Origin of the sequence: Novosphingobium sp. (assembly GCF_965229225.1) — a bacterium.
Classification (GTDB): Bacteria; Pseudomonadota; Alphaproteobacteria; order Sphingomonadales; family Sphingomonadaceae; genus Novosphingobium.
Genome location: NZ_OZ245867.1, coordinates 3045228 through 3101562 on the forward strand (window position 1 = coordinate 3045228; position 56335 = coordinate 3101562).

Sequence of the window (56335 nt, forward strand, 5' to 3'; positions counted from 1 at the left end):
GTCCCGCTGCACACCTGCTTGTAGGTGGGGTTCGCGCCCGTCCCGCCGATATAGCCGCTCTCTACCTCGATCACGCCTACGACGTCGCGGAACACCGCTTCGGTGCACCAGAAGCACCCGCCCGCCATGATTGCCTGCGCCATTCACTTGTTCCTTGCTTCCGGGGGAAATGCCCCCGATGTCATGCCCAGTCAGCTATGAGCGCCAGATAGGAACGAATGACCCGGTTGTCATCGCCTCCTGCCCGCTTAGGCTATCCTTCGCTCGAATCGCCCCCGGAGTTACTTCATGCGCAAAGCTGCCCTTTTTTCCACCCTCCTGCTCGCTGCCGCTGCGTCCGTTCCCGCAGTGCTCCATGCCGCGCCAGAGGGCCCGGCCGCCACCGCCGCCGATCCCGCCATGGCCACGGCCCTCGCCGATCCCCGGCGCGACAAGGACCGCGTCCGCGATGCCTTCCGCCACCCGGCGGAAACCTTGGCGTTCTTCCGTATCAAGCCGGGCATGACCGTGGCTGACTACATGCCCTCCAGCGGCTGGTACACGCGCATCCTCGTCCCCTATCTGGGCGAAAAGGGCCAGTACATCGGCATCACCGCCGGGCTCGCCGCTGCCTCGGGCGATACCAGGACCCGCCTCGCTGCCTTCCCTGCCCAGTTCCCGCCGAAGGCCGCCAGCTGGACCGGCGTTCCCGAAGCGCGCATCCCCGCCTACACGCTCGATGCCGTCCCGCCCGAGCGCAAGGGCACGGTCGACCGCGTGATGATCATGCGCGAAGTTCACAACATGTGGCCCGATGGCTACCTCTTCAACGATCTCGCCGCGATCCGTGCGCTGCTCAAGGATGATGGCCTCCTCGGCATCGAGGAGCACCGCGCCAAGGCCGATGCCCCCGCGTCCTACACTCAGGGCACCATGGGCTACATGCGCGAGGCCGATGTCATCGCGCTCATCGAAGCCCACGGTTTCCGCCTTGTCGGCAAGAGCGAAGTCAACGCCAACCCGAAGGACACCGCCAACTGGCCCGACGGCGTCTGGACGCTGCCCCCCGTTCTCTCCCTCAAGGACAAGGACCGCGCGAAGTACGAAGCCATCGGCGAAAGCGACCGCATGACGCTGCTCTTCGCAAAGCGGCCCTGAACCGGCCGGCCTTCCTGACCCTAGGTGGGGGGCATCCTCCCACCCTCGTCATTCCCGCGAAGGCGGGAAACCAGAGCGGCTGACGCAGCGTTCGCCCTTCTGGATTCCCGCCTTCGCGGGAATGACGAGGGTTAGGTACAGCACGTCCGTCCGGTCTCCCTTTGACAATCCCCGCTGAAACCACCACTTCCCGCCCATGACCCAGCTCACCGTCGCCGCCCTCCAGCTCGCGCTTGGCGCACCCGATGCGCAGACCAACATCGCCGCTGTCAGCGCGCTGGTCGAACAGGCCGCGCAGCAGGGCGCGCAAGTCGTCCTCCCGCCCGAACTCTTCGCCGGCCCCTATTTCTGCACGGTGGAGGACGAAGCCCTCTTCGCTCTCGCGCATCCCTTGGCCGAGGACCCCTCCGTCAAGGCCATGCAGACGCTCGCGCGCAGCCTGAAGATCGCCATCCCGACCAGCTTTTTCGAGCGCGAGGGCCATCACTACTACAACACCCTCGCGATGATCGGCCCCGATGGCGAGATCATGGGCACCTACCGCAAGAGCCACATTCCGGATGGCCCGGGCTATGAGGAAAAATACTATTTCCGCCCCGGCAACACCGGCTTCAAGGTCTGGGATGTCTTCGGCACCCGCATTGGCATCGGCGTCTGCTGGGACCAGTGGTACCCGGAATGCGCGCGGGCGATGGCGCTGATGGGCGCGGAAGTCCTGTTCTATCCCACCGCCATCGGCAGCGAGCCCTACGATCCCGGCCTCGATACCAGCCGCGTCTGGCGCCGCGCGATGATCGGCCACGCAGTATCGAACTGCATGCCGGTGATCGCCGCCAATCGCATCGGCAGCGAAAGCGTGGGCGGCACCCCGCCTCAGCGCTTCTACGGCCACAGCTTCATCGCCGACCAATGGGGAGATTTCCTCGCTGAATATGGCGCGGAAGAAACCGGTGTCCTCGTCGCCACGCTCGATCTCGCCGAAGCTGCCCGCCACCGCGCCGGCATGGGATTCTTCCGCGATCGCCGCCCGCAGCTCTACACCCGCCTTGCCGAAGATATCTGAGCGGGGAAACCGGCTCCTCCCCCCGTTCGTGTCGAGCGAAGTCGAGACACCATGCCCTACCACTACCTGATCGCGCTTGGCTCCAACCAGCGCCATCCGCGTCACGGTCCTCCTCCGCAGGTCCTGCGCGCCGCGCTCGCCGCCATGGCTGGGGCGGGCCTTGTCGTTGAGGCCATCTCGCCGATCATCGCCAGCGCCCCCATCGGCCCCTCGCGCCGCCGCTATGCCAACGCCGCCGCACGGATCGCCACACCGCTCGATCCGCCCGCGCTGCTCGCCCTGCTCCAGTCCCTCGAAACCCGCTTCGGCCGCGTCCGCCGCGGCCAGCGCTGGGGCGCCCGCACACTCGATCTCGACATCGTGCTGTGGAGCGGCGGCCTCTGGCACAGCAGGACGCTCACCGTCCCCCACCCCCGCTTCCGGACACGCCCATTCGTCCTCGGCCCCGCCGCGACCGTCACTCCGGACTGGCGCGATCCGGCAGGAACCTGCACCATCCGCCACCTCCACGCCCGCTTGACCCGGCCCCGCCCCACCCCTAGGTGAGGCTCACCCGTCTGCAGGGGGCCCTTAGCTCAGTCGGTAGAGCAACTGACTTTTAATCAGTAGGTCGCTGGTTCGAACCCAGCAGGGCTCACCATCTATCCCCCTGAAATGAAAGCCTTACGTGGAGGCCAACCTTTCAAGGGGATTGGGGTTGGGGAGGCTGTGGCCACTAGGTGGCCTTTAGTGGGTCGTCTCAGGTATGCCTCCTCCCGTGTTAGATCGGACACCAGCCGCTACGAAGGCCTCCAGATCGGAGGGGCGATAGCGGACAAGCCTGCCGACCTTGACGAACACAGGACCGGCACGGCCACCACTGCCCCCGGTCAAGCGCCACGCTTCAAGCGTCCGCCTCGTGGTGCCCAGACAGGCAGCCGCCTGCTCGGTGGTTAGGAGCTGCTCAAGCATGGGACCCTCTCCAGATCAAAGAGGGGGTGGCCCGTTGAAGGGGGCGTAGAGGGGGAACTCCTGCCGTCCGGCGCCCGCAGTTGCGTGGTGGCTGGCCATCATGATCTTGAGCCAGTCATCGTGGTCGGCAAATTCACCCACATCGAGCAAAGCCAAAAGCTGGCCCAGCATTTCGGGGCTGCGAACGCCAGCTACCGCCTGCCCTTCGGACGCAACCGACTTGGCGATCGCCGACAGCAATGCCCCCGGCGCTTCGCTGATTTCCGAAAGCGGCACGGAAAGGGCATCCCATCGGTATGCCCGCCTAGTATCAGGATGGATCGAACCCGGCGCGACGACCTGTCTGCCTTCGGTCTTGAACTCGACGCCGGGGAACTCGCTAAGCTGCCCTACGACTTCGGCTTCGACCGGCTTCAGCATGTAGAAGTGCCGACCGCCGCCGCCGGTTTCGACCACCGGGAAGTTGTCGAAATCGACGCCAAGGCTATTTTGCAACCTTGCCAGCGAGTCCTCGCCTTTCGCGAAGTTCCGGGGATCGACATCGACGACGAGCTGGCTGCGCGCCAGACGGACGCCGACATTGCCGCCGCCGACTTCCATATGGTACTTGGCTTCATCCAAGGACAATGGCGCGGCAATTCGCCAGTTCGTTTTCAAGGGTGCCTTGCCCACAGGCTTGCCATCGCGCCTGTCATCGGGCTTGTGGAGCGGGATCAGGGCGAACCCACGGCCTCGGAAGGCATCGAGCTGCCCAGGGGCGAACGCTTCGGGTTTGCCGTTCATCGCGCCACCTCTCCGCGCACGAAAGCGTCGAGATCGCTGACGTGATACCGGATCAGCTTGTCCTGGATGACGTGATAGGCTGGGCCCTCACCCCGCGAGCGCCATGTCTTGAGCGTTCCCGCCGAGCATGACAGGTATTCCGCCGCCTGCTCGCTGTCCTTCCAGGGCGATTGTATGGAGGCGTCGAGTGCGCGCCGAACGGCACGCTCGACGACCTGTTCAAGGTCGTTTTGCATGAGATACAGTCCTTCGTAGCCGCCCGGAGGCGACGGATTTTTGTGAAAGACCGATCTTCAAATAATCATCAGTACATCAGCTAGGCTTAGGAGCGTATCGGTCAGAACCGCCCGCGCTACCCTTTCGCAGGGGTGTCCCGAATCGCGCGGCTGGGGCTTGCTAACCCCGGCATGATGAATCAGCTATCAACGAAAGCTGGCATTTTTAGCAACCGTCAGGATTTCGGACCGCCCAGTTCGGTTTGCGCCAGTTTTGCGATGTCCTTGGCGGCGCTACGAACCTCGCAGGACCCATTGTCCAGGTGTTCAAACCACGAATCCTGACGTTGCGACATCTGGGCATTCATGGCCGAAATCCGTTGCTGGGTTTCATTGGGTAGCAGCCAGACCTCACGTGCAATCCGCCGCCGCAGTCGTTTCCGGGCATCTTGATACTCGGCATTTCGGGATGCCTGAACATCAGACGCAACTTCGCGTCTTGAACATTCGTCATCCATCTCAGCCCGAAACCATTCCTCAATCTCGTGTAGAGCCTCAAGGATCTCGCTGTAGGCCTCAGCCTTGCGCTCCCAGACCCGACCGATATGTGCTTGGCGATAGGCAAACTTCGCAGCTAGCCAAACGGCAGCGATTGCGACGCCACTTGATGTCGCGATGCTGCCAATCGAAACCCATGTTGCGCCGTCCATCTAACCTTCCTCCGGGTGGACACCTTATCTGCCTATCGTTGTGCGGCGAGCACCTTATCTTCGAGAGCTTGTGAAAATTGGCGCAAGTGCTCCACCAGATGTTCGGCGTGGACATACCCACCCGATGCGCCCGGAAGCTTCTGCCCCAATAGCAGCGCGCTTTCGGCATAGGGAACGCCGCTCGCGATGAACAACGTCCAGGCATGATGGCGATATTCATGTGGGCTGGGAAGCCCGGCTTCCTTGGGCTCCTCGATATGCCCGGATGCACTCGTCACTGACGGCCACAGCCATTCGCTGTCGAGCGGCACGTCTGCGGCGAGACGGTCCTTGAGTCGGGCAGTCAGCGTCTTGCCCATCGGGAACATCATCTGCCCGCCGACCTTCATGTGACGAAACGTCAAAATTTCGCGTTCGATGTCAACGTCATCCCGCCGCACCTGGAGCAATGACGATCGGCGCGCGCCGGTCAGCATCATGGCAATGTGCAGGTCGCGGCGGATGGGAGATAGCTTTTCGACATCCACCCACCATGATTTCAGGTCGAGTACATCGACCTCTCGGCGCTTCGGAACCGGGACGCGCAGCGCGGCAACCGGATTGCCTTCGATTGTCTCGTCGAGCCTCATGGCCGTGTTTATCGCTGCCCGGAGCGTGCGCATCACGCTCCCGGCAGTCGTCGCGCCGTTCTTGCGCTTGAGCGTGTCGAACAGTTCTCGCACCTCCTGCCGGGTGATGTCGGTCACGGCCCGCTTGCGGAACTTCGTGAGATAGTTGTCGAGATGGTAGTTGTAGCCGTCCACCGTCCGAGGGCTGTAGGTCCGTTCCGACAGGTGGGCTTCGAGCGCCTGCTGAAGTGTGATCCCGCTTTCGGCAGGCCCGGCCGTTGGATCGATGCCCGACTGTATCTGGCTCATCAGAGCCTTGGCTCGGTTCCGGGCCTCGCGCAGTCCGATACGGTCGCAGCGGTCGATCTTGACCCGCACCGTGCGGATGTGGCGGCCGTTGCGGCGGACGTCGCCCTGCACAGCGAAGGTTCGAGTGGACTGGTGGCAGACCACCATCAGGCCTTTCACCTGTTCGTCGCGGTGAATGCCCGATCCAAGAGGAAGCTCGCGAATGCGGGCTTCGGTCAGATTGATGACAGCCATCTAGGTCTCCGAAAAGTACCGGCCTGAGCACCGGAAACGCGCCCTCTCTGAGCGGCTCAGGTTGACCTAAATGTCGTGATTTCTAGCCTCCGCGAACCAATATTGCCCCTGATTTACCTAGGTTTTCCGCCGATTCCCGATCTTTTAATCAGTAGGTCGCTGGTTCGAACCCAGCAGGGCTCACCATATCTTTCTGGATGCTTCCAGTATTTGCCGCGCCCGGTGAATGAGGCGCGGCCTTGCGGTCTCCGTCCGGGATTGCACCAGCTCCATCATTGTCGAGGTGTTTCCTTCCGTTAGCCTCCCTCGGCCGGATTGGACCAGCAGTGGTCAGTTTCCCGGCCGATTGCAGCCAAAGTGGGACCTGTAAGGCGCATGTAAGCGCCGTCGCTTATAGGCGCGGCCCGCAATCGGGTACGCAAACATGGCTGATACAGATCCCCAAAACGTCCATCCGCCTGTGCCGAGGCTTACAGTCCGCCAACAGGCGCGCATGCTGGCTTTCGCGCTGGCAGCGCTGGCTGCACTGGCGCTCGCCGGCTGGCTTGGGGCGTGGCTCCTGCGGCCGGTGCCGCACGAGCTGCCCGCCGATCCGCCCGGAACGTTCCGCCCCACGGATGCGCAGCTGGCGACCCTTTCGTTCGAGCAGGTGGGCGCGGGTCAGGCCGAACAGGTCACCACCGCTTCCGGTTCGATCGAGGCGGACGGCGATCTCAGCACCCCGGTGCTGCTGCCCTATTCGGGGCAGGTCATGCAGGTGCTGGTCGATGCCGGCCAGGTCGTCACCGCCGGCCAGCCGCTGCTGACAATCCGGACGAGCGATTTCGTCGATGCGCGCAATAGCCTGCTTTCGGCCGAGGCAAACATGCGCTCCAGTCAGGTCGCCCTGCTCAATGCGCGCCGCAATGCCGAACGCGCCAAGGCCTTGGCCGAGACGGCGGGCGGCGCGCGGAAGGATTACCAGCAGGCTCAGACCGAACTGGCAGCCAGCGAAGCGCAGGCGCGCAGCGCCGAAGCGGCGGTGGGCGCCGCGCGTGACAAGCTGGCGATCCTCGGCAAATCGGCTGGCGAGATTCGGCGGCTCGAGACCGCCCGAGAGATCAGCGGGCTGCACGAGGTGACCACCTTCCACGCGCCCATCGGCGGCACGATTGCCCTGCGCGATGTTTCCCCCGGCCAATATGTCGGCGTTGGCGGCGAAAAGCCCCTCTTCACGATCACCGATGCCTCGCGCGTCTGGCTGCAGGCGCAGATCGCGGAAAGCGATGCTTCGGGCGTGCACGTTGGCGACAAGGTCGATGTGGTCACGCCGGCCTGGCCGGGGCGCCGGTTCACGGCCGTGATCGACATGGTCGGTGCCGGGCTCGATCCCACCACCCACCGCCTGCCCGTGCGCGCCACCATCGCCAATCCCGATGGCGCGCTCAAACCGCAGATGTTCGCGAGCTTTTCGATCCATCATCTCAGCCCCGGTACGCGCATCATGGTCCCTGCGGCGGCGGTGATCCATGAAGGAGACACCGCGCGCGTCTGGGTGCGCAGGCCGGACAGGCGCCTTGCGAGCCGCGAGGTGCAGACCGGTGAGGAGCTTGGCGGCCGCGTCGAAGTCCTGCGTGGTCTTCGCCCGGGCGAGACCATCGTCACGGCCGGCGCGATCTTCGTGAACGAGGCGGGGCTGGGGCAATGAACCGGCTGCTCCGTTTCGCGCTGCGGCAGCGGCTGCTGATCGTTGCGGTGTTCGTGGCCGTACTGGTCGCGGGCGGCTTTGCCTTCGCCGCGCTCAACATCGAGGCCTATCCGGACCCGGTCCCGCCGATGGTCGAGATCGTCACCCAGACGCAGGGTCTCTCGGCCGAGGAGATGGAGCGCAACGTCACCGTTCCCATCGAAGTGGCGATGGCGGGCATTCCGCACCTCACCACCGTGCGGGCGATTTCGCTGTTCGGCCTGTCCGATGTGAAAGTGCAGTTCAGCTATGATCTGACCTATCAGGAAGCGCAGCAGCAGGTGATCAACCGGCTGGCCCAGCTGCCGCCGCTGGCCGGCGGTGCCCAGCCGACCTTGTCGCCTACGAGCCCGATCGGCGAGATCTACCGCTACCGCATCGTCGCACCCGATGGCTATTCGCCGATGGACCTCAAGACCCTGCAGGACTGGATCCTCCAGCGCCGGTTCAAGCGGATTCCCGGCGTTGCCGACGTCACCGGCTGGGGCGGCAAGCTGCGCACCTACGATGTCACGGTCGATAACGACCGGCTGGTCGCTCACGGCGTGACGCTGGCGCAAGTGATGTCCGCTCTTGCCAAGAGCGACAGCAACGTCGGCGGGCAGACGATCAATTTCGGGTCGCAGGCCGCGATCGTTCGCGGCGTCGGGCTGATCCAGTCCCCTTCGGCGATCGAGAACGTGCTGGTCGGCACGGCGGGCTCCGCGCCGGTCCTGCTCAAGGATGTGGCGCGGGTTTCCATCGGCAATCAGCCCCGGCTGGGCATCGCCGGGTACAACGGGCTCGATGATATCGTGGAAGGCATCGTCCTGATGCAGCGCGGCGCCAAGTCCATGCCGACGATCGAGGCGGTGCAGAAGGAAGTGGCCGAGATCAATGCCTCGGGCGTCCTTCCGCCCGGCGTGCATCTCGAACGGGTCTACGACCGCTCGGACCTCATCCGCCTCACCACGCACACCGTGCTTGAAAACCTGATGGCGGGGATCGTGCTCATCTTCGCGCTGCAGTGGATCTTTCTGGGGAACCTTCGAAGCGCGCTCATCGTTGCGGCGACCATTCCCTTCGCGCTCGCCATCGCGGTCCTGATCCTCGTCGCGCAAGGCGAAAGCGCCAATCTGCTCTCGGTCGGCGCGCTCGATTTCGGGCTCGTGGTCGATGCCAGCGTGATCATGGTGGAGAACATCTTCCGCCACATGGTGGAGCGATCTGTCGCGGCGGAAGCCGGCCACGGCCACTTCAGCCCTGCAAGCCGGCTCAGCGCCATCCTCCACGCCGGGTCCGAAGTGAGCCGGGGGATCTTCTTTGCCGCCGCGATCATCATCGCCAGCTTCATCCCGCTGTTCACCCTTACCGGCGTCGAAGGGCACATCTTCGGGCCGATGGCGAAGACGTATGCCTACGCCATCACCGGCGGCGTGATTGCCACGTTCACGGTCACCCCTGTCCTCGCCGCCATCCTGCTGCCGGACCGCCTGTCCGAGGTCGAGACGAAGCTGGTTGCGTGGCTGCGGCGAATCTACGAACCGGCGGCGGCCTTTGCCCAGGCCAACCGCGTGCTCACCTTCGGCGGTGCGGCCATCGCGCTGGTGCTGGCCGGGTTCGGCGTCAGGGCACTCGGCGTCGAGTTCCTGCCGCATCTGGAGGAAGGCAACCTCTACATCCGCGCCAGCTTGCCTGCCTCGATCAGCCTTGAGGCGGGGCAGCCGGTCGTCAACGCCATCCGGCGCGATCTTGCGCGCTATCCTGAAATCGAATCGGTTCTCTCGGCCCATGGCCGGCCCGACGACGGCACCGACGCCACCGGCTTCTTCAACGCCGAGTACTTCGTGCCGCTCAAGCCGAGTAGCGAATGGCCGGCAGGCATGACCAAGGAAAAGCTGGTCGAAGACATGTCGGGCCATCTCCACAGCCGCTTTCCGGGGGTCGATTTCTCGTTCTCGCAGGTCATCGAAGACAACGTGGAAGAGGCCGCCTCCGGCGTGAAGGGCGCAAATTCGATCAAGCTCTATGGCCCCGATCTCGCCACGCTCGAAAAGACGGCGGGGGCGATCAAGGCCGAAATGGCGAAGGTCCAGGGCATCGCCGATCTCGGCGTGTTCGAGTCGCTCGGCCAGCCTACGGTGCGGATCGACGTCGATCTTGCCCGCGCCTCGCGCTATGGCCTGACGCCCGACGACATCAACCAGACCGTGGCCGCCGCCATCGGCGGAAGCAGCACCGCCCAGCTCTACGAGCCGGGAACCGACCGGCATTTCCCGATCGTCGTCCGCCTGCGTGCCGATCAGCGCAATTCGCTCGAAGCCATTCGCCAGATCACCGTGGGCGCACCATCGCCTGATGGGAAAGGCCTGATCCAGGTTCCCCTGTCCGAAGTAGCGAACATCCACCTCACCACCGGCGCCTCGTTCATCTACCGCGAGCATCAGGAACGCTACATCCCGATCAAGTTCAGCGTGCGCGGACGCGATCTCGGCAGCGTGGTTGCGGAGGCGAAGGCGCGGATCAAGGCGCATGTCACGATCCCGCCGGGCTACCACCTCGAATGGGCGGGCGAGCTCGACAATCTGCAGAACGCGATCGCCCGGCTCGAAATCGTGGTGCCGATCAGCCTGATCCTCATCCTGATCCTGCTCTACGCCAACTTCGGCTCGATCCGCGATACGCTGCTCGCCTTCTCCGCCATCCCCATGGCGATCGTCGGCGGCGTCCTCGCGCTGGCGCTCACGGGAACCGCGTTCAGCATCTCCGCGGCGATCGGCTTCGTCGCGCTGTTCGGGATCGCGGTGATGGACGGGATCCTCATCGTCACGACCTTCAACCAGGTCGTCGATGATGGCGCGACACGGCACGTCGCGGTCCGCCGCGCCACGGCAAACGCCATGCGGCCTGTCCTGATGACCTGCCTTGTCGCGGCCATCGGGCTGCTGCCGGCAGCCCTGTCGAACGGGATCGGCAGCCAGGTGCAGAAGCCGCTGGCGCTGGTGGTCGTCGGCGGCATGGCGCTTGCACCGCTGCTGATCCTGCTGGTCCTGCCCGCCCTTGTCGAGCGCTTCTCGCTCCACCTGCCGCCTGAGGATCGCGGGCCGCACGGGCGCGAAATCGGCCACCACTCCGAAGAAGGGGAGCCGGCATGAATGCCCGCCTGCGATTTGCCCTACCCGTGGCCGTCTGCGCGCTGGTGGCTGGCTGCACGGGGATCGGTGATGCTGATCCCCGCGCCCGCCTGCCCGCGGTGGCCGGTGCCGGCGCGCCCACGTCGGCCACGGTCGGCAATGCGGTTGCGGTTCAGACCTTCGCCGTGGGCGAGACGACCCCGCGCGCTTGGTGGCAGGCATTCGGCTGCTCCGATCTGGACCAGCTGGTGGATCAAGGCCTCGCGGGCAGCAACGATATCGCGGCCGCCGATGCCGCCTTGCGCGCGGCGCGGGCACAGGCGGGGGTGGCCGGCGCGGCGCTCGCCCCGGGGGTGGACGTGTCCTATTCCGCGCAGCGCGCGCAAAGCCCCGCCTCGCTGCAATCGCCCCTCGCAGATGCTTCGCAGACGCTTTACTCGCTGCACACCGCGCAAGTGACGGTGAGCTACCCGCTCGATCTGTTCGGCGGTCTGCGTGCGCGGCGGCAATCGGCGCGGGCTGCGGCCAAGGTCGCCGCCGCGCACCTCCTTGCCGCCCGCCAGAGCCTTGCCGCCAATCTCGTGGTCGCCGCCGTCAGCCGCGCGGCCCTTGCCGATCAGATCGCGGCGACCGAGGTCTCGATCGGTTCGGCCCGGCAGATGCTGGAGATGACGCGCAAGCGCCGCGCGCTGGGGGAAGCCGGTGATGCGGACGTCGCCGCGCAGGAAGCCGCGCTCGCCACCGCCGAAGCCACGCTCCCGGCCTTGCAGCGCAGCGAAGCGCACCAGCGCGCGCTGGTCGCCGCGCTGCTCGGCCGCGCCCCGGGCGATGATCTGCCCGCGCTGCCCTCCAGCACCTGCTTCGTTCTGCCCGCGCATGTCCCCGTCGCGCTGCCAGCCGCTGTCGTGCAGGCCCGGCCCGATGTGCAGGCCGCCGCTGCCGCCGTGGAAGGCGCCGCCGCAGACGCCCGCGCCGCGGTCGCCGCAAGGTTTCCCTCGTTCCTGCTGACAGCGAGCGCCGGCGGCGCCGCGCAGACCTTTTCCAATATGTTCCAGGATGGGAACGCCTTCTGGTCGCTGGTCGGAGGGGTGACGGCGCCGGTGTTCCATGCCGGTGCGCTACGCCGCCAGCAGCAGGCTGCCGAGGCCCTGCTCGATGAAAGCAAGGCGCAATACCGCTCGGTGGTGCTGCAGGCCTTTGTCGATGTGTCGGATGCGATCAACGGCCTGCAGGCCGATGCGCGGACCGAAGACGCATCGGTGCGGGCGCTTGCCGCCGCCGAACAGTCCTATGTCTTCACGCAGCGCCAGCAGCAGCTTGGCGAGGTCGGCACCTTCGCGCTCTTGCAGGCGCAGGCGGCGCTCCAGCAGGCCCGCCTGCAGCGCACGGCGGCATGGGCATCGCGGCTGGTCGATACGGTTGCGCTCTATCAGGCCAATGGCCAGTCCGATGATGTGCAGGGACAAGAGGTCCGCTAGCCTCGCTCCTGCGCCGCCGGATAGCACAGGGTAACCGCCGCTCCGCCTCCTTCGCTCGTCCCGAATGCGATCGAGCCGCCCGCCGTTTCGATCAGCCGCGTGACAATCGCGATGCCGAGACCTGAACCGCGCGATGGCGATCCGTCGGCGCGTGAATAGATCTTGCGCCCGTCCGATCCGCTGCGCATCCGGATGCCGGGGCCGCTATCGGCCACAACCACCGTCGCCGCCGCATCATCGCACAGGATCGTGATCCCGGCACCTGCCGGCGTGTGCCGCAAGGCATTCTCGACAATGTTGGCAACCGTGATCCGGACCAGCGCGTCCGGTGCGTAGCGGGCCGGTCCACTGCCCACGCTGCGCAGGCTGACGGGGCCATGGCCGGAGGACCGGATCAGCCCGCCAAGATCATCGATCACATCCTGCGCTGCGGCCGATACCGCGCGCGGCTTCCCCCGGATCAGCTCTTCCTCGCGCCCGTGGAGCCCCAGCATCTGGGTCACCACCTCGTTGGCGTGCGCCACGGCCTCGACCACCTTGTCGCGCGGTTCTCCGCCTGGCAACAGTTCGGTCCGCAGGCTGATCGTCGAAAGCGCGGTGCGCAGTTCGTGGACTACCGTCGCCGCAAACACGCGTTCGCGCTCGTAGCCGGATACGGCGCGGTCCAGCAGTTCGTTGGCGGTGTGGACCAGCGGCTCGATCTCGGTCGGGACGATATCCTCGCGCAGGCGCGCCGTCCCGGGGCGGATCGGATCGAGCGCCCGCGCATCCCTCGCCGCTTGCTTGATCGGCCTGATTGCCCGCGCCAGCGCCCACAGGCTTGCCAGGGTCGAGCAGATCAGCGCAATCGGCACGATCACGATGAAGCGGTCGAGGAAGTACGCGACGATATCGTCGTGCAGCACCGCCGGATGTTGCCGGTCTTCCGCGACAACAAGTGTCTGGCCGGGCCCGATCGGCCGCGTCAGGAAATCGGAATGCGGGCCGTGGTAGAACCCCTCCCGCGATAGCCGTGCCGGCGTGAGCGCGGAGAGGTCAGGAATATCCGGCCCGGATAGCCTGCGCAGGCGGGAGCCTTGCGCCATGTAGAGCGCGATCGCGCCCGCCTTCGGGCTGGTCGCCCGCTGCGCAGTACCCGCCCTTTGCGCGGCGAGGTATTCCGCCGCCTCGCCGCTCAGCAGGCGCTGGGTCAGGTCATCGCCGATCTCACGGATCGTGCGATTGACAATGAAGGGCAAGCCAAGCGCCAGAACGAACGCGATGGCAACTTGCGCAAGGACCAGCCGCAGCCACAGGCTGCGTATCACGCCCGCCCGGCCTTTACGCTGTCGGCCTTCATGCAATAGCCCTGTCCGCGCAGCCACACGATCTCGGCCGTGCTGCCTGCTGCCGCCAGCTTGCGCCGCAGCCGATGAATGCTCACCTCCAGCGCGTTGGCCGAAAGCGCCTGTGACGCTGCGCAGAGCAGATCCTCCATGCGGGCCGTATCGATGGGCCGCCCGCGCGAGCGCAGAAAGATCTCGAGCAGGCTGCGCTCGCGTGGCGAAAGGCTGATGGGCGCGGCATCGATGCTCACGACATGGCTGGTCACGTCGTAGGACAGGTTCCCGCAATCCAGCGTGTTCGAAATGCGGTGCTCTGCCCGCCGCACCACGGCGTTGAGGCGGGACTTCAGTTCGGCGAAGAGGAAGGGCTTGCCAAGATAGTCATCGGCACCCGCATCCAGCCCGTCGATCCGCGAGCCGACGTCTGATTGGGCCGTAAGGATGATGACGGGAATGCGGTTCCCGCTGCGGCGCAGGCTGCTGACGAGATCAAGGCCGTCCATGTCCGGCAACCCGCGATCGATGACCGCCGCGTCGAAGGGATAGAGCGCCAGCAATTCGGCGGCACTGCGCCCCGATGCGCAGATTTCGGCATTGAAGTTCGCGCCGGCGAAAGCGGCTTGCAAGGCCTCGCCCAAGGCAGTGTCATCTTCGACAACAAGCACTTTCACGAACCGCGTTCCCAAGGCCGCGCGCTGACCAGCGCCACCATCCACGCCGCAGCGTGCCAGTTCGGCAAACAGCGGCGCGCGACGTTTTCCGTGTTCGGAGGGCCTTGTCAAACTCGCACCCTGCCTGCCGCCGCTCGATGCATTTCCGCAAGACCCCGTCTCACTCCCTTGCGCCGCGCGTTCCGGCTTCGATCTGCCAGAGCGGGGCCTATCATAACGTTATGTTTCAAACTACAGTTAGTTAATATTTCGGCCGCGCTCCGGATCAGATCTCCCGTGTAACCTGCCTCATCAGAGCTGTTGGCCACGAATGTAAGCTGCGATGCAGGCGCCATGCCCGCTGTGCGGGAACCATGACGCCGCCCCCTGGGTGCGCGAGAATGGCTTCGCGATGGGAAAGTGCCGCGTTTACGGGCTCCTTTATGTAAATCCCGGCCCTCGGATTCCGATATCAGTGATGCCAACAAGGTCGGTGTCCACCGTGGGTAAGATGGTGCGCTCGATGTCCGGCCGCAGCCCGGCATCATCGAGGATCTCCGCCGCGCCGCGATCACCGCCAAGGCCGCCAGCCTGGGTCGGGGCCAGCACCAGCGCGCGGTTCTACCCGGTCAGCGTCCGGCACCGCGCCCTGCTGCGGATCGGATCGATCGCGGCCGCCTCGGATGGATCGGCCAACAGGACGCGCTGCAGCACGATCCCCGTCGCATAGCGTACCCGCACGGTGTCGATCCCTGCCGGCGTCTGCTGCCCTTCCAGCGCCAACACCACCCGCATCGGTTCACCGCCCATCTGCTCGTCGTTGCGAACGAAGGCGACATCGGTTCGCGCATCGAACACGCTGATCGAGCTGTAACGCCCGGGTACCGGCACTGCGGTCACTTCCAGCGGCCCCGCAGTCAGGTCGTAGGGACATACGGAATAGAGCAGGTCCGGGCTGGGGCGCACGACGAACTGCCGCTCGGCGCGTACCGGCGGCGTGTGGGTGAAGTGGTTGACGGGCCCGGATTTCGCCAGCTTCGCTTCGGCAAGCCACATCAGGCCGTATGGCGCCGTCGCCAGCGTCCCGTAGTAGCTGCCGAGGGCTGCCGCGACGAACACGGCGAGGGAGGCGAGGCGGCGGATCATGGGCGACACTCCCCTCTTGTGATTGTCGGCAGGCTGATTCGCGCGGGATCGTGCGCCAGTGTCCCATGCGGACGATAGGTGCGAAGCGTGAGTTCGAACGCGCCGTCCGTGCCGGTCGGTATCCACAGACCGGGCTGCTGCTCCGGGCCGATCAGCACTGTCCAGCCACCCGCCCTACCCACCGGAATGCGCCCGCTGCCGATAGAATGCCGGTTCCACCGATTGGGGATCAGCCAGCCGCCCGGATCATACAGGGTCACGCTCCACCAGCGCGCCTCTATCATGCCGCCGGTCAAGGCATAGCGGCATTTGCCTGAAAGCGGCGCACCGGCGCTATCCGTTGCTGCGGTGAAATAGCGGGCCTCCTGCGCCGGCAGCGCCAGCAAGCCGCGCAGCGCGACAACCGCGCGCGTCTTCATGTCCGCATGGGCGGTGCCGATGTCGCGGCCGGTGATCCACGGCCCCACGCGCACATCGTTGCCGAGGCCGCTGTTCCTGATCTGCCAGACGGCAAGCGCGATCCCCAGCACAAGGCCGAGCACCAACAGGCCGGTCCATTTGAACACCGCTTTCACGCGTAGCCTCACACTCAGAAATAATGCTTCGGGATCAGTCCGTTTGCATAGGCTTCGCGCTCCAGCTCCTCGCGGAAATCGGGGTGCGCGATGGATATCATCGCCTTGGCGCGCTCCGCCACCGGCAGGCCCTTGAGGCAGACCATCCCGTATTCGGTCGCCACATGCATAACGTCGGTGCGCGGCACCGTCACGGTCGTCCCCGGCGCCAGCCCCGCCACAACACGGCTCTTGCGCACCCCGTGCTTCTCGTAGGTCGATGGCATGCACAGGAAGCCGCGCCCGCCTTCGGATTCATAGGCCGCCCGCACGAAGCCCAGCTGGCCGCCCGTGCCGCTGAAATGCCGGTAGCCGTCGGCTTCGGATGCCGCCTGCCCCTGCAGGTCCATCTGCCCGGTGCTGTTGACCGAGAACACGTTGTCGTTGCGCGCCACGAATTTCGGCAGGTTGGTATAGTCCACCTGCCGCGCCTCGAACGCCGGATTGCGATCGAGCGCCGCGTAGATATCCGCTGTGCCGATGGCGAAGGCATAGACCGCCTTGCCGGGATCGATCTGCTTGCGCGCGCCGGTTGCCGCACCGCTCTTCACCAGTTCGACGAGGCCCTCGACCATCATCTCGGTGTGGACGCCAAGGTCCTTGACCCCGGCACCGGCAATCGCGCGGCCCACGGCATTGGGGAGGCCGCCGATGCCCAGCTGCAGGCAGTCACCGTCGCGGATTTCCGCCGCCACCAGCTGCGCGATGGCAAGGTCCACCTCGCTCGAAATGGCGCTTGGCAGTTCGGGAGCGGGGAGGGCAGGCACATCGATCACGAAGTCCACTTCGCTCTCGTGCACCGCGTTGTCCGGGCCGAAGCAATAGGGCAGCGCCGGATTGACCTCGACGATCACCACGTCCGCCTTCTCGACCAGCGATCGCAGGTAGGACGCCGAAATCGAGAAGTTGTAGTTCCCGTCCGCATCCTTCGGGCAGACCTGGAACACCGCGATATCCACGCGCTCCACGAACCGCCGATAGAGATCGGGCCACTCGCCCAGATTGAGCGGGATGTAGGTGCAGCGCCCTGCATCGAACTGGCGCCGGTCGTATCCGCTGAAGTGCCAGCTCGCCGAAAGCATGTGCGCGCCTTTGGGATCGGCCTCCTGAAACGCGCGCGGCCGCGTCGTCAGGCAGCTGCGCACTTTCACGCCCGATAGCTCGTGCACCCGCCCAGCCAGCGCCTTGTCGAACGCCTCGGTCTGGGTCGCGCCGAAGCCATAGTCTAGCCACATGCCGGACTTGACCAGCGCCGCGGCTTCCTCTGCCGTCACAACCTGCGGCATGTCAGGCGCGCTTTCCCGTCCGCAGCAGCCAGAACGCTGCGGCAAACAGCCCCGCCACCAGCAGGCTCATCCACAGCTGCGAGGCAAGGTCCGGCTGCAGCGCCATGAACACCAGCACCGCCAGCATCGCCGCCAGCGCCACCAGCGTGCCATAGGGGTGGAACCACATCTTCAGCGTCAGCTTCTCCGGGGCCTCGCGCTCCGCCCGGTTGCGCTCGCGCAGCTGCGCGATGCCGACCAGCATGTAGAGCAGGATCATCGTCACGCCCGAGGAATTGACGAGGAAGCTGAACACCGTCCCCGGCGAAAGCCACTGCGCTGCCAGCGCGCCATAAGCAAACAGGCTGGCTGCGATGATCGCCCGCGCCGGCACCCCGCGTCCGTTCACATGCACCAGCCAGTCCGGCGCGTCGCCAAAGCGCGCGAGGCCGAACAGCGCGCGGCTCGTCACATAGAGCCCGCTGTTGAGGCACGAAAGCACCGCCACCAGCACCACCGCGCTCATGATCGTCTCGCCGCCCGGAATATGCATCGCGGCCAGCGTCGTGGCGAACGGCGAATGCCCCGGCACGATCTGCGTCCACGGCACCACCGCCACGATGAGGCCGATGGCGAGCACGTAGAAAATCACGATCCTGAGCGCGACCGAGACGGTCATCCGCGCGATCACTTTGGCCGGATCGGGCGATTCCGCCGCCGCAATCGTCGCGATCTCCGCGCCGCAAAGCGAGAAGATGGTCGAGGCGACGCCCGCCAGCACCGGCCCCCAGCCATGCGGCGCAAACCCGCCATGCGCGGTCAGGTTGCCGATGGAGAAACCCTGCGGCGCCGTGATGCCAAACACCCACAGCCCGCAGATCAGGCTGAACACGAGGATCGCAGCCACCTTGATCGAGGAAAACCAGAACTCGAACTCGCCGTAGCTGCGAGTGGACATGAGGTTCACCCCCGTCATCAGCGCGGTCAGCGCCCCGCCGATAGCCCACTCCGGCACGCCCGGCAGCCAGCCGCCGATGATCTTGGCTCCGGCAATCGCCTCCACCGCCACCACCACGACCCAGAAATACCAGTAGAGCCAGCCCGAAAGGAATCCGGCCAGATGCCCGAGCCCTGCGCGCGCAAAGTCCGGAAAGCTTGAAACGCCTTCCAGCACGATCGCCATTTCGGCGATCATTCGCATGACAAGCAGGATCAGCAGCCCCGCAATCAGATAGGAAATCACCGCCGCCGGCCCGGTCAGCGAAATCGTCGTCGAAGAACCGACAAACAGCCCCGCGCCGATGATCCCGCCAATCGCGATCATCGAAACGTGGCGCGGCAGCAGCGTCCGGCTCAGCTCCACGCCGCCTGCCTGTCCTGCCTCTGCGATCCCCACTGCGCCCACGCCATTCCCCTTTGCTTGATCCCGCGTAGGGATAAGCGGCGGCGCGGGCGTGTCAAATGCCGCGTGGAGCCGCTCTGGATTCCCGCCTGCGCAGGAATGACGAACACCCAAGGTTCTCCCACACCTTCGTCATTCCCGCGCAGGCGGGAATCCAGAGCAGCCAGGCGCCCCCTTCAAAACCCCAGCGGCGCATTCTCCTTCACTTCCTTCATCACGAAGAACGTCCGCGTTTGCCGCACCCCCGGAAGGGTCAGCAGCCGCTGGCCGTGGAGCACATTGAAGTCGGCAATGTCGCGCACGCGGATCTTGAGCAGATAGTCGAAGTCCCCCGCCACCAGATTGCAATCGAGCACTTCCTTCATGCCCAGGACCGCGCCCTCGAAGGCGGCGAAGCTTTCGGGCGTGGACCGGTCCAGCACCACGCCCACCATCACCAGCGTGCCGAGCCCGACCACACCCGGATCGACCGCGCCGCGAAACCCGGTGATCGCGCCCAGCTCCACCAGCCGCGCCACGCGGCGGTGGCAGGTCGCCGGGCTCACGTTCGCGGCCTCGGCCAGTTCCTGGTTGGACCGCCGCCCGTCCGCCTGCAGCAGACGCAGCAGGTTGCGGTCGATCCGGTCTAGCTCGATGGAAGGTTCTTTCATAGAATATCGATCTACCGGATGATCAATGAAACTAAAAGGCATTAAGCGCCGATCAGAGTCAGTTAGGCCCCCAAGTTTGCAAACACCTTCCACGCAATTTGCATTAGCTTCCGCAGCGAATCATACCCGAAGCCGGAGCCCGCATGTCCCTCCTCACCCCGTTCGAACGCTACCCGCTCACCTATGGCCCCACTCCTATCGAGCATCTCCCCCGCCTCAGCGAGGCGCTTGGCGGCAAGGTCGAGATCTGGGCCAAGCGCGATGATTGCAATTCGGGCCTCGCCTTCGGCGGCAACAAGCTGCGCAAGCTCGAATACATCGTCCCCGATGCCATCGCCTCGGGCGCGGATACGCTCGTTTCCATTGGCGGCGTCCAATCCAACCACACCCGCATGGTCGCTGCCACCGCCGCCAAGCTCGGCATGAAGTGCGTCGTCGTGCAGGAAAAGTGGGTCCCGCATTACGACGCCGTCTACGACCGCGTCGGCAATATCCTGCTCACCCGCCTGATGGGCGCAGACAGCCGCCTTGTGGAAGACGGCTTCGACATCGGCATCCGCCAGAGCTGGGAAGACGCGATCGAAAGCGTCAAGGCGGCCGGCGGCAAGCCCTATCCGATCCCCGCCGGCGCCTCGGTCCACAAATACGGCGCGCTCGGCTATGTCGGTTTCGCGGAAGAAGTGGCGCAGCAGGAGGAAGAGCTCGGCTTCCAGTTCGATTACATCGTCGTCTGCGTCGTCACTGGCTCGACACAGGGCGGCATGATCGTGGGCTTCGCCGCGCAAGACCGCGCCCACACTGTCATCGGCATCGATGCTTCCGGCACGCTGGAACAGACCCGCGATCAGGTCCGCTCCATCGTCGACAACACCGCCGAATTGGTTGGCCTCGGCCGCACGATCCGCGAGGACGAGATCGTCATCAACCCGGACTACGCCTACCCCGCCTACGGTGTGCCGTCAGACGAAACCAACGAGGCCATCCGCCTCGCCGCCCGCACCGAAGCGATGATCACCGATCCGGTCTACGAGGGCAAATCGATGCAGGGCATGATCGATCTCACCCGCAAAGGCTTCTTCCCCGAAGGCAGCCGCGTCCTCTACGCCCACCTCGGTGGCGCCCCCGCGATCAACGGCTACAGCTACTACTACAAGGACGGTTAGGACCAAGAATCTTCGTCATTCCCGCGAAGGCGGGAATCCAGAGCGGCCAACCGAAACGCATGCGTCTTCACGCTCTGGACCCCCGCCTACGCGGGGGTGACGAAGCTTTTGTTGGGATGGATCGCGTTAGAGTGGCGGCCTACAGCCGATCCAGCGTCAACAACCGCCGATCCCCCAGCCATGCGCGGTCCAGCGCCGCCTCCGCCGCGCGCGCTTCCAGCTTGTGCCCCAGCGCGGCCTCGCTCTGCGCAAGGCCCCACAGCGCCCAGCCATTACCCGGCGCCACCAGCAGCGCCTGATGAAACGCATCGCGCGCTTCCGCCGCCTTGCCGCCTGCCAGCAGCGCCGCGCCCAGCGATTGGCCCACCGGGTAGTACCAATAGGGCGGCTCCTGATAAGGGATCGTCCCCTCGATCGCCTGCGCCTTGCGGTACTGCTCCGCCGCCGCCGCAAAATCGCCCCGCGCAAAGGCCATCCGTCCGCGCATCACGTGCTGCGCGAGATGGATGAGGTCCGTCCCCGGCACGCCCGTGCCCTCCAGCACCTTGATCCCTGGATCGGCGGTCAGCTGGTCCATCGCCTTCAACTCGGCATCCAATGCGGCGGGCCGGTTGAGCCGCGCAAAGGCCACCCCGCGCGCATAGTGCCACATCGCCAGCACATAGGGCAGGCGCGCTGTCGGCTTGGGTAACGCTAGGATCTGCGCCGGTGTTCCCCCTTGCGCAAAGGCAAACGAAGGCGCGGCGACCACGGCCTGAATCCAGCCCAGCTCCACCGCCTTGTCCTCGGGGATGATCCGCATCAGCTTGCGCGCCTGCGCCACCGCCAGCCCCAGATCGCCGGCCTGCTGCGCAGATGTCACGATGAAGTGGACGTTGTGCGGATAGTATCCGTAGCGATACATCCCGTCGTCCGGCACCTTCGCCAGATAGGCCTCGTCCGATTTCGCCGCGGCCACATTGGCCCGGATCGAATCCTTGTAGCGCCCGATGCGGTAATAGATGTGCCCCGGCATGTGGACGAGATGCCCTGCCTCGGGCAGCGCGCTCAGCGCCAGCGCATCCGCCGCCTTTTCCGCGCGCTCCGGGCTGACGTAGTTTTCCATCAGGTGGATATAGAGGTGCGCTGCCTGCTGGTGCCCGGGATGCCGCGCCAGCACGTCCTCGACCAGCGCCACCGCCTTGTCGATCCGCGCACGCGGCTCGCTGCGGCCCGGTTGCCAGTAGTTCCACGGGCTCGTGTCCATCGCGGCCTCGGCGGCGAGCACGGCCAACTCGTCATTGGCCGGATGCGCCGCCGCCAGACCCAGCATGGCATCGGCATACGCCGCATCCATCGCCGCGCGGTCCGCCTTGGGATCGGCGGAATAGCGGGCCGCCAGCGCAGCGATCAGCGCCCGGTCGAGCGGCGGAGCACTGCCCGCCAGGGCCTGCGCTTTCGCCAGCGCGTTCAGCGTCGGCGCCAGCGCCTTGGCTTCCATCGGCGCGTTGATGTTCGGACCTTGCACCAGCGCCTCGCCCCAGAAGCACAGCGCGCATCCGGGCGCGAGTGCCTGCGCCTTGCGGAACGAGGCGACGGCTGCCGCATGGTTGAAGTTGTAGGCCATCTCGATGCCCTGATCGAACCACGGCCGCGCCTCTGCGGTCAGCCCGCCCGGCTCCAGCGCCGAACGCGGCACGCCGCCATAAAGCGGGAACTTGCCCGGCACCACAGGCCCCATCAGCGCAGCAGCCTGAGCCAAGCGCCGCAACAGAATCGGCGTGTTGGCGCGCGCCTTCTCCGCACAGGCCGCCGCCGCCAGCCGCGAGGGATCGAGCATGGCCAGCGCCGCCGCATCGGATGAAGGCGCGCGGTGCAGCGTGGTCGCCGCCGTGGCCGCTCCGCCTGCCAGCAACGCCAGCCCCAGCATTCGATAGATGCGCATGATGTCCCCCTCGTTCGCCGAGGAGGGGCAGCCTATGCCTGCATCGGCTGCGGCGCAATCACGCCGCAGCCATCAGCATCACTCCGCTGCTTCGCGCTGTGCCTCACGGGCGAACATCTCGACCAGCTCGTCGTCGGTGGCTTCGAGCAGCTTGGCCGCCCAGGTGTGGAAGACTTGGCCCCCGCGCTCGTTGCGGCCAAACAGCACGTCCTTCATCAGCCCGCTCTGCAGCGCCACGTGCTGGCGCTTGCCGGTCTTATAGTCCTCGTCGCGCACCACGATCTCGAGGAAATCGAACTGCTCGTGCGCGGCCTTGATCGCCACTTCGTCGCTCGGCTTCTTCTCCATCACGTAGAACTGGGTGGTATAGCTTTCGCCCACCTTGTCGCCGGGGAAAAGCTGGCTGATCATCGCCCCGCGCAGGCCGCCGCCGTAGAAGCTGGCGATCGAAATGTGCGGGAAAATCGTCCACACGCCCTGCACCAGCACGTCGTCGGAAATCTCGTCGTCGTTCAGCTGGCTGAGGTCGATCTGGCGGTCATCGCCCGAGGAAACCTTGATCGCAAACTTCGAAGGCGTGGACAGGCGCTGGTGCGGCCCGAACTCGAAGTAGTTGGCGCGGTTGTAGAAATCCGAACCGAACGTGTTCGCGTGGAGCACCGGCAGGTGGTAGAAATCGAGGTAGCCGTCATAGGCCGTCTTCCAGTTCGGCCCCGAAAGCGTGCGCTGGCTGAAGAGATACCAATCCTTGAACCCGAAGGCCTCCAGCAGGCTGTCATAGCCGCACAGGTAATCCGCGATCGAAAGCTTGGAACTGGGGTCCAGCGTCGCCCAGATCAGCCCGGCGCTTTCATAGACCGGGAAGCGCGTGAGGCAGAGCGCGGCCTTGTCCACCGCGCCGAAATCCTGCGGGCTGGCCACGCCGATCAGGTCGCCGTCGTTCTTGAAGGTCCAGCCGTGATAGCCGCAGGTGAAGCGATTGGCATTGCCGCTGCCCGAAGCGACCGGGTTGCCGCGGTGCGTACACATGTTGAGGAACGCGCCGACCGAGCCATCGCGCTGGCGGGTGAGCAGCAGCGGCACGCCGGCAATGTCCATCGCCTTGTAATCGCCCGGCTGCGGGATTTCGCACGAAGGTGCAACCATCAGCGGCAGGCGGCGGAAGATCTGCTTCTTCTCGCGCTCGAACAGCGCCTCGTCGGTATAGGTCGAGGCGGGAATGCGCACGACCTCGTCCGCGAGTTCCATCGTCCCGGCATCGCCATGGGCGATAAGCGAACGGGTCATTTCGATCAGCTGTTCACGTGACATGGTTGTATCCTCGGTTCCCGGTGCAGGGCTTTTCCGGCCAACAGTGATCCCCGGCAGCCCTGCCTGCAATTGTCATTTTTGCTTGGTGCGGCCTAACGCGACAATTGCGCGTTGAGCAGCATATGGAAATGCCGGATCTTCGTCTCGCCATAGTTGGCAAACACGATCTCCTTCGATTTGATCGACTTCATGCCCTTCTGCACGTGCGGCAAGTTGACCACGTCCTGGTTGAACACCTTGGCCAGCATGCCCAGCTCCGCGGCGTCGCAGTAATCGTCGTCGAAATCGAGCCAGTGGACCTTGGCCGGGGCAGGGCGCTGCTCGCCCTTGCGCACCGGCATCATGAACATCGTCTCGTGGATGCACTCCTCCGGATTGTCGCCCAGCGGGCGGAACCGGTAGAAGATCGGGTTGAGGCACCCCCACGGGCTGATGTTGGGGAAGAGGTTATAGTAGATCGTGTCGACGAATTCAGCGTCTGACATGCCGTCAACCTCGTCGCCCAGCACCTTCCGCCAGCGCTCGCGCGCCTCGTTCGCCATGGCCTTGCGGCGGTCCTGCACCGGGCCGGTCGAGGTGTGATCTTCCTCCAGCTCCCATCCTTCGGGTAGCCGCCCGCCAACCCAGTCGCACAGCTGCACATCGGCATGATCGAGCGCGCCCTCGATATGGTGCGCCTGGTGATCGAAGATCCCCGTCTGCCCATCGCGCGCGGTCACTTTCACGCGGTCCTCGCCCAGCCGCTCATAGACATTGCCCGAAAGCGCGTGGCGCACCTTGGCATACGTCTTGGCGCCTTCCAGCGGCTCGGCCACGTAGGCCGGGTTCACATGCGGACTGAGCAGCCCATTTGGCGAAATCGCGCGCGATATGTTGCCGAACACGTCATACTTCGAATTGGCGTCCCCCATCACATCAAGCAGCGTCGGGTGCGTCGCCACCACGTGATAGGCCTCCATGAAGGCCTCCTGCGCCACCTTCCAGTTGCAGCGCAGCTTCTTCGCCACGTGCACCGCCTTGTAGCGCCGCTCGAACGGGATCGGCTGGAAGTGCCGGTCGATATCGCCGAGGAAGTCCTCGAACGGCTCGGCGTTGTCATCCGGATTGATGAACACCCAGCCGCCCCAGCGCCCCACGCGCACCGGCGGCAGGCTGTGCGTCTTCGCGCTGACGGAGGGGAAATCCCACTGGCAGGGCACTTCCTTCAGCGCCCCGTCGATGCCCCAGTTCCAGCCATGGAACGGGCAGCGGAACCCGTGCAGCCCCTTGCTGTCCTCGGTCAGCAGCGCGCGCCCGCGGTGGAGGCAGGCGTTGGGAAACGCCTTGACCTCATCCGGCCCGGTGCGCACCACGATGAAGGAGAGATGGGCAATGTCATAGACATGGCTGTCGCCCACGTTCGGGATATCGTCCTCGTGGCAGGCCATCTGCCACACGCGCTTCCACAGCCGCTCGACCTCCAGATCGAAGAAATCGCGCGAGTAATAGATGCTCGGATCGACGATCGTAGGCCCCGGCGGCAGCGGGCAGTCCTCGCGCAGACGCGGCGGCACGCGGTGCGTATCCATGTCCAGCAGTGCGTCATAGGTAATGCCTTTGGACCGATTGGTGCCGGTAAGTGTCTCGACCATGGATCTTCTCCCTGTGTCTGCTCAGGCGGGATCAAAGCGCAGCGGCAGCGATTGCATCCCGCGCAGGATATTGCTGGCGGCGAACTGGAACGGATTTTCCGGATTGGCGAAGCGCAGGTTCTTCAGCCGCCGCAGGATGATCGGCAGCGCGGTCACCATCTCCACTCGCGCCAGATGCATGCCAAGGCAGGTATGCACCCCCGCGCCGAAGCCGACATGCTTGCCCGCATTCTCGCGGCTGACGTCGAACTTGTCGGGGTTCTCGAACACCGCGCCATCGCGGTTGGCAGAGCCATAGCGCAGCAGCATCGCCTCACCCGCCTTGAGCGCCACCCCGCCCAGCACCGTGTCTTCCTTCACCACCCGCCACATGTTGTGGGAGGGCGAGAGGTGCCGCGCGGTCTCCTCGACCCAGTTGGGCACGAGGCTTTCGTCTGCCATGATCGCGCGCAACTGCTCCGGATTGGCAAGGAGCTGCGCCAGCGCATAGGCGAGCGCGTGGGCGGTCGCTTCCTGCCCGGCGGTGAAGATCTGCTGCACGATCGAGTAGATCTCGGGATCGTCGAGCGGGCGTTCCGTCCCGTCATCTTCCGGCAGCCGCGCCGCCAGCAGGTCCGAAATCACATCGTCACCCGGCTTTGCCCGCCGCTCGGCCATGATGCTCCGGAAATAGCCCTGCATCGCGATCTCGCTGCGCGCGAGGTCCGCGCGCTGCTCGGGCTTCGCATTGCCGTTGAGGCGCAGGATCGCCGCGCGTACCCAGTTCTGGAACATCGGGATGTCGCCGCGCGGCACACCCAGCACATCGGCGATCACGATCCCCGGCAGCATTTCGGCAAACCGCGATTTGAACTCCACTTCGCCGTCCGCCACGAACCCGTCGATCAGCGCATTGGTCACTTCGGCCACATAAGGCGCCATCGCGTTGACCCGGCTCAGCGGCAGCGCATGCATCGCGATGCGCTTGTAGCGCGAATGCTGCGGCGGATCGGCGGTCAACATCGTGTTCCGGCGCGGCATCCCTTGGTTCAGGATCGCCGTTTCCTCCGCATCGAACGCGCCCGAACCGCCCGAACTCAGCAGCGTCGAAAAGTCGCTCGAGAAGACCTTGGGCTTCTTGTTGACCTCCAGCACGAGATCATAGGTCGAGACCGAAACGATCCCCGTCTTGGGATCGCGAAACACCGGCGCCTCGCGCCGCAGGCGGTCGTAATAGGGGTAGGGGTTCTGGAGAGTCTCCGGGCTCGTCGCGTCGATCCGTTCCAGCGCTTCCATTGCGGGGTCTCCCATCAGCCCATCTTCATCCGATGTGGATGATGACCCACCACGCCCGCCGCGGGCTTTGACCTGCCTCAAATTCGCGGCCCTCAAAAATGACAGCGCTCCGCCACGTGCAAACGCCAAGGCTTGCAACTGCGGCCCCCGTGCGTACCAACGACCTCGAAATCGCGCTGAGGGGGAATGCTGCACATGATCCGGACCATCTGCCGCGCCTTCGTCGCCTTGGCCGCGTTCCTCCTCGCCGCCCCGCTTGCCGCCCAATCCGCGCCGCAGGGTGAGATCGTCACCACCGCCTCCGGCAAGGTTGAAGGCTTTGTCCGCAATGGCGCGCTCGAATTTCGCGGCATCCCCTATGCCGCCCCCGTCGCTGGCGACGCGCGCTGGAGCCTGCCGCAACCTGCCGCGTCATGGACCGGCGTCCTCCCCGCGATGCACTTCGGCGGCGCCTGCCCGCAGGCCGCGCGCTACGGCCTCACCGAACGCAGCGACGAGGAGAACTGCCTCACGCTCAACATCAGCCGCCCCACCGCCAAAACCGCTGCAAAGCGCCCCGTCCTCGTCTGGCTCCACGGCGGTGCCTTCGTCGGCGGCGCAGCCTCGCTCTACCGGCTGGACCGGCTTGCCAAGGGCGTGGACGCCGTCGTCGTCAGCGTGAACTACCGCCTCGGCGTGTTCGGCTTCATGGCCCCGCCGGCTGGCACCACCGGCGCAGGCCACGTCCTCGGTCTCGAAGACCAGCGCCTCGCCATGCGCTGGGTCAAGGCCAACGTGGCGGCCTTTGGCGGTGATCCGGAGAACATCACGCTAGCGGGCGAATCTGCCGGTGCCGCCTCGGTTTGCATGCACCTGCAGGCTCCCGAGCAAACCAAGGGCCTGTTCCACCGCGCGATCATCCAGAGCGCTTCCTGCAGCACCCCCCTGCGCACCCTCCCGCAGGCGGAGGCCTTCGCCGCCAAAGTCGCCCGGGAAGCGGGCTGTTCCGATCTCGCCTGCCTCAAGGCCATCGATCCGCAAGCCCTCATCGCCGCGGGAGCCAAAGCTGCTAGCGGCGAACTCGTGGCCTTCGCGCCCTTTGCAGGAGGCCCGACGCAGCCGAGCGCCACCATGGCTGCGCTGCAATCCGGCCAATTCCTCCGCGTCCCGGTCCTCAACGGCTTCACCCGCGATGAAATGCGCCTCTACGTCGGCTATGATGTGCAGGGCGGCGCGAAGGTCACCCCCGAAACCTACCCTGCCGCCGTCCGCGCCCTCTATGGCGAGAAGGCCGACAAGGTCCTCGCCCGCTACCCCCTCAAACCCGGCGAACACCCCGCCGAAACGCTCGGTTCGTTGATGACGGACTTCATGCCCGGCCTCGGAATCACGCACTGCCTCGAAATCGAAAGCGGCCGCTTGCTCGCCGCACACACCCCGGTCTACCAGTGGGAATATGCCGATCGTGGCGCCCCCGTGCGCGGGGTTTCGATCCCGATCAGCCCCGAACCCGGCTTCAATCTCGGCGCGGTCCATTCGGCAGAGCTCAACGCGCTGTTCCCCAATTTCTCCAACACCGCCGCAATGAGCGCGCCCGATCTCGCCCCTGCCTCGCAGGCTCTGGCAGACGTCATCGTCACCACATGGGCCGCGTTCATCCGCGGCAAGCCGCTCGGCAGGGAATGGTCCGCCGACAAGGTCATGCGCTTCGAACCCGCCGGCATCCGCCCCGTCGACGCCTGGGCCGAGTACCATTGCGATTTCTGGCGGGCAGAATATCCCGCCTTCTTCGGCACCCCTGCAAAGGACCCCAAATGAACACTGCTATCGTCACGGCCATCGTCACTGGCGCCGCGCAGGGCCTCGGCCTCGTCACCGCCCGCCGTCTTGCCGCAGCTGGCTACCGCGTCGTCCTAACCGATATGCAGGATGTGAGCGAACAGGCCGCCGCGATCGGCCCCGATGCAGTCGGCATCAGCGGTGACGTTTCCAGCGAAGCCTTCGTCGAAGACATGGCCGGGCGCATCGCGGCAGACTTCGGCGGCGCACAGGTCCTCGTCAACAACGCCGGGATCAGCCTGATCCAGCCCGCCGAGGACACCACGCTCGATCAATGGCAGCGCATGATGGCGGTGAACCTGCAAGGGCCCTTCCTCCTCTGCCGCGCCTTCGGCAAGCAGATGCTTGGCGCGGGCAAGGGCTCCATCGTCAACGTCGCCTCGGTCGCCGGTCTCGGCGGGGTGATCCACCGCTCGGCCTACAACACCTCGAAGCACGGCCTCGTCGGCCTCACCCGCACCCTCGCGGGCGAATGGGGCGGCCGCGGCGTGCGCGTCAACGCGGTCTGCCCCGGCTGGATCAAGACCGAGATGGACGTGAAGGACATGGGTTCGGGCGCCTATGACGATACCGATATCGTGAACCGCGTGCCGATGGCCCGCTTCGCCCAGCCCGAAGACATTGCAGAAGCGATCACCTTCCTCGCCTCCGACGCCGCCTCCTTCATCAACGGCGTGAGCCTCCCCGTAGACGGCGGCTGGACCGGCGACATCAGCTGGGACAGCCTTCGGCTGAAGACGCGGGGCTGATCCCAGCACCTCCCCACCCTTTGTCATTCCCGCGAAGGCGGGAATCCAGAGCGCCAGACATGGCGCGCGCTGCCCGGCATCGCCCTGACGACTATCACACCGGTTCGTCGGCGAACGAACCGAGATACCCCGCCCCTCGCGTCACTATCCCTGCGTCGCAACCCGCCTCGGTCAGCATCGCAAGCGTCGGCGCCCGGTTGGTCAGGATCGTCCAGTTGGCCAGCCCCTCCGGCGGCGCAAACCCGGCGGCCAGTTCCCGCAGCGCACTGTGCAAGGTAGCTGGCTCCGGCGTGTGGACCGCCAGCCCCTCGTTGGCGAAGGCTGCGGCGCTGATGCCCAGCTTGCGGCACAAGGCCTCCATCAGGGGCACCTCGCGCCGCGCCGTCTCGCGGTGCGCCGCCAGTACCAGAGCCGCCTCGTCTTCGGCGATCCGTTCTCCGCTCATCAGCAGCGGATGGCTCTCCAGCCAGGCCTCGGGCGGACAGACCTTGGCGCGCGCGTCAAAGCGGATCCCGGGTAGCCGGTCGAGCGGGTAAATCCGGCAAATCCGTGGCCGCGCCGCATAGTTCCCGCAGCGCATGTCAGGAAGCAGGTGAGGGCAGGCCCCCACATGATAGGCGACCAGCGTGGCCGCAATCCGGATCGGCATGCCCCCGCTGCGCGCCGCAAACGATCGGCCGAGGTTGAAATCGTCCTCACCGGCTCCGCCACTCGCCGATGGCAGAACCGGCAACGCTTCGCTCAGAATCTGGACGGTGTGCCCATTCCCCGTCCACACCGCAGCCTCCTCGGCACTCAAGGACAGCCGCAGGTCATGGCAGCACCTGCCGCACTGCGTGCAGGAAAAATGGAGGGTCATAAATCTCGATACTGCAATCACCAGCGATCCGACCGCCAGCTTCACCGCCCGGCATACCGCGCAGCCATCGCGTGACGAATACGGGCGAATACGGTGCGGGTGGCGGGGAGGGAGGTCGCCGCCACAAAAGCACCCTTCGGTGGGACAATTCGCCCCGCGCCTGGGCTGGTGGCCTTCGCTCCGGACCGCGCCGGATTGTGCCGCCTCCTCGAATAAATAACAGACGCGTCTGTTATTTATAAACCTCTGTCCTACAGCCACCGCAGTGCGGCATGATGCGACCTGTTCGTCCCCCCAAGCCGGAATCGCCCGATTTGCAGCACCTTGTCGCCCCACCCCGCCACTCATTGATCGTCATAATCGATCAAAACGCCCGCACTAATCGAGAGCAATTATTCCTCAGGACAGTGTCAACTGTGTCAACTTGGCGCGTGTGCGGCCTCTTCAATTGAGGAGTGGGCAAGGCGCCCCCCGGCGCGTTTCATGGGCCGTGACAAGATAGGGAGAATGCCATGCGTGTTGCTCTGCCCGAAGCCCATCACATGAACCCGCTCGGCCACCTCTCGGAGCACTATGCGCCTGAGATCGTGAACGCCGCTTTCGGGTTTTCCGATGTCACCTACCGCATGTCGAAGCTGCCCACGCGCCTGTTCGAAGGCGCGCGGATGCGCACCGCGCTGATCAACGGGTGCCAGCTTTGCCAGAACTTCCGCGTGCTGCGCGATCGGCCCGATATCGAGCGCACGAATGGACCCGCGCCGGACGAGGCGTTCTATGCCGCCGTCCACGAATGGCGCACCTCGTCCGTCCTGTCGGACCGCGAGAAGCTGGCCATCGAATATGCCGAGAAAGTCGGCCTCGATCCGCAGGGCCTCGCCGCCGATGAGGATTTCTGGGCGCGCTACAAGGCGGCGCTCAGCGATGACGAGATCGTCGATCTCGCCTTCTGCGTCGCGGTGTGGATGGGGCTGGGGCGTGTTGCCCATGTGCTTGGCCTCGATGCGGTCTGCGCTTTGCCGGCTCTGCGCGAGGTGGCCTGATGAACCGGCGCGGGTTGCTGGGCGGGCTGGCGGCGGGAGGAGCGGCGCTGGCGGCAGGCGCTCCGGCCTCCGCTGCCGAACCGGTCGGCCCGCGCTCGGTCCTTGTCTACACTGCCATTGCCCTGCTGGAGGAGCGCGTCTCCCACGGCACCACGCCTTATGGCGAACGCTTCCGCATTCCGATCATCGGCGGCAGCTTCGAAGGGCCGGAGATCCGGGGCCGGATCGTGCCGGGAGGAGCGGACTGGCAGGTTCTGCGCGCCGATGGCTATCTCGAGCTTCTCGCCGATTACTTCATGGAGACCGACGACAAGGTCCAGATCAAGGTCACCAACCGCGGGCTGATACAGACCGTGCCGGGGCCGGACGGCGGGCGCTATGCGATGACCACGCCGCGCTTCGAGGCGCCGATGGGCAAGTATGGCTGGCTCAACCAGTTGATCTTCGCCGGCACCGTCGCACCGGGGGAGGGTAAGGTGCCCTCGGTCAGGCTCTCGATCTTCAAGCTGGTCTGAGGCTTCCCCGCCGCGCCGGAACGTGCCACGCTATACCGGTCCGTTTTACCGCGTCCGGAAAGCCTCGCCCGATGAATACGCCCGATCTTGCCGCCTGGTGGATGCCCTTCACCGCCAACCGCCAGTTCAAATCGCAGCCCCGCCTCCTCGCCGAAGCGCGCGGCATGTTTTATCGCTCGGCCGACGACCGCGAGATTCTGGACGGCACCGCGGGCCTGTGGTGCGTCAATGCCGGACACGGGCGCGAGGAAATTGCCGACGCGGTCTCGCACCAGATCCGCACGATGGATTTCGCGCCGGCCTTCCAGATGGGCCATCCCATCGGCTTCGATTTCGCGACCCGCCTTGCCGAGATCGCGCCCGCCGGGCTCGACCGGGTGTTCTTCACCGGTTCGGGTTCGGAATCGGTCGATACCGCGCTCAAGATCGCGCTCGCCTACCAGCGCGCCATCGGCCAGGGCACGCGCACCCGCTTCATCGGGCGCGAGCGGGGCTATCACGGCGTCGGCTTCGGCGGCGTTTCGGTGGGCGGCATCCTCAACAACCGGCGCGTTTTCACCAGTCTGCCCGGCACCGATCACATGCGCCACACCCACGATCCGGCGCGCAACCGCTTCACCCGCGACATGCCGGAACACGGCGCGGAACTGGCAGACGATCTCGAACGGCTGGTCCAGCTTCACGGCGCCGAGACCATCGCGGCGGTGATCGTCGAGCCGGTTGCGGGCTCCACCGGCGTGCTGCCGCCGCCCAAGGGCTACCTCGAACGCCTGCGCGAAATCGCGACGCGGCACGGCATCCTCCTCATCTTCGATGAAGTGATCACTGGCTTCGGCCGCCTCGGTACGCCCTTCGGTGCGGATTACTTCGGGGTGACGCCCGACCTCATCACCACCGCCAAGGGCATCACCAACGGCACCCTGCCGATGGGCGCCGTCTTTGCCAGCCGCGCGGTGCACGATGCGATGATGCAGGGGCCGGAAAACCTCATCGAACTGTTCCACGGCTATACCTATTCCGGCCACCCCGTTGCCTGCGCGGCGGGCCTCGCCACGCTCGATATCTATGCCCGCGAAGGCCTGCTGACGCGCGGCGCGGAGCTTGCGCCGCTCTGGGCCGATACGCTGCATGCCTTGCGCGATGCGCCGCATGTGATCGACGTGCGCACCATCGGCCTCGTCGGCGCGATCGAGCTCGCTTCGCGCGATGGCGCGCCGGGTGCGCGGGCCTATGATGTGTTCACCGATTGCTTCCGTTCCGGCCTGCTGATCCGCGTGACGGGCGATATCATCGCGCTCTCTCCGCCGCTGATCATCGAGCCCGACCATATGGGCCGGATTGCCGAAACGATCCGCGCGGCGCTGGAGCGGGCGGGCTGAACGCGGTGTTGAAGCTGGTCCTTGCCGCTGCGGCGCTCCTCATCGCGTGCCCGGCAGCCGCCGCGCCTGCGCCCATCGGCATGAGCGAGACCGAGCAGCAGGCGCCCGCCGTGCCGCCCATTCTCTCGGCACGCGAGCGGGCGGAGGCCGAGAACCGCATCCTCACCGAGCGGCTCGATACGGTGATTCCCGCGATCATGCGCGCGGAAGGCATCGACCTGTGGCTGCTGGTGGCGCGCGAATACTTCGAGGAGCCGGTCGTTGCCTCGATGCTCGATGCCGAGAACATGCATGCGCGGCGGCGCACGATCCTGATCTTCCACGATCCGGGCGACGGCAAGCCGGTCGAGCGGCTCACCGTCAGCCGTTATGGCCTTGGCGGACTGTTCACGGCGGCGTGGGACCCGGCAAAGCAGCCCGACCAGTGGCAGGCGGTGGCTGAGATCATCGCTGCGCGCAATCCGGCGAAGATCGCGGTCAACATTTCCGACTTGCACCAATTTGCCGACGGCATGACGGTGAGCCAGTACGACAAGTTCACCAGGGCGCTGCCAGCGGAGATGCGCAGCCGCATCGTCAGCGGCGAAGGACTCGCTATCCGCTGGCTGGAGACGCGCACCCCCACGGAGATGACGCTCTACCCAACGATCGAGCGCATCGCCCATGCCGTTATCGGCGAAGCGTTTTCGCGCAAGGTCATCACGCCCGGCGTCACGACGGCCGAGGAGGTGCAGTGGTGGTACCGCGACAGGCTCCTGCAACTGGGCCTCGATGCCTGGTTCCACCCCTCGATCGGCATCCAGCGGCAAGGCGTGAAGGGCATGCTCGAAGGCGCCGAAGTGATCCGGCCCGGTGATCTGCTGTGGACCGATTTCGGGATCACCTACCTCAGGCTCAACACCGATACCCAGCACCTCGCCTATGTGCTGAAGCCGGGCGAGACGGAGGCGCCGGCGGGCCTCAGGCAGGGGCTGGCGAACACCAACCGCGTGCAGGATTTCCTCACCCGCCAGTTCGTGGCCGGTCGCAGCGGCAACGAGGCACTGGCCCGTGCGCGCGCGGAGGCCAAGGCGGCCGGGCTCGATCCCTCGATCTATTCGCATCCCATCGGCCTCCACGGCCACGGGGCCGGGCCCTCGATCGGCTTCTGGGACAACCAGAACGCCGATCCGCGCGGCAATGCGGCGATCCACGCGAACACGGCGTGGTCAATCGAGTTGACGTCCTATGCCGCCGTGCCCGAATGGGGCGGCCAGCGCGTCGATTTCCGGGCGGAGGAGAACGCCTTCTTCGATGGCAAGACCGTACGCTTCATCGATGGACGCCAGACCAGCCTGACCCTGATCCCCTCGGGGCCCTGAAGCTTTCCGGCCATATCGGCCCCAAGTCGTTGTTGCCGGCGCTGATTGTAGTAGTGTGCATTCCTTCGCGGGGAGGCTGGCAGCTATGTTCGATTTTCTGAGGAAGCAGTTCGTCGATGTCATCGAATGGCTGGAACAGCCGGGCGACATCGCGTGGCGGGTGCCTTTTGCCGATCACGAGATCCAGCACGGCGCGCAACTGACGGTGCGCGAGGGGCAGATCGCGGCGTTCCTCAACGAGGGGACGCTGGCGGACTATTTCGGGCCGGGGGTGCACACGATCGAGACCGCGAACCTGCCGCTGCTGACCAACCTGATGAACTGGGACAAGGGCTTCAAATCGCCCTTCAAGTCCGATGTCGTGTTCTTCTCGCTCAAGGAGCAGCCGGGGCTGAAGTGGGGCACCGCGCAGCCGGTCACCGTGCGCGATGCCGAATTCGGGGCGCTGCGGCTGAGAGCGTTCGGTTCGTGCTCGTATCGCTTGAACGAAGTGGCACCGTTCGCTTCGCGCGTGCTGGGCACCATGCCGGGCGTGACGGCCGCCTCGCTCGAGCCGCAGCTGCGCGCCGCGATCCAGACCTCGCTGGCGGCAGCGCTTGGCAGCAGCGGGATCGCGTTTCTCGATCTGGCGGCGAACCAGCAGGCACTGTCTGACCGCATCAAGGCTGAGGTCGACAAGGCCTTTGCGCAGTGGGGCCTCACCTGCCTGTCATTCTACGTCGAAAGCATTTCGCTGCCGGATGAGGTGCAGGCGCACCTCGACAAAGCCAGCTCGATGCGCGTGCTGGGCGATCTTGGCACCTACACCCGCTTTCAGGCGGCCGAGGCGATCGAACAGGCGGCGGGCAACGATGGCGGCATGGCGGGCATTGGCGCGGGCATGGCCGCAGCGACTGCCCTGGGTGGCGCGATGGCTCAGGGATTGGGAGCGGCCCCGGCTGCCACGCCCGCCGAGGATCCGGTGGCGATGATCGAGAAGCTGCACAAGCTGGTGACGATCGGCGCGCTCAGTCAGGAAGAGTTCGACGCCAAGAAAGCCGAATTGCTCGGCCGCATTCGCTGATCGCGCGCGGATCGGGGCCATGGAGAGCTTGACGTGTCCTTCGTGCGGGGCGGCGCTGCCTGTGCGCGATCCGGGCTTGCCCTATTCGACCTGCGCCTATTGCCAGACCCTGGTGCGACGCGCGGCGGGCAACGTTGAGGCCGTGGGAACGGTTGCGGCGCTGCCGGCCGACGTTTCGCCTATCCAGATCGGCACCACCGTGGGCCGCGACGGGATTGCGGCCACCGTGGTCGGGCGGGTGCGCTGGGGCTGGTCCGATGGATCGTGGAACGAATGGTTTTTGCGCGCGGCGGACGGGCGGGCGTTCTGGCTGGGCGAGGCGATGGGCATGTACATGCTCACCACGGAGTATCCTGCGGTGTTGGATGTGCCGGCGATCCGCAACTTTGCCGAAGGCAATCCCATCGCGCGGGACTGCACGGTCAAGGCCGGCGGCAAATGGCTGACGGCGACCGACATCAAGGACGCGTCGTGCCTCGGCAGCGAGGGTGACCTGCCCTTTCCGACGCTTCCCGGCTGGACGATGACCAACGTCGATTTCCGCAACGCCGCCGGAGATGCCCTGTCCGTCCAGCGCGATGCCGATGGCACCACCGCGTGGCTCGGTGAGTGGAGCGATCTCGCTGGCCTCAAGCCCGGAAGCCTGCGGCAGATCGAAGGCTGGACCAAGCCGGGGGCGCTCGCGTGACGCAGCCGCGCGCGGTCACCTGTCCCTCTTGCGGCGGATCGATCGAGATCCGCGCGGCGGGCTATACCGTCACACTGGCGTGCCGCTATTGCGGCTCGGTGCTCGATGTCGCGCACGATGATGTGCGGCTGATCAAGGCCTATCGCCGCGTGGCGAAGGACTTCGCGATAGCGCTCGGCACGCGCGGGACACTGTTCGATGTGGAGTGGGAAGTTCTCGGGGCGATGCGGCGGCGTAGCGGCAGCGACGTCTGGCAGGAGTTCCTGCTGTTCAATCCCTATGCCGGCTATCGCTGGCTGGTGGAGGCGGAGGGCGAGTGGCAGTTCGGCACTATGCTGCTCGACCGGCCGGAGGATGACGGCCTTTCGGTGACATGGCGCGGCCAGTCCTTTGCGCTGGATGAAGATGCCCAGATCGAGACCACGACAGTGCTCGGCGAATTCTACTGGCGCACCGGGCGGGGGGACAAGGTACAGGGCGCCACGTTCATGCGCGGCCGGGAAGCGCTCTCGCGCGAGACGAGCGCCGATGAAGTGACCTGGACCCAGCTCATCCCGGTCAGCGCGGAGTGGATCAGCGACACGTTCGTGGTCAAGCAGAAGAACCGGTCGCGACCGCCGCGCCTGCGCGGGCAGGGCCTGAAGCAAGGCTTCATCAAGGCCCCGACCATGGACGAGGGCGACTTGCCGGCCATGCTGCTCATGGCGCTCGCTGCGCTGCTGATGATCATGGCGGTGCAAACCTTTCTGAGCGGCCCCCAGGTTTGCGCTGATGGCCGGGCCACCGTGGAGGTGGGGGCACCGACCAGCACGCAGCCCATCGGCACAATCGAGGTGCGGCGCGCCTGGCAGTTCGTCACGATCGCGGTGGACAGCGACAGTTTCCACAACCGCTGGGTCGATCTCGACTACAGCCTCGTCAACCGCAAGACGCAGCAATCGATCGATGCCTACGGGATCGTCGAGTTCTACACCGGCACGGACAGCGATGGCCCGTGGAGCGAGGGCAGCCACCACACCGAGACGCTGTTTTCCAGCGTGCCGCAGGGTACCTATGACGTCTTCGTCGACGTGGGGGCCCATGGCTGGCCCAGCGACCCCCAGCCGGGTTCGATCGACCCCGCGAACCCCTGGGGCAATACCGATACGGTGGCGCTGTGGTTTCGCTCCTGCACCGGCGGCTTCTCGTGGGGCATGTTCTGGCTGATGGCTGCGCTGCTGTTCAGTGTCCCGATCATCATCGTCTGGTGGAGGCACGAGGGCTGACATGACCAAGCGCCTGATCCTGTTTGCCGCGTGGTGCATGCTGCTGGTGATGACCTCGGCCGTCTCGACCTGGTTTGCCTGGACGCCGTTTTCCGACGAGGAGTGTTCCTCATCCACGTCCTATCGCGGACCAACCCACAAGTGAGGCCCGCCACTGATTGCCTTTGCCGACCGAACGATCCCACCGCCTGCGCAGGAGTTCCGCCCATGATCACCCTCGATGTCTTCCTTGCCACCGTGCTCTATGCGGGCCTTGGCATTGTCATCTTCATCCTCAGCTTCGTGCTGGTCGACCGCCTGACTCCGGGCGAACTGTGGCGCGAGATCATCGAGCGGAAGAACGTGGCGGTGGCGCTGCTGGCGGGCGCGGTTGCGATCGGCATTTCCAATATCATCGCCGCTGCCGTGCATGGTTGAACCCGAAGGCGTGCAGGGCGTCCCGGTCAGCGGCGGCGAGGACGGCGCGCCCGCATCGCTGGCGGTGATTCTGCTGGTCTCGGTGCTGGTCGTCGCCACCTGCGGGCTGGTCTACGAACTTCTGGCCGGAACTCTTGCCAGCTATCTCCTCGGTGACAGCGTCACCCAGTTCTCGACTGTCATCGGCACTTATCTCTTCGCGATGGGGGTGGGCAGCTACCTTTCGCGCCACGTCCGTTCGAACGAGATCGGCGTGTTCGTGCGGGTGGAGATCCTGATCGCGGCGCTGGGCGGCTGGTCGGCGGCCGGGCTGTTTCTGCTGTTCCCGTTGGTCGAAGATTTCCGCATTGCGCTCTATGGGCTGGTGGTGGCCATCGGCGTGCTGGTGGGGCTCGAGATCCCGCTGCTGATCCGCATCCTGCGCTACCGCTTCGCCTTCCGCGATCTCGTCTCCAATGTGCTGACCTATGATTACATCGGTGCGCTGATCGCTTCGCTGTTGTTCCCGCTCGTGCTGGTGCCGCGGCTGGGCATGATCCGCACCGGGTTCGCCTTTGGCCTCGCCAATGTGGCGGTGGCCATCGCGCTGCTGCTGGTGCTGCGCGGGCGGCAGAGGATTGGCGCCGATCTGGCGGCGGCGCTGGCGGTGCTGCTCTCGCTCGTCGCGGGGCTGGCCGGGGCGGATCATATCCAGCGCTGGTCCGAAGTTGCCTTCTATGGCGAGCCGGTGATCTATGCGCGCTCCACGCCCTACCAGCGCATTGTCATCACCCGGCGCGGCGAGGATCTGCGGCTCTATCTCAACGGCAACCTCCAGTTCTCGACCCGCGACGAGTATCGCTATCATGAAGCGCTGGTGTGGCCGGTGCTGGGCCGGGTGGCGAACCCGCGCGAGGTGCTGATCCTGGGTGGGGGTGATGGGCTGGCCGCGCGCGAGGTGCTGAAAGACCCCCGCGTCGCGCATGTCACGCTGGTCGATCTCGATCCGGAGATGACCCACCTGTTCCGCGACGAGCCCTCGCTCGCCCGGCTCAATGGCGGCTCGCTCGGTTCGCGGCGGATGACGGTGGTGAACGGCGATGCCTTCCGCTGGGTGCGGCAGGCGCGGGGGCGCTATGATGCGATTCTGATCGATTTCCCCGATCCGACCGAGTTCTCGCTCGGAAAGCTCTATACCGAGAGCTTCTACCGCGAGGTGGCGCGGCTGCTGGGGCCGGCTGGCGTGCTGACGGTGCAGAGCACTTCGCCGCTGGTTGCGCCGCGCTCGTACTGGACGGTGGCGAGCACGCTGGAGGCGGCGGGGCTGAAGGCGCGCGGCTATCATGCCTATGTGCCCAGCTTCGGCGAATGGGGCTTTACCATGGCCGCGCATCAGCCGCCGGGCGATGCGGTGCGGCTGCCGGCGGGGCTGCGCTTCCTTAGCCAGGCAAGCGAGCGGGCGATGTTCGATTTTCCGCCCGACATGGCGCGGCGGCCGACGCCGGTGAACCGGCTCGACAACCAGGCGCTGGTGCGCAGTTTTGCCGAGGAGTGGGGCCGCTACGATGGCTGAGCCGACCCGGCGCGAGGTGCTGAAAGGCGCTGCCGCCGCTGGTGCAGGCGCGCTGGCGCTGCCGGGCTGCGCGGCGCAAACTTTTCCCGGCACGCTCGGCGGAGCGGATTGGCAGCGCGGCCACCGCGTGCGCGACGGCGGGTTCCCGGCGCCGCAGGGCAGGGCCGAGGAAGCGGCGATCGTGATTGCTGGCGGCGGCGCGGCGGGGCTCGCAGCGGCCTGGCGGCTGAAGGACGCAGGCTTCGAGGATTTCGTGCTGCTCGAGCTTGAGGACACGGTGGGCGGCAATGCGCGCTCGGGCCGCAATGCGGTGAGCGCCTATCCGCTCGGCGCGCACTATCTGCCCGTGCCAAACCGCGAAGCGCGGGCGCTGCGCCACATGTTGCAGGGCTTCGGCATGATCACGGGCGAGGAGGGCGGCATCCCGGTCTATGATCCCTACCAGCTCTGCGCCGATCTTGAGGAACGCCTGCTGTGGCGTGGCAGCTGGCAGGAAGGGCTCTTTCCCGCCAGCGGTCTGGGCGCCGCAGACATCGCGCAGCGCGACCGATTCTTTCGCGAGATGACGGTGTTTCGCGGCGCGGTGGGTGCCGACGGCAAGCCTGCCTTTGCCATCCCGCGCGCCGGATCGAGCGCCGATCCCCGCTTTACCGCGCTCGATGGCCAGTCCTTCGCGCGCTGGCTCGATGGGCGCGGTTTTACCTCGCCGGTGCTGCGGGCCTACCTGCGCTATTGCTGCCGCGACGACTACGGCACTGAACCGGAGCATATCTCGGCCTGGGCCGGGGTGCATTACTTCGCTGGCCGTCGCGGCTGGGCGGCGCACGGCGACGGCGACCGCGAGCTGACCTGGCCTGAAGGCAATGGCCGCCTCGTCACGCTGATGGGCAAGGCGGTCGCGCCGCAAGTCCGTTCTGGCCACACCGTGTTCGGCGTGGCGCGCGAGGGGGATGCGGGCGCGCTGTTGTCGGCCTTCGATCACGGCGCGGGAGCGAGCCGGCAGTGGCGTGCGCGCACCGTGATCATGGCCATGCCGCACTTCGTGGCGGCGCGCGTCGCGCCGGCGGAGACGATCAAGGGGGCGCTGCGCTATGCGCCGTGGGTCGTCGCCAACGTGACAGTCAATCGCCAGCCGCGCGGGCGTGGCTCGGCGCTGGCGTGGGACAACGTCTCCACCGGAAGCGACAGCCTCGGCTATGTCGTGGCCACGCACCAAAGCGCGAGCGCGGGTGAGGGGCCGACGGTGCTCACCTGGTACATGGCCCTCTCGCGCGAGGAACCCGTGGCCGCGCGCAAGCTGATGGCGACGCGGCCGCTGGCGGAGTGGCAACGCATCGTGGAGGATGATCTCCTGACGATGAACCCCGATCTCGCCGGCGCGATCGAGCGGATCGACGTGTGGCGCTGGGGCCATGCGATGGTGAGCCCGGCGCCCGGTTTCCTCAGCGATCCGGCGCGGCTGGCGGCCATTGCGGCAAGGCCCCCGGTGCTCTTCGCGCATTCCGATCTGTCGGGCCTGTCGCTGTTCGAGGAAGCGCATTATCGCGGCGTCGTGGCGGCGGAGGCGGCGCTTGCCCACCTTGGCCACCGTTTCGAAAGCCTTGTCTGAATGGCGCACCTTCCCGGCACCAGCATCCACCTCATCGCCGATCTCCAAGGCGGGAGCGGACTCGACGATGTCGCGCAGGTCGAGGGGGCGCTGCGGCATGCGGCAGAAGCGGCGGGCGCGCGGCTGCTGAGCGTCAACGTCTACGGCTTTGGCGAGGGCATGGGCGTAACGGGCGTGGCGCTGCTCGCCGAATCGCATATCTCCATCCACACTTGGCCTGAAACCGCCGTGGCCGCGGTGGATCTGTTCGTGTGCGGAGAGGATGTCGATGCCGAAGCCGGGCTCACAGCGATCGTTGCCGCATTCGGCGCGGACGTGACCCGGCTCCACCGGATCGCGCGGCTGGGGGCGGATTAAGCCCGCTCGCGCACACGGCCGCCGACCCCGACTGTTGAACTTGGTGCCACGGAAGCGCTTGAATGGCGGTTACTTTGCCATAATCGGCGTAATCTACCGCTCGCACATTGCTTGCTGCCGGGAGGCCAGAGAGCCGGCTGACTGCGGCGTCTCTCGTCGGTCTCCATCCGGCAGCATGGCGCCCTCCTCGATCCTTGCACTCGGCCAAAATCGGCTCCGTCGCGCTGACCCAGATTGGGCGGGAAGTGCTCTAAGCGGCGGACCGTGCCTGATCGAAACTGGGCGCGAGCGCGTCCTGCTGCCAGCATGCGGGCGCGCCGCGGCGGAGAGCTATCCGGCATGATCACAAACTTCGCCACGATGCGCAGCAACGCACGATTAACCCGCAGGTAGCGGGCCATGCGCGTGGGATTTGCGGCATCGAGGATCAGGATGTCGTAGTCCGCGTCAATGCGCGACAGGGCGAAGGTGCCCTCATCGAAAAAACGGTAGCACGCAAGATCACCAAACACGCGGCGGACATAGCCGTCAACGCCGCGTGAAGCCCTTTCCCGCGCAGCTTCTTGATCGAGATCGGCGCATACCTGGGTCACTACATCATCGCTTGTGGCCGCTGTGCGAACCTGCGTGGCTGGAGCCTTCCCCCTGAACGCCCGGCCCTCCCAAGCATTTCCGGACTTGCGCGCGATAATCGTGTGGCGACGGTGCATGACGGTGGTGCGGTCATTTGCCATGGCGCTACTTCCTTTCGCTCAACGCGGTGCGCATCGAATTGACAGTCTGGCTGGCCATGACGACGCGCCAATCGTTGTCGCCGGACTTGTACCAGTTCAGGAGGACAGCCTCCGGGTTCTTCGTGATTGTCCGCACTCGCTTTGTGAGGCCAGCCCAAGCGCCGCGAAGCTGATCCGGCGTGGTGTCCAGCAGGCTTGTGATATCGGTCATCAAGAACCGACCATCCCGACTGACAATCTCATGCAGGATGGCGACGGATTTTTCGCTGCAGTTATTTAGGAAGTGCTTCGCATCGGCGACGCTGAGCTTGGCAAGCCCCTCCTCATCGTCGGCAAGGCCTTCGCCAGCGGTAATGCCCATTGCTGCTAGGATGAACTCGCTCAGTTCAGCGCGTGTCTCAGCGCTGAAGGTTTTTATGGCAGTGTATGGGATTATGATCGCACCTCGTTCATTCACGTCGAATCTCCTTCGATTTCGTGAGTTCATATGGGGCGATATGGACAGCAGAGTCAACCAATTTTATGAAATCATACGGGTTGACGTGAAATGGCATATATTTTCGTGCATTTTTGAGAAATCGGCGCTCACCGATGAGCAAGTCTCGCCAGTTCAATCGGCGTTGGCCGCCAAGCGAAAGCAGGTTGCGAAGCGCCCTCGGTCGGCTTCACTCACCCCGGCCTGTTTGAACTGTGTCTCCCAGCCTCCAGCCACCCGCATGCGCATGTCGTCGATTATGGCTTGAGCCTGGTCGGGCGCGAGGTCGAAACCGGCAGCGCCAGCGAGAGCATTGGCAATCGTGGCATCCCTGCCTTGCGGGCCGACGCCCAGCACCAGGCGTCGTTCAAGGCCGACCTGTGGTTTGGGCACGACATCATAGAGCGGTGACAGTCGCCAGCCCTTGCCGTCGAACAGGAAGCCGTGATTGCGCAAGTGGTCGTCGTCATTGGTGACGAGGATGTTGAACACCATGCGCCGGAACAGTTCGTGGAGATCGCGGCGCACCTCGGTGCCATGCTGGCGAAGCACGGCGGCAAGGTCCGCATAGCTGTAGCGGCTCACCTCGCTCTCATGCGCGCCGAGCATGGTTAGGCCCGAGGCGAAAGGCCGCCGCTCCAGCCAGTTGCCGTGCGATACGCGATCGAACCGCTCGATCAGGTAGATGTCGCGTTCCAGCAATTGCCTAAAGTCGAGTGCTGGAACGTCGAGACCGCAAGTCGCGGCAAGGCGCATGGTGGCCAGTTCGACCCGGCATTCGGGGAAGCTGTCCCCTCGCATTTGGAACTTGGCAATCCATGGCTGGCCGTCGAGTTCGGTCGCTGCTTTCGGGCGTGCCCCGCCGAGTGATGAACCGGCGGTCAGCAACCGACGCAGGTTTTCGTCGAGCTGATCGACATGCTGTGCGCGCTCGGCAGCTTCGGCCAGCTCTTCCAGGGTAAAATGCTCACCCGGCGCGTTACCATCGCCCCACGGCGTGATGCGTTCCGGGCGTTCGGGCGTCGGTCCGAATGCCAGTGCTCCCACCCGGTAGTCGCCCGAGGCAAGTATCAGGTCGATGTCGCTTGGCAGGCGATCACCCATCGCCTTGTACATCAGGTACTGGCCCCAGCCATCGGGAGCCGCGTCGCGGATCCCGCCAAAGACGGCAAAGCCTTCTTCGGTCCGGAATGTGCGTTCGGTACCCGGATCGTGAAGCGGCAGCGCCACCGGATCGACGGGGACGCGATCCGGACGGGTGAGGTAGCGGCGGCCATATGCAAAGGTCGCGAACTGGTTGCGCGGCTCATCGGTCATCGTCAGCAGCCCTGCCGGAACAGGGCCGCCAGCGAGATGGACGAACACATAGGTGCGAACGGTTGCCATGGCCGTCAGAAATCCAGTTCGTCGCTGCTGACAGCGTGCGTCGTCTTGGGCAGCCGGGCGAGGTCTTCGCTGATGCCCGCCCGGTCGGTATCGGGAGCAACAAGCTCGGCCAGGCGCTGGGTCATGCCAAAGACGTGAAGGGCACTGGCCAGTACGGCCAACCCTACGGTCGCATCCCCCGCCTCAAGGCGTTGGAGCGTCTGCACCGAGACCAGCATGCGTTCGGCCATCAGCCGTTGCGGCAGCTTGCGGCGGCGGCGGGCAATCGAAATGTCCTTGCCCAACTGCGCAATCGCGCGCTGGCTCTGAGGCGGCAGTCCGCTGGCAGCTCTGGAAGCGCGTGACATGAGTATCGCATGCCATATCATGTCAAAAATGTCAATTGAGCATGATATGTCATATATTGGCGTAGAGTTTCTGCATGTGCCAAGGCGTGCGTAGCGGCACCGCGCGGTAGCCGATGCATCACCGGAATGCATGACTTCGGCAAGTGCTGAACTTGCCAAATCCCGCCAGAACCAGATCACGCCGCGCGATCGCCAAGCAGGAATCCCCCGGCAAGTGGAATGGAAGCAGAACATGCGCTTGCTTCGATCCCGCAAATTTCTGATATCTGCCGAATGTCGGGCGAAAGCACAGTGCCATTGCCAGTTGCGGCAAAGCCGATTGGAGAGGCGTTGGCAGTCTACTGCAAGCGCCCTGCGGGCGAGACTGTTGATGAACTGTTTGGCCATGAAACGGTTCGGGCCATCCTCGATGCACCTGACAATTTGCGCCCGTCACCACGCGATCCCGTGCGGGCTTCGCTTGCGCTATCCGCCATCGCCGCCGCCCTTATTTGCGTCGCCCTCCCAATCAGTTCCATGACCTTTGCCCTGGTCGTTATCCTGGCGACGGGGACTGCGCTGTTCGCTGGTCAGCCCTGGATCGAATATATGCGCGACCGCGTGATGAACCGGCATGAAAAGAGCCGTGCGGAACTCGCAGCCCTTGCCGGCAATGCCGTCCAGAAACGCAATATCCAGTCGCTGGAGGAGTTTCGCAGGCAGATCGGTAACGGGTCGCTGAAAGCCTACGCAGTCTCACCAGCGGGTGCGCGGTGAAGCTGCTTGCTGGCAAGGATTTGGCGTGCTTCGCTGCCGATCATGGGCGCATCCTGCTGGTCAGCGGGAACCACAATGACTGGTTCTCGGTGCGCGCCCGTCCGATCCCGCAAGGCGAAATCTGGATCGACCTTGGCGGCACCATTGCCCGCTCCCAGCTCACGGCAAAGTCCCTGATCGATGAGCCCGACGAAGACCGCTATCAGCGCCGTGTCGCCTGGATCAGGGAGCAGGCGCAAGAACGCGGCCAGGGCAGCGGTGCCCTGATCAGCGGACTGGCGATCATCGAGGCGATGCGGCATCCCGAGGTCCGGGGCCAGCCCTTCACAAGGGCCATGCCGACCATTCAGGCGGTGCTGAAAGGTCCGGCGGCAAGCGAAAGCATCATCAACAAGATGCACTCGGGCAATTACCCTGAATTTGAAACGGCCCTGCACGCTTTGCCGCTCGAAGACTTGCCCTGAAAATTCCTGAAACAGGTCTGGCACAGTCCTGAAATGACCTGAGCCCGGCGGTTTGTCAGCCACGTCCTCTCGACCACGAAGAGGACGAACCCATGGAACAGCAGCACCTGTCCGGCTTGCTGACGACGCACGACCTGATCGCGCTCGTCCGACTGAGCCGCACTTCCATTTACCGCATGACCCGCCAAGGCAGGTTCCCGCCGCCCTGCTCAATAGGCAACGGCCATATCCGCTGGCGCGAGGCCGATGTCCGCGCATGGATGGCTGAACTGCCATCGCAGGCCTATGCGCAGGGCGAGGGCGAACCCCGCTATGAACCGCCTCGCAGGCCACGGCGGCTGTCATGAGCGGCGATCCCGTTTCCATCCCCCACGCGGATGCCGAACTGCATCCGGTGATCGAGCGGATCACCGGTCATTCGGTCGATATCGAGCTGCTGTTCTGGCCGATCACCGGGCCGGAAGGCGAGTGCTGCGGCGGCTATCTCACTGTCGGCAGTGCCCGCCTTTGGCTCGACCCCGACCATGCCAGCAACCTCGCCGAGCGGGTCCGTGCCGCCATCGATCAGGTCGTGCTGAGCAACTTCCCATCCCCCACCAATCGACGGAGTTTGTCATGAGAATTTCCCAGGCCTTTGCCCGCGCCATAGTCGCGTCGGAATCGTTCCAGCAGGAGATCATCGGTCCCATGATCGAGGCGTTCGTCAGTCGCCTTGAGCGGCCGGGCGAGGACGGCAAGACCTACCGCTCATTCATCATCGACTGGCTCTATTTCGAGCGCCCGATGCTCGACCGTTTCATCGGCGAGCAATTCAACGTCCAGTTCGAAGGTCCGGCGCTGCACATCGACGGGACCGGTTATGCCTGGACCGCAGATCAGAAGCGCGCGACTACCGACCTGCTGATTTCGAGGGACCGAGTTGCTGCCGTTCAGGGCTATGCCGGGACTGCCAAGACAACGACGGTGCTCGCCACCTATGCCCGCGAAGCCGAGCGCGCAGGCCTGTCGGTGACAGCGCTTGCGCCAACCGCTTCGGCGGCAACAGTCCTTGGGGATGCGATTGGCCTGCGCGGCGATACCGTTTCCCGGCACCTTTTGACCCCCGAGGGGCGCATGTCTGGCAAGGGCGCTGTCTGGATTGTCGATGAGGCGTCGATGCTGTCAGCCAACGATATGGCGAAGTTGATGATCAGCGCCGACAAGGCCGGAGCCCGGCTTGTTCTGGTCGGGGACGTGAAACAGCTCGGATCGGTCGGTGCAGGTGCTGCCTTCGCCCAGTTGCAGGCGGCAGGCATGACCACCACCAGACTGGCCGAGGTCGTCCGCCAGACCAATGCCGACACCCGCGAAGCCGTCATGGCATCGATCGAGGGGCATGCCGCAAAGGCGCTTGCCGCGCTGGATCGCGGCGGCGGGAAAGTGCTGGAGGCTGCCAGTGCTTATGACCGCTTTGAGGTCATGGCGCGGCACTACCTGTCCTTGTCATCCTCCGAGCGGGCGAAGACGCTGGTAATCGAGCCTTCGCGTGACGGGCGGGACACCCTCACCGGGATGATCCGCGATCAGCTGGCATCGCGCGGTGAACTCTCCGCACAGAAGCTGCAATTTGCCGCTCTGGAGGCCAAGGGCATGACCCGAGCCGAGGCACGCGAAGCGGCCAGCTATGCCATCGGCGATGTCGTCCAGTTCAGCCGCGATTATACCGCGAAGACGGTGCGCCGGGGCGAGGCTCTGTCCATTGTCGGCATCGATCCGGAGCGGGGCCGTATTGCCCTGGCGAGCCGTGATGGCCGGTCGATTGACTGGCACCCCCGGCAATGGGGTGCGGCCAAGGCCGAGGTGTTCGAGGCCAAACCCATGGAACTTCGCACGGGCGACCGGTTACAGTTCACTCGCAACGATCGCGATGCGGGGAGGATCAACGGGCTTGGCGGGACTGTGACCGGCATCGATCCTGCCACCAGTCAGGCCACCTTGATGCTGGCCAATGGGCGCGAACAACGGCTCGACCTCTCCGATCCCCGCGATACCCATTTGCGCCACGCCTATGTCCAGACCGCACACGCTGCCCAGGGCCAGACCGCCGAACGCGTCCTGATCCACGCCGACAGCCGCTCGACCAATCTGGTCGACCAGAAAATGCTCTACGTCGCGCTGTCTCGGGCCAAAGGTGAGGCTGTGGTTGTCACCGACGACCGGGAACGGCTTGTCCGGGCTATCACCGAGCGGGCGGGTGAAAAGCAGGTGGCGATAGGCATCTCTGCCACTGCCCTACCTGCTGCTCACAAGGCATTTGGCGCAAGCGCTGGCTAGACCGGCATTTGCATACGATTCAGCAAAGCTCATTTCGAGAATGCGGATAGGCGGGCACGTGCCGTGTGGTTACCTCAATCGCGTGCATCCAAGTGCTGAGGATGTGTAAAATCGCCCATCGTGGACACGGAGGAATTGGTTGAATTGCCAAGTGAGCTATCTACAGTTGGACACCCCGACCGGAGCAACATGACGAAAGCAATGTTCACCGATGGCGCGTAGACCCAATAGGCTTTTCCCCAAGATTAGGCCCAGCGGGAAACGCAAACGGATAAGTAATTTATACCTTGATACGCCAATGCATTGAGAACACAGTGATCGAACCCAATTTCCTAGAAGCATTCGACGCCAGCGGTTGCGGCGTTGATTGATCATGGCGAAAGAGCAGACTTCATACCCCGTAGTGGATTTGTTCGCTGGTCCCGGCGGACTTGGCGAGGGATTCGCTACAGCGCTCGGCGAACGTGGCGAGCCAAGGTTTGAAAGTGTCGTGGCAATCGAGCGAGATGAATTTTCTCATCAGACGCTTCTGCTGCGACACTTTCTGCGCCACTTCGCCACCGATGCGCGCCCCGATGACTATTACCGTTACCTTCGGGGTGAAATAGATCGCAATGACCTATATCGACGGCACACGGCCGAGTTCAAAAAAGCATCAGCAAGCGCTCTGAAAATCTCGCTTGGGCCGGAAAATCACGCACTCGTAAAGCGCCTCATCAACCAGCGGATTGCCGACTGTCGGCGATGGGCGCTGGTGGGCGGGCCGCCGTGCCAAGCATATTCGCTCGTAGGGCGCTCGCGTATGATGGGCCAACCCGGATTCGAACAGGACGAACGCCATTTCCTGTATCTAGAATACCTAAAAATCATCATCGACCATCAGCCGCCCGTGTTCGTGATGGAGAACGTGAAAGGGCTGCTGTCAGCGAAAATCGGCGGACAGCCCGTCATCAATCGTATCGTGAGCGACCTGACCAGCCCCAAAATGGCCGTGGGCAACGAGGCCAACGGTCTTGGTTACAAATTGTATTCACTTTCCGAGGATGAGCGGCCTGGAGAAGAAGCCGATCCACGCCTGTTTCTGGTGCGTGCCGAAGACTACGGCGTGCCGCAGGCACGGCACCGCATGTTTATAGTCGGAATCCGCAATGATTTAAACGTCCGCCCCGGTCGCCTTCGCCCTCATGCTCCGCCAACACTTCGGCAAACCATTGGCGGCCTGCCGGCCGTTCGCAGTAGTCTGTCGAAGGGCGGAGACAGCCTTGAACGCTGGCGCGATGAGATAGCACAGCTAGCTTCGTCTGACATCGCCAGACAGCTCAACGGATCGCAATATACCCGCGACATTGTGAAGGGCATCGAACTGCTTAAGACTCAGGGCGGCCACGGTCCAAGGTCGAGCTCGTCCGCACGATACGATGCCGACGCATTGGCAGGTCATCCCGCGCTGAGCTACCTGCGTGACACGAATCTCGACGTGCTAACTGCGCACGAAGCGCGCGGTCACATGCCATCAGATCTCCGTCGCTATTTTTACGCATCGGTTTACGCAGATGTGACTGGTAGAAGCCCCAAGCTCTGCGATTTTCCCAAGTCGCTTCTGCCCGCGCATCAGAATGTCGAACTCGGTCGGACTGGCAAGATGTTCTCCGACCGCTTCCGCGTTCAGCTTCCCGACCAGGTAGCGACCACGATCACGTCGCACATCTCAAAGGACGGGCACTACTTCATCCACTATGATCCTTCCCAGTGCCGCAGTCTCACCGTGCGCGAAGCTGCTCGGCTCCAGACATTCCCTGACAATTACAGCTTTCAGGGGCCGCGAACTGCTCAGTATCATCAGGTCGGCAATGCGGTCCCGCCGTATCTTGCGGCGCAGATTGCGGAAATCATCGCCGACGTGCTGGACGCCGTGCCGGAGGCGGCATGATGGCAGATTCACTTACTGCGGAGCGGCGCAGCTGGAACATGTCGCGCATTCGCAGCCGGGATACCGGCCCCGAGCGGACACTGCGTTCCATGCTCCACCGCGCCGGATTTCGCTTTCGGCTGCATGACCGTTCACTTCCGGGCACGCCCGATATCGTGATGAAAAAGTACCGAGCCGTCATTCTCGTTCATGGCTGCTACTGGCATCGCCACGAGGGTTGCAGGAACGCGACCACACCGTCCTCCCGCATCGAATTCTGGCAGGAGAAATTCGCGGCGACGGTCATGCGTGACGAACGGAATATCGAAGCGCTGAAAGAGCTGGGATGGAAGCCAATCGTGGTCTGGGAATGTGACCTGAACAAACGTCCAGAGCATGTGATGGCCGAGACTAGGCGCAAGCTGGGGGAGGCATAATGGCCCGCGACCACCACTTGCCGCCGAGCGCCGCGTGCCTGTCGGCATCTATGCGCGATCTTGGCTATTCTCTCGAGACAGCCATCGCCGATATTGTCGACAACAGCATTTCCGCGAATGCCACGGCAATCGACATCGTTTGCAACCTGACCGGCGCGAAGCCTTCGCTGGCCATCATCGACAACGGCTGGGGAATGAGCAGCGATGAAATCGTTGAGGCCATGCGGCACGGTGCGGCCAACCCTAAGGAGGAACGCGGTCCCAAGGATTTGGGCAGGTTTGGCCTTGGCCTGAAAACCGCTTCATTCTCGCAATGCAGGACGCTGACCGTGACCAGCGCCAAGGATGGCAGCGTCAGCGGAGCGGTGTGGAGCCTAGATCGCATCGACGCTCTGGACGATTGGATGCTCTCCATTCTGGATGACGATGACCTTGCGGTGATTGATTACAATGATCGTCTCGGGCGGCACGGCACGGCAGTTATATGGACTGACCTTGACCGGCTTTTTGAAGACGAGACCGGCCCCCGCCGCGATGAGATCGTCAACGAAAAGCTCGGCATCGTTGAAAGGCATCTTTCGCTGGTATTCCACCGCTTCCTTGCAGGTGAGGTCAAAGGCAGGAAGAAGATCGCCATCACCATGAACGGCCACGCCGTCAAACCGTTCGACCCGTTCTGCCGGAAAAACATGGCGACGCAGATTCTACCGGAAGAGGTGGTGTATGTCGGCGACATCGCGGTGCAGATGCAGCCCTTCATCCTGCCCCATCACAGCCGCCTGACCGCAAGTGAATATGACTTCTATCACAGCCGCAGCGACTTCATTTCCAATCAGGGTGCCTACATCTACCGCAATGGCCGCCTGATGGCTTGGGGCGACTGGTTTCGCCTCATTCCAAAAGGCGAGGCGACGAAACTCGCCCGAGTGCAGATTGATTTTCCCAACAGCCTTGATGAGTCCTGGACCATCGACATCAAGAAGTCGCGCGCCCGACCGCCGCATCCAGTTCGCGAACGGCTGCGCCAGATCATCGCGCAGATAAGCGGGCGAAGCACCACCGTGCACCGTGGTCGCGGGCAACGCCTGTTTGAAGAGACAGCCGCTCCGCTTTGGGAGCGATTCGCGGATCACGGCGGAATCAGGTATGCTGTCAACGGTCAGCACCCGCTGGTCGAATCCCTTCGTGCCAAGCTCACGCGCGACGAGGTTCGCAGCCTCAACATTATTCTCGATTCAGTCGCAGCCTCGCTGCCCGTCGAAATGATCTATTCGGACTACTCCACTAGCCCGCGCGAGGTTGGCCAGTCGCCCGATAGCGCGGACGAGGCCCTAGATAGATTGAGAAGCCTTCATGCGGCTCTCTACGGGAATAGCGCGGGAGACCCCGAAGCGTTCTTGCAAATCATAAAATCTACCCGTTTATTTGAGGGGCAGATGGATGTTGCCGAAAAGTATGTGAAAGAGGTTTTTGCATGAGCCGAACTCAGAACGAAAAAGACAAAGGCTTCATCGCAACCCTCATTACGGCATTCGGCGACAGCGACGAACCGCCAACTCGCGTCGAGATCGAAGCCAAAGCCGCTATGCTGGCCCCGATTCTTGGATTTGACGGCGATCTTGAACACGTCGTTGCCGTGGCCGAAACCGTTATTCCTTCGAGAATGAGTGCAGGTGTCTCGCTGGTCGATCCGGAGGCCACCCACGACCAAGAATGGATTCTCAAACGCGAGATTCAAACGACCTACGCCGAAGCCTATGGCGATTTCCTCCGGTCAGAGGGTTGGAAGCCAACCGTCGTTAACACGCTTCTGAATGACGACGGGGCAAAGATTCTAGGATTGCTGCAGGATCCCACGGATGAGGGAGCCTGGAACAGGCGCGGCCTTGTCATCGGTCACGTTCAGTCCGGAAAGACAGCGAATTACCTGGGCGTCGTCGCGAAGGCCGCAGACGCTGGATACAAGTTCATCATCGTCATCGCGGGCATTCACAACAACCTGCGGAAACAGACACAGCGCAGGGTGGACGAAGGATTTGTCGGAAGGTCAAGTAACCCAGTGAACCGGGTACCGATCGGTGTCGGCCTCAACAAGGATTATCCGAATCCGGTCACGCTGACCAACATCCATGCGGATTTCAACAAGCAGACCGCTGACAAGAGCGGTGCTGAGCTGAACGATTTCAAAAAGCCGGTCATCATCGTCATCAAAAAGAACGTGAAGACTCTTGAGGTTCTGCACACTTGGCTTCGCGATCTGAATGCCAAGGGCGCCGACCGTATCCGCGATGTTCCCATGCTTGTCATCGATGACGAGGCTGACAACGCCTCCATCAACACGAACAAGCCCGACATCAACCCGACGGCGACTAATAGCTGGATCAGGAAGATTCTGCGCCTGTTCACCAAATCCTGCTACGTCGGATATACGGCAACCCCGTTCGCCAACATCTTCATCGACCCCGACGCGTTCGACAAGGACGCCTACGAGGAGCTATTTCCCAAGGACTTCATTTATTCGCTTGATGCGCCAACCACCTATTTCGGCCCCGACAAAGTTTTCCTCGATGAGATGAGCAGCGCCCGGATTCTGAGACCGATCACCGACTGTGAGGATTATCTCCCGCTCACCCACAAGAATGGGTCGCCGGTCGCTGAGCTGCCGCCGAGCCTCTATCGGGCGCTCGATCAGTTCATCGTCGCGCGCGCCATTCGCAACCTTCGTAAGCAGGAGCGAAAGCACTGCTCCATGCTCATCAACATTTCCCGGTTCGTGTCGGTCCAGAAGGAGGCCAAAGGATTTATCAACCTCCGGCTCGACAGGATCAAGGACGCCGTGAAGGCGAACTACATGATGGCCGAGGAAATTTCGGCACAGAATCAATACATGGCGCAGCTGCGCGCCGCTTTTGACGAGGAGTTCTCAGATTGCGGTTTTGAATGGAAAGAAGTGAAGAAAGCCCTGTGGGGTGTTTTCGACCATCTCAGAACCTATGTAGTCAACAGCAAGACGACCGATGACCCGCTGGACTACGAGAAATATGAGCGCGAGGGCGTCGGACTGACCGCCGTGGCGATCGGTGGATTGAGTTTGTCCCGAGGACTGACCATTGAGGGTCTGACCGTCAGCTACATGTATCGCAACACCCGCATGTATGACACGCTCATGCAGATGGGGCGGTGGTTCGGCTATCGCCCTAACTTCGAGGACATTTGCCGCGTCTATCTCTCGAAAGATTCAATCAACTGGTATAAGCACATCGCCCTCGCTGCGGACGAGTTGCGTCACCAGATAAGGCGTATGCGCAACGTGGGCCTGAGCCCGAAGGATTTCGGCCTCTATGTGCAGTCCCACCCCGACAGCCTGCTGATTACCGCCGCAAACAAGATGCGAAGCGGGGAGAAGGTCACGCTCAAACAGAACTACACCGGAAAGCTGATCGAGAGCTTTCTTCTCCCGTTGGATTCTAAGGTCAGCGATGCCAACCGCGATCTTATTGCGCGATATTGGGCTGATCGGTTCGGAGGCCGCGAGCTGCGCAAAACCGAGAAGGGCTGGTTCCTGCCGGATGTGGATTGCGACAAGATCGGGGAGTTCCTTGCGGCGTTCAAATCGCACAAGGACGCGGTGCGGCAGAAGGCGCTCGCCATCGACTATCTCAGCGCGATTTCCGATAAGTTCCCCAAAGGCGACGTGCTGCTGATTTCGGTTGGTCCCGGCGATGCTGACAAGCACATCTTGGGCCCGCAGGAGCGTACCGCCGCCGACGCCACGGCGGACAAGTGGCAAATATCCGGCTATCGTGTTGCCAGTCGCGGCGATGAAAAGCTCGGACTGAGTTCAGACCAGCAGAAAGCCGCAGAGCAGCTGGCCGCCGATGATGCCAAGAGCAAGTCCAAGAAGCCTTCGGACTTCCATTACCGCTTGGTTCGCGACAAGCCATTGCTCATGGTCCATGTTTTGGAGCCCACAAACAACGAGGAGTTCAAAGGTTTGCGCGTCCCTGCCTGGGGGCTGAGCTATCCGGACGGTCAGTATGGAACCGCCATTGAGGTTGTCGCCAACAGGGTTTGGATTGAGCAGATGTATGGTTCGCTGGACGACGATCCGGATGACGATGAGGACTACGATGTCGAGTAGACCGTCCCCGTGGGAGAGTGTTCCGACCCCGTTCGTCGACTTCACAGTCGTCCGTGTTCCCGATTTGCGCGGTGTGCCAATTTATTGGGGGCGAGACACCGCTTCGCAGTGCCTGCTTATCGTTGAGTTGACCGGCGATCACACTGACCAGTTTCGCTCGGACAGCGTGACTCTGAACGGAATTGGCGTTGACATGCGGCTGGGTGACGCGCCCGAGCGGCAGCGCCTCGTCCTGACACTCGCCCGCCATGTAGACACCGACCTGTTCCAGGGGCTTTGCGAGACGTTGGTTGAAAGCCTCAGGGCGGTTGATGATTCCGCCACGGCGCTGGCCGTCACCCTTGCGCACCTGAAGCGATGGAAGGCTTTCCTCTCCGGGCGCAGATCCATCATGTCCCCTGAGCAGGTGCGGGGCTTGTTCGCCGAACTCCAGATGATGCGGTCGCTTTACGCCGTTAGAACCAAACCGCCATTGGCTGTCGCTGCCTGGACTGGTGCAGATCGTGTGCAGCAGGATTTCATCTTCGGTGACGAGGCCATTGAAGTGAAGTCTCTGTCCGGTCGCGAGCGAAATTCCGTTCGCATATCGTCGGAAGACCAGCTCGAAAGTCTGACTTCCAGCCTTTTTCTGGCAGTCTTCCGACTCACCGAATTGCCGGAGTCGGACCAGTCAATTTCGCTGAACAACATAGTGACGCAGATCGAAGGCGAACTGGCCGACGCGCAGGCGCTGGAAGAATTTGCCCGAAAGTTGTCAGCCTACGGCTACGCCCCGCTACATGATTACGACAGCCCGCGCTTCATGGTCAGCGACCTCAAGACCTACCGTGTCGCCGAAGGTTTCCCGCGCCTCGTGAGGTCAGGCATCCCGAACGGAATTGCCCGCCTGTCCTACGACATCGAACTGGAGACCATCCGACCATTTGAATGCAGCAGCAGCGAGATATTGGGGAGGGCTTGATTGGAAACGTCAGCCGCAGAGTTCTTTCATGATTTCCGTCAGGAGACGCTGGCGGGCGCGGAGGCAAGCAGCAGCTTCCAGCTTGCCGCCTTCATGGAGGCTGTGGCGACCGAGCTTGTCGAAACCGGCTTCGTGGAAGGGTTCGAGTTCTGCCATTACCGCGCGCAGCGGGGAATGCGCGTTGACGGCTACTGGTTCAATGACGAGGGTGCCTTAGACCTCTTCGTGGCTGACTTTGACAGCCGGAGCGAATTGGCTACCCTGACCCGCACCGACGTGGATGCTGCTTTCAAGCGCCTCGCGAGCTTTTTCGAGGCTAGCGTGGCGAAGAATTTGTCAAAAGACTTGGAGATCACGTCTCCAGAATACGGTCTGTCCCGCCAGATCGCCGACCGCAAAGGCAGCATCCGCCAAGTCAACTTCATTTTGGTGTCCGAACGCGCCATCAGCGACCGGATTCAAAGCCTGTCTGATGGCGAAATTCAAGGAATCCCAACTACTTATCATATCTGGGACATCTCACGCTTGCAGCGCCAGCGCAGCTCCCGCAGTCACAAGGAGCCGCTGGACCTCGACTTCATATCCATGTTCGGCTCCGGCATACCCTGCCTTCCTGCCCACTTGGGGTCTGACACCTATCAGTCCTATCTCATCGTGATGCCCGCCGAGATCATCTCCGGCCTTTACGAGAAGTTCGGCGCGAGGCTTCTGGAACAGAATGTCCGGACATTCCTCCAAGCGCGGGGCAAGGTGAACCAGGGGATTCGCACGACCATCCTGACCGAACCCGGAATGTTCTTTGCCTACAACAACGGCATCACCGCAACGGCGCAAAGCGTGGAGGTGGAGGAAACAGGTTCTGGCCTGAAAATTACCCGGATTCTCGATTTGCAGATTGTGAACGGTGGGCAAACGACCGCTTCCCTTTTCCATACGCGCCGCAAGGATAAGGCCAATTTGGCGAACATCTTCGTTCAGATGAAATTATCGGTCATCGACAGCGACGAAAGCGAGAATGTCGTCCCCCGCATATCCGAGTATGCGAACACCCAAAACC

At 64.2% G+C, this 56335-nt stretch carries 55 protein-coding genes and 1 tRNA gene (2 of these 56 only partly in view); 33 read left to right on the forward strand and 23 right to left on the reverse strand.

Annotated elements, in window-relative coordinates; genetic code table 11:
* Window positions 1-143, reverse strand: the start of a protein-coding gene (gene msrA / locus ACO06X_RS14125; protein ID WP_298165758.1) for a peptide-methionine (S)-S-oxide reductase MsrA. It extends 385 nt beyond the left edge of the window; the window shows 143 of its 528 coding nt (coding positions 1-143); the start codon lies at window positions 141-143; its stop codon lies beyond the left edge, outside the window.
* Between the two features lie 145 nt (window positions 144-288).
* On the opposite strand from msrA, the gene ACO06X_RS14130 reads away from it, so the two are divergent.
* From ACO06X_RS14130 to ACO06X_RS14145, 4 genes are all read left to right on the forward strand, one after another.
* Window positions 289-1137: a class I SAM-dependent methyltransferase gene (locus ACO06X_RS14130; RefSeq protein WP_421836874.1), complete on the forward strand. Its 849-nt coding sequence runs from the start codon at window positions 289-291 to the stop codon at window positions 1135-1137.
* Window positions 1138-1333: 196 nt separating this feature from the next.
* Complete coding sequence (gene aguB, locus ACO06X_RS14135) at window positions 1334-2200, forward strand: N-carbamoylputrescine amidase (RefSeq protein ID WP_421836875.1); 867 nt, start codon at window positions 1334-1336, stop codon at window positions 2198-2200.
* A gap of 51 nt (window positions 2201-2251) precedes the next feature.
* Window positions 2252-2746 (forward strand): 2-amino-4-hydroxy-6-hydroxymethyldihydropteridine diphosphokinase, encoded by a 495-nt coding sequence (folK, locus tag ACO06X_RS14140; protein WP_421836876.1) that lies wholly within the window; start codon window positions 2252-2254, stop codon window positions 2744-2746.
* Between the two features lie 18 nt (window positions 2747-2764).
* A tRNA-Lys gene (locus tag ACO06X_RS14145) sits at window positions 2765-2840 on the forward strand.
* A gap of 86 nt (window positions 2841-2926) precedes the next feature.
* Here ACO06X_RS14145 and ACO06X_RS14150 read toward each other — a convergent pair.
* The 5 genes from ACO06X_RS14150 to ACO06X_RS14170 form a co-directional block, all read right to left on the reverse strand.
* On the reverse strand, window positions 2927-3151 hold the full coding sequence (locus ACO06X_RS14150) for a helix-turn-helix transcriptional regulator (RefSeq protein ID WP_421836877.1): 225 nt from the start codon (window positions 3149-3151) through the stop codon (window positions 2927-2929).
* Window positions 3152-3166: 15 nt separating this feature from the next.
* On the reverse strand, window positions 3167-3934 hold the full coding sequence (locus tag ACO06X_RS14155; RefSeq protein ID WP_421836878.1) for a bifunctional DNA primase/polymerase: 768 nt from the start codon (window positions 3932-3934) through the stop codon (window positions 3167-3169).
* Window positions 3931-4170: a helix-turn-helix domain-containing protein gene (locus ACO06X_RS14160; RefSeq protein ID WP_421836879.1), complete on the reverse strand. Its 240-nt coding sequence runs from the start codon at window positions 4168-4170 to the stop codon at window positions 3931-3933. Before ACO06X_RS14160 ends, ACO06X_RS14155 begins: the two co-directional genes overlap by 4 nt.
* Window positions 4171-4385: 215 nt before the next feature.
* Window positions 4386-4859 carry a hypothetical protein gene (locus ACO06X_RS14165; protein WP_421836880.1) on the reverse strand — a complete coding sequence of 158 codons (474 nt, stop codon included), beginning with the start codon at window positions 4857-4859 and terminating at the stop codon, window positions 4386-4388.
* A 32-nt stretch (window positions 4860-4891) separates the two neighbouring features.
* The gene (locus tag ACO06X_RS14170; RefSeq protein WP_421836881.1) at window positions 4892-6010 is read right to left on the reverse strand and encodes a tyrosine-type recombinase/integrase; all 1119 of its coding nucleotides are present in this window, start codon (window positions 6008-6010) and stop codon (window positions 4892-4894) included.
* Between the two features lie 424 nt (window positions 6011-6434).
* Between ACO06X_RS14170 and ACO06X_RS14175 the strand changes: the two genes are divergently transcribed.
* The 3 genes from ACO06X_RS14175 to ACO06X_RS14185 are packed head-to-tail and all read left to right on the forward strand — an operon-like array spanning window position 6435 to window position 12327.
* Complete coding sequence (locus tag ACO06X_RS14175; RefSeq protein WP_421836882.1) at window positions 6435-7697, forward strand: efflux RND transporter periplasmic adaptor subunit; 1263 nt, start codon at window positions 6435-6437, stop codon at window positions 7695-7697.
* Window positions 7694-10870: an efflux RND transporter permease subunit gene (locus tag ACO06X_RS14180; protein ID WP_421836883.1), complete on the forward strand. Its 3177-nt coding sequence runs from the start codon at window positions 7694-7696 to the stop codon at window positions 10868-10870. The genes ACO06X_RS14175 and ACO06X_RS14180 overlap by 4 nt, the downstream gene beginning before the upstream one ends.
* A complete protein-coding gene (locus ACO06X_RS14185) occupies window positions 10867-12327 on the forward strand; it encodes an efflux transporter outer membrane subunit (RefSeq protein ID WP_421836884.1) in 1461 nt (486 codons plus the stop codon). Before ACO06X_RS14180 ends, ACO06X_RS14185 begins: the two co-directional genes overlap by 4 nt.
* Here the strand turns inward: ACO06X_RS14185 and ACO06X_RS14190 are convergent.
* From ACO06X_RS14190 to ACO06X_RS14225, 8 genes are all read right to left on the reverse strand, one after another.
* Window positions 12324-13634: a sensor histidine kinase gene (locus ACO06X_RS14190; protein WP_421836885.1), complete on the reverse strand. Its 1311-nt coding sequence runs from the start codon at window positions 13632-13634 to the stop codon at window positions 12324-12326. The genes ACO06X_RS14185 and ACO06X_RS14190 overlap by 4 nt on opposite strands.
* A complete protein-coding gene (locus ACO06X_RS14195) occupies window positions 13631-14323 on the reverse strand; it encodes a response regulator (RefSeq protein WP_421836886.1) in 693 nt (230 codons plus the stop codon). The genes ACO06X_RS14190 and ACO06X_RS14195 overlap by 4 nt, the downstream gene beginning before the upstream one ends.
* Before the next feature lie 420 nt (window positions 14324-14743).
* Window positions 14744-14911, reverse strand: coding sequence for a hypothetical protein (locus tag ACO06X_RS14200; RefSeq protein WP_421836887.1), 168 nt, complete (start codon window positions 14909-14911; stop codon window positions 14744-14746).
* A gap of 12 nt (window positions 14912-14923) precedes the next feature.
* Window positions 14924-15448: a DUF1254 domain-containing protein gene (locus ACO06X_RS14205; protein WP_421839916.1), complete on the reverse strand. Its 525-nt coding sequence runs from the start codon at window positions 15446-15448 to the stop codon at window positions 14924-14926.
* The gene (locus tag ACO06X_RS14210; protein WP_421836888.1) at window positions 15445-16023 is read right to left on the reverse strand and encodes a DUF1214 domain-containing protein; all 579 of its coding nucleotides are present in this window, start codon (window positions 16021-16023) and stop codon (window positions 15445-15447) included. The genes ACO06X_RS14205 and ACO06X_RS14210 overlap by 4 nt, the downstream gene beginning before the upstream one ends.
* Window positions 16024-16037: 14 nt before the next feature.
* Complete coding sequence (locus ACO06X_RS14215) at window positions 16038-17348, reverse strand: acetyl-CoA hydrolase/transferase family protein (protein ID WP_421836889.1); 1311 nt, start codon at window positions 17346-17348, stop codon at window positions 16038-16040.
* A 1-nt stretch (window position 17349) separates the two neighbouring features.
* Complete coding sequence (locus tag ACO06X_RS14220) at window positions 17350-18732, reverse strand: amino acid permease (protein WP_421836890.1); 1383 nt, start codon at window positions 18730-18732, stop codon at window positions 17350-17352.
* A 173-nt stretch (window positions 18733-18905) separates the two neighbouring features.
* Window positions 18906-19379 carry an Lrp/AsnC family transcriptional regulator gene (locus ACO06X_RS14225; protein ID WP_421836891.1) on the reverse strand — a complete coding sequence of 158 codons (474 nt, stop codon included), beginning with the start codon at window positions 19377-19379 and terminating at the stop codon, window positions 18906-18908.
* 143 nt (window positions 19380-19522) lie between these two features.
* On the opposite strand from ACO06X_RS14225, the gene ACO06X_RS14230 reads away from it, so the two are divergent.
* Entirely contained in the window at window positions 19523-20542 is a 1020-nt protein-coding gene (locus ACO06X_RS14230; protein ID WP_421836892.1) for a 1-aminocyclopropane-1-carboxylate deaminase, read from the forward strand.
* 139 nt (window positions 20543-20681) lie between these two features.
* On the opposite strand, the gene ACO06X_RS14235 is transcribed toward ACO06X_RS14230, so the two are convergent.
* From ACO06X_RS14235 to ACO06X_RS14250, 4 genes are all read right to left on the reverse strand, one after another.
* The gene (locus ACO06X_RS14235) at window positions 20682-22466 is read right to left on the reverse strand and encodes a hypothetical protein (RefSeq protein ID WP_421836893.1); all 1785 of its coding nucleotides are present in this window, start codon (window positions 22464-22466) and stop codon (window positions 20682-20684) included.
* 78 nt (window positions 22467-22544) lie between these two features.
* A complete protein-coding gene (locus ACO06X_RS14240; protein ID WP_421836894.1) occupies window positions 22545-23777 on the reverse strand; it encodes an aromatic ring-hydroxylating oxygenase subunit alpha in 1233 nt (410 codons plus the stop codon).
* A gap of 92 nt (window positions 23778-23869) precedes the next feature.
* Window positions 23870-25408: an aromatic ring-hydroxylating oxygenase subunit alpha gene (locus ACO06X_RS14245; RefSeq protein ID WP_421836895.1), complete on the reverse strand. Its 1539-nt coding sequence runs from the start codon at window positions 25406-25408 to the stop codon at window positions 23870-23872.
* A 21-nt stretch (window positions 25409-25429) separates the two neighbouring features.
* Entirely contained in the window at window positions 25430-26698 is a 1269-nt protein-coding gene (locus tag ACO06X_RS14250; RefSeq protein WP_421836896.1) for a cytochrome P450, read from the reverse strand.
* Between the two features lie 180 nt (window positions 26699-26878).
* Between ACO06X_RS14250 and ACO06X_RS14255 the strand changes: the two genes are divergently transcribed.
* Together ACO06X_RS14255 and ACO06X_RS14260 are read left to right on the forward strand one after the other, a co-directional pair.
* The gene (locus ACO06X_RS14255; RefSeq protein ID WP_421836897.1) at window positions 26879-28480 is read left to right on the forward strand and encodes a carboxylesterase/lipase family protein; all 1602 of its coding nucleotides are present in this window, start codon (window positions 26879-26881) and stop codon (window positions 28478-28480) included.
* Window positions 28477-29250, forward strand: a complete 774-nt coding sequence (locus tag ACO06X_RS14260) for an SDR family NAD(P)-dependent oxidoreductase (RefSeq protein WP_421836898.1) — start codon at window positions 28477-28479, stop codon at window positions 29248-29250. Before ACO06X_RS14255 ends, ACO06X_RS14260 begins: the two co-directional genes overlap by 4 nt.
* A 94-nt stretch (window positions 29251-29344) precedes the next feature.
* Here ACO06X_RS14260 and ACO06X_RS14265 read toward each other — a convergent pair whose 3' ends face one another.
* Window positions 29345-30109 carry a YkgJ family cysteine cluster protein gene (locus ACO06X_RS14265; protein WP_421836899.1) on the reverse strand — a complete coding sequence of 255 codons (765 nt, stop codon included), beginning with the start codon at window positions 30107-30109 and terminating at the stop codon, window positions 29345-29347.
* A 512-nt stretch (window positions 30110-30621) separates the two neighbouring features.
* Here ACO06X_RS14265 and ACO06X_RS14270 point away from each other — a divergent pair.
* From ACO06X_RS14270 to speD, 12 genes are all read left to right on the forward strand, one after another.
* Window positions 30622-31149: a carboxymuconolactone decarboxylase family protein gene (locus tag ACO06X_RS14270; protein ID WP_421836900.1), complete on the forward strand. Its 528-nt coding sequence runs from the start codon at window positions 30622-30624 to the stop codon at window positions 31147-31149.
* Entirely contained in the window at window positions 31149-31664 is a 516-nt protein-coding gene (locus ACO06X_RS14275) for a DUF3237 family protein (protein WP_421836901.1), read from the forward strand. Before ACO06X_RS14270 ends, ACO06X_RS14275 begins: the two co-directional genes overlap by 1 nt.
* Before the next feature lie 71 nt (window positions 31665-31735).
* Window positions 31736-33043 carry an aspartate aminotransferase family protein gene (locus ACO06X_RS14280; RefSeq protein ID WP_421836902.1) on the forward strand — a complete coding sequence of 436 codons (1308 nt, stop codon included), beginning with the start codon at window positions 31736-31738 and terminating at the stop codon, window positions 33041-33043.
* A gap of 5 nt (window positions 33044-33048) precedes the next feature.
* A complete protein-coding gene (locus ACO06X_RS14285) occupies window positions 33049-34404 on the forward strand; it encodes a M24 family metallopeptidase (RefSeq protein WP_421836903.1) in 1356 nt (451 codons plus the stop codon).
* An 85-nt stretch (window positions 34405-34489) separates the two neighbouring features.
* A complete protein-coding gene (locus ACO06X_RS14290; RefSeq protein WP_421836904.1) occupies window positions 34490-35467 on the forward strand; it encodes an SPFH domain-containing protein in 978 nt (325 codons plus the stop codon).
* Between the two features lie 19 nt (window positions 35468-35486).
* Window positions 35487-36155, forward strand: coding sequence for a DUF4178 domain-containing protein (locus tag ACO06X_RS14295; protein WP_421836905.1), 669 nt, complete (start codon window positions 35487-35489; stop codon window positions 36153-36155).
* Window positions 36152-37420 (forward strand): DUF4178 domain-containing protein, encoded by a 1269-nt coding sequence (locus ACO06X_RS14300; protein WP_421836906.1) that lies wholly within the window; start codon window positions 36152-36154, stop codon window positions 37418-37420. Before ACO06X_RS14295 ends, ACO06X_RS14300 begins: the two co-directional genes overlap by 4 nt.
* 1 nt (window position 37421) lies before the next feature.
* Window positions 37422-37565: a hypothetical protein gene (locus tag ACO06X_RS14305; RefSeq protein WP_421836907.1), complete on the forward strand. Its 144-nt coding sequence runs from the start codon at window positions 37422-37424 to the stop codon at window positions 37563-37565.
* A gap of 62 nt (window positions 37566-37627) precedes the next feature.
* On the forward strand, window positions 37628-37837 hold the full coding sequence (locus ACO06X_RS14310) for a DUF350 domain-containing protein (RefSeq protein WP_298165697.1): 210 nt from the start codon (window positions 37628-37630) through the stop codon (window positions 37835-37837).
* The gene (locus ACO06X_RS14315; protein WP_421836908.1) at window positions 37830-39389 is read left to right on the forward strand and encodes a polyamine aminopropyltransferase; all 1560 of its coding nucleotides are present in this window, start codon (window positions 37830-37832) and stop codon (window positions 39387-39389) included. The genes ACO06X_RS14310 and ACO06X_RS14315 overlap by 8 nt, the downstream gene beginning before the upstream one ends.
* Window positions 39382-40998 carry an NAD(P)-binding protein gene (locus ACO06X_RS14320; RefSeq protein ID WP_421836909.1) on the forward strand — a complete coding sequence of 539 codons (1617 nt, stop codon included), beginning with the start codon at window positions 39382-39384 and terminating at the stop codon, window positions 40996-40998. The genes ACO06X_RS14315 and ACO06X_RS14320 overlap by 8 nt, the downstream gene beginning before the upstream one ends.
* On the forward strand, window positions 40999-41355 hold the full coding sequence (gene speD / locus ACO06X_RS14325) for an adenosylmethionine decarboxylase (protein ID WP_421836910.1): 357 nt from the start codon (window positions 40999-41001) through the stop codon (window positions 41353-41355).
* Here speD and ACO06X_RS14330 read toward each other — a convergent pair.
* The 4 genes from ACO06X_RS14330 to ACO06X_RS14345 form a co-directional block, all read right to left on the reverse strand.
* Window positions 41352-42089, reverse strand: a complete 738-nt coding sequence (locus ACO06X_RS14330) for a hypothetical protein (RefSeq protein WP_421836911.1) — start codon at window positions 42087-42089, stop codon at window positions 41352-41354. The genes speD and ACO06X_RS14330 overlap by 4 nt on opposite strands.
* Before the next feature lie 4 nt (window positions 42090-42093).
* Entirely contained in the window at window positions 42094-42546 is a 453-nt protein-coding gene (locus tag ACO06X_RS14335; protein WP_421836912.1) for a hypothetical protein, read from the reverse strand.
* A 153-nt stretch (window positions 42547-42699) separates the two neighbouring features.
* Window positions 42700-43950, reverse strand: a complete 1251-nt coding sequence (locus ACO06X_RS14340) for a type II toxin-antitoxin system HipA family toxin (protein WP_421836913.1) — start codon at window positions 43948-43950, stop codon at window positions 42700-42702.
* Window positions 43951-43955: 5 nt separating this feature from the next.
* Window positions 43956-44297, reverse strand: coding sequence for a helix-turn-helix domain-containing protein (locus tag ACO06X_RS14345; RefSeq protein ID WP_123905526.1), 342 nt, complete (start codon window positions 44295-44297; stop codon window positions 43956-43958).
* Window positions 44298-44570: 273 nt separating this feature from the next.
* Here ACO06X_RS14345 and ACO06X_RS14350 point away from each other — a divergent pair, with 273 nt between their 5' ends.
* The 11 genes from ACO06X_RS14350 to ACO06X_RS14400 all read left to right on the forward strand — a co-directional run.
* Window positions 44571-45053 carry a hypothetical protein gene (locus tag ACO06X_RS14350; protein ID WP_421836914.1) on the forward strand — a complete coding sequence of 161 codons (483 nt, stop codon included), beginning with the start codon at window positions 44571-44573 and terminating at the stop codon, window positions 45051-45053.
* Between the two features lie 89 nt (window positions 45054-45142).
* Window positions 45143-45517, forward strand: a complete 375-nt coding sequence (locus tag ACO06X_RS14355; protein ID WP_421836915.1) for a hypothetical protein — start codon at window positions 45143-45145, stop codon at window positions 45515-45517.
* 92 nt (window positions 45518-45609) lie between these two features.
* Window positions 45610-45864, forward strand: coding sequence for a helix-turn-helix transcriptional regulator (locus tag ACO06X_RS14360; protein ID WP_421836916.1), 255 nt, complete (start codon window positions 45610-45612; stop codon window positions 45862-45864).
* The gene (locus ACO06X_RS14365; protein ID WP_421836917.1) at window positions 45861-46136 is read left to right on the forward strand and encodes a hypothetical protein; all 276 of its coding nucleotides are present in this window, start codon (window positions 45861-45863) and stop codon (window positions 46134-46136) included. Before ACO06X_RS14360 ends, ACO06X_RS14365 begins: the two co-directional genes overlap by 4 nt.
* Window positions 46133-47830: an ATP-dependent DNA helicase gene (locus ACO06X_RS14370; protein ID WP_421836918.1), complete on the forward strand. Its 1698-nt coding sequence runs from the start codon at window positions 46133-46135 to the stop codon at window positions 47828-47830. Before ACO06X_RS14365 ends, ACO06X_RS14370 begins: the two co-directional genes overlap by 4 nt.
* A gap of 403 nt (window positions 47831-48233) precedes the next feature.
* Window positions 48234-49760 (forward strand): DNA cytosine methyltransferase, encoded by a 1527-nt coding sequence (locus tag ACO06X_RS14375; RefSeq protein WP_421836919.1) that lies wholly within the window; start codon window positions 48234-48236, stop codon window positions 49758-49760.
* The gene (locus ACO06X_RS14380; protein ID WP_421836920.1) at window positions 49760-50176 is read left to right on the forward strand and encodes a very short patch repair endonuclease; all 417 of its coding nucleotides are present in this window, start codon (window positions 49760-49762) and stop codon (window positions 50174-50176) included. Before ACO06X_RS14375 ends, ACO06X_RS14380 begins: the two co-directional genes overlap by 1 nt.
* On the forward strand, window positions 50176-51654 hold the full coding sequence (locus ACO06X_RS14385) for an ATP-binding protein (RefSeq protein WP_421836921.1): 1479 nt from the start codon (window positions 50176-50178) through the stop codon (window positions 51652-51654). The genes ACO06X_RS14380 and ACO06X_RS14385 overlap by 1 nt, the downstream gene beginning before the upstream one ends.
* A complete protein-coding gene (locus ACO06X_RS14390) occupies window positions 51651-54317 on the forward strand; it encodes a Z1 domain-containing protein (RefSeq protein WP_421836922.1) in 2667 nt (888 codons plus the stop codon). The genes ACO06X_RS14385 and ACO06X_RS14390 overlap by 4 nt, the downstream gene beginning before the upstream one ends.
* A complete protein-coding gene (locus ACO06X_RS14395) occupies window positions 54307-55278 on the forward strand; it encodes a PD-(D/E)XK motif protein (protein ID WP_421836923.1) in 972 nt (323 codons plus the stop codon). Before ACO06X_RS14390 ends, ACO06X_RS14395 begins: the two co-directional genes overlap by 11 nt.
* Window positions 55279-56335, forward strand: partial view of an AIPR family protein gene (locus tag ACO06X_RS14400; RefSeq protein ID WP_421836924.1) — the 5' portion only. 1010 nt of this gene lie beyond the right edge of the window; only the first 1057 of its 2067 coding nucleotides appear in the window; it begins with the start codon at window positions 55279-55281; its stop codon lies off the right edge, out of view. It abuts the gene before it with no gap.

What these genes read in the sequence shown, in the direction of transcription:
- ACO06X_RS14130 (WP_421836874.1), top strand. Translation starts at nt 289, where the DNA reads ATGCGCAAAGCTGCCCTTTTTTCCACCCTCCTGCTCGCTGCCGCTGCG.
- aguB (WP_421836875.1), top strand. Translation starts at nt 1,334, where the DNA reads ATGACCCAGCTCACCGTCGCCGCCCTCCAGCTCGCGCTTGGCGCACCC.
- folK (WP_421836876.1), top strand. Translation starts at nt 2,252, where the DNA reads ATGCCCTACCACTACCTGATCGCGCTTGGCTCCAACCAGCGCCATCCG.
- ACO06X_RS14150 (WP_421836877.1), bottom strand. Translation starts at nt 3,151, where the DNA reads ATGCTTGAGCAGCTCCTAACCACCGAGCAGGCGGCTGCCTGTCTGGGC.
- ACO06X_RS14155 (WP_421836878.1), bottom strand. Translation starts at nt 3,934, where the DNA reads ATGAACGGCAAACCCGAAGCGTTCGCCCCTGGGCAGCTCGATGCCTTC.
- ACO06X_RS14160 (WP_421836879.1), bottom strand. Translation starts at nt 4,170, where the DNA reads ATGCAAAACGACCTTGAACAGGTCGTCGAGCGTGCCGTTCGGCGCGCA.
- ACO06X_RS14165 (WP_421836880.1), bottom strand. Translation starts at nt 4,859, where the DNA reads ATGGACGGCGCAACATGGGTTTCGATTGGCAGCATCGCGACATCAAGT.
- ACO06X_RS14170 (WP_421836881.1), bottom strand. Translation starts at nt 6,010, where the DNA reads ATGGCTGTCATCAATCTGACCGAAGCCCGCATTCGCGAGCTTCCTCTT.
- ACO06X_RS14175 (WP_421836882.1), top strand. Translation starts at nt 6,435, where the DNA reads ATGGCTGATACAGATCCCCAAAACGTCCATCCGCCTGTGCCGAGGCTT.
- ACO06X_RS14180 (WP_421836883.1), top strand. Translation starts at nt 7,694, where the DNA reads ATGAACCGGCTGCTCCGTTTCGCGCTGCGGCAGCGGCTGCTGATCGTT.
- ACO06X_RS14185 (WP_421836884.1), top strand. Translation starts at nt 10,867, where the DNA reads ATGAATGCCCGCCTGCGATTTGCCCTACCCGTGGCCGTCTGCGCGCTG.
- ACO06X_RS14205 (WP_421839916.1), bottom strand. Translation starts at nt 15,448, where the DNA reads ATGATCCGCCGCCTCGCCTCCCTCGCCGTGTTCGTCGCGGCAGCCCTC.
- ACO06X_RS14215 (WP_421836889.1), bottom strand. Translation starts at nt 17,348, where the DNA reads ATGCCGCAGGTTGTGACGGCAGAGGAAGCCGCGGCGCTGGTCAAGTCC.
- ACO06X_RS14225 (WP_421836891.1), bottom strand. Translation starts at nt 19,379, where the DNA reads ATGAAAGAACCTTCCATCGAGCTAGACCGGATCGACCGCAACCTGCTG.
- ACO06X_RS14230 (WP_421836892.1), top strand. Translation starts at nt 19,523, where the DNA reads ATGTCCCTCCTCACCCCGTTCGAACGCTACCCGCTCACCTATGGCCCC.
- ACO06X_RS14235 (WP_421836893.1), bottom strand. Translation starts at nt 22,466, where the DNA reads ATGCGCATCTATCGAATGCTGGGGCTGGCGTTGCTGGCAGGCGGAGCG.
- ACO06X_RS14240 (WP_421836894.1), bottom strand. Translation starts at nt 23,777, where the DNA reads ATGTCACGTGAACAGCTGATCGAAATGACCCGTTCGCTTATCGCCCAT.
- ACO06X_RS14245 (WP_421836895.1), bottom strand. Translation starts at nt 25,408, where the DNA reads ATGGTCGAGACACTTACCGGCACCAATCGGTCCAAAGGCATTACCTAT.
- ACO06X_RS14250 (WP_421836896.1), bottom strand. Translation starts at nt 26,698, where the DNA reads ATGGGAGACCCCGCAATGGAAGCGCTGGAACGGATCGACGCGACGAGC.
- ACO06X_RS14255 (WP_421836897.1), top strand. Translation starts at nt 26,879, where the DNA reads ATGATCCGGACCATCTGCCGCGCCTTCGTCGCCTTGGCCGCGTTCCTC.
- ACO06X_RS14260 (WP_421836898.1), top strand. Translation starts at nt 28,477, where the DNA reads ATGAACACTGCTATCGTCACGGCCATCGTCACTGGCGCCGCGCAGGGC.
- ACO06X_RS14265 (WP_421836899.1), bottom strand. Translation starts at nt 30,109, where the DNA reads ATGACCCTCCATTTTTCCTGCACGCAGTGCGGCAGGTGCTGCCATGAC.
- ACO06X_RS14270 (WP_421836900.1), top strand. Translation starts at nt 30,622, where the DNA reads ATGCGTGTTGCTCTGCCCGAAGCCCATCACATGAACCCGCTCGGCCAC.
- ACO06X_RS14275 (WP_421836901.1), top strand. Translation starts at nt 31,149, where the DNA reads ATGAACCGGCGCGGGTTGCTGGGCGGGCTGGCGGCGGGAGGAGCGGCG.
- ACO06X_RS14280 (WP_421836902.1), top strand. Translation starts at nt 31,736, where the DNA reads ATGAATACGCCCGATCTTGCCGCCTGGTGGATGCCCTTCACCGCCAAC.
- ACO06X_RS14290 (WP_421836904.1), top strand. Translation starts at nt 34,490, where the DNA reads ATGTTCGATTTTCTGAGGAAGCAGTTCGTCGATGTCATCGAATGGCTG.
- ACO06X_RS14295 (WP_421836905.1), top strand. Translation starts at nt 35,487, where the DNA reads ATGGAGAGCTTGACGTGTCCTTCGTGCGGGGCGGCGCTGCCTGTGCGC.
- ACO06X_RS14305 (WP_421836907.1), top strand. Translation starts at nt 37,422, where the DNA reads ATGACCAAGCGCCTGATCCTGTTTGCCGCGTGGTGCATGCTGCTGGTG.
- ACO06X_RS14310 (WP_298165697.1), top strand. Translation starts at nt 37,628, where the DNA reads ATGATCACCCTCGATGTCTTCCTTGCCACCGTGCTCTATGCGGGCCTT.
- ACO06X_RS14315 (WP_421836908.1), top strand. Translation starts at nt 37,830, where the DNA reads ATGGTTGAACCCGAAGGCGTGCAGGGCGTCCCGGTCAGCGGCGGCGAG.
- ACO06X_RS14320 (WP_421836909.1), top strand. Translation starts at nt 39,382, where the DNA reads ATGGCTGAGCCGACCCGGCGCGAGGTGCTGAAAGGCGCTGCCGCCGCT.
- speD (WP_421836910.1), top strand. Translation starts at nt 40,999, where the DNA reads ATGGCGCACCTTCCCGGCACCAGCATCCACCTCATCGCCGATCTCCAA.
- ACO06X_RS14330 (WP_421836911.1), bottom strand. Translation starts at nt 42,089, where the DNA reads ATGGCAAATGACCGCACCACCGTCATGCACCGTCGCCACACGATTATC.
- ACO06X_RS14340 (WP_421836913.1), bottom strand. Translation starts at nt 43,950, where the DNA reads ATGGCAACCGTTCGCACCTATGTGTTCGTCCATCTCGCTGGCGGCCCT.
- ACO06X_RS14345 (WP_123905526.1), bottom strand. Translation starts at nt 44,297, where the DNA reads ATGTCACGCGCTTCCAGAGCTGCCAGCGGACTGCCGCCTCAGAGCCAG.
- ACO06X_RS14350 (WP_421836914.1), top strand. Translation starts at nt 44,571, where the DNA reads ATGTCGGGCGAAAGCACAGTGCCATTGCCAGTTGCGGCAAAGCCGATT.
- ACO06X_RS14360 (WP_421836916.1), top strand. Translation starts at nt 45,610, where the DNA reads ATGGAACAGCAGCACCTGTCCGGCTTGCTGACGACGCACGACCTGATC.
- ACO06X_RS14365 (WP_421836917.1), top strand. Translation starts at nt 45,861, where the DNA reads ATGAGCGGCGATCCCGTTTCCATCCCCCACGCGGATGCCGAACTGCAT.
- ACO06X_RS14370 (WP_421836918.1), top strand. Translation starts at nt 46,133, where the DNA reads ATGAGAATTTCCCAGGCCTTTGCCCGCGCCATAGTCGCGTCGGAATCG.
- ACO06X_RS14380 (WP_421836920.1), top strand. Translation starts at nt 49,760, where the DNA reads ATGGCAGATTCACTTACTGCGGAGCGGCGCAGCTGGAACATGTCGCGC.
- ACO06X_RS14385 (WP_421836921.1), top strand. Translation starts at nt 50,176, where the DNA reads ATGGCCCGCGACCACCACTTGCCGCCGAGCGCCGCGTGCCTGTCGGCA.
- ACO06X_RS14390 (WP_421836922.1), top strand. Translation starts at nt 51,651, where the DNA reads ATGAGCCGAACTCAGAACGAAAAAGACAAAGGCTTCATCGCAACCCTC.
- ACO06X_RS14395 (WP_421836923.1), top strand. Translation starts at nt 54,307, where the DNA reads ATGTCGAGTAGACCGTCCCCGTGGGAGAGTGTTCCGACCCCGTTCGTC.